The following is a 42,594-nucleotide window of genomic DNA, read 5'->3' as shown; positions in this document are numbered from 1 at the left end:
GCCTCGACCTGGTGATCGTGGCCAACGCCCCCCACGAATGCCCCCTCTGCTCACGCTGGGAAGGCAAGGTGTTGTCCCTCGACGGCCCGGCCGGCGAGCGAACCGTCGAGGAGCAGCACGCGACCGACGACGGCCGCACGGTCCGCGTACGGATCGCCGGGAGCCTGGACGAAGCGCGCCGCGCCGGACCCCAGCACCCGAACTGCCGCCACAGCCTCTCGGCGTTCCTGCCCGGGGTCACCACCGCGCCGACCTCGGCGAGCCGCGACCCGGACGGGTACGAGGCGACGCAGCGGCAACGCGAGATCGAACGCCACATCAGGCGATGGAAGAAGCGCGAGGCCGCCGCCCTCGACGACGACCAGGCGCGCGCCGCCCGCGCGAAGGTGAGGGCGTGGCAGCGCGCGCAGCGTGAGCACCTGGCCGAACACCCCGAACTCATCCGCAAGCCGGTCCGGGAGCGGATCGGCGCGGGCAACCTGCCCGACCGGGCCCCGGCGCCGCCGGCCGACGCCGTGCAGGCCGCGCGCGTCCGCAGTGGCGATGACCGCACCCTCGGCGAGATGCGCGACGACCAGCTCGGCGCAGCGATCCGGGCCGGTGCCCTCGACCGGCGCGACCATGAGCGGATCGAGGCCGAGGCCGACCGCCGCGACCTGGCCGCCCGCCGCGAGGCGCTGTTCCCCGGCGGCCGGCTGCTGGCCGACCTCGGCGACGTGCCCGAGGCCGAACTCGGCTGGGCGCTCCGCTACGCGCGGCCGGCCGAGGCCGAGCGCATCGCCGCCGAGATCGACCGCCGCTACCCGGCGCCGATGCCGGTCGCGCCGACCGGCACGACCCCGGCCGACACGCTCGCCGCCCGCGAACGCCTCGACCAGGCGCTCGACCCGATGCCCGACCCGGACGGGTGGGGGTCGTACGCGCTCGACGCCGACCCGCTCGCCGGGCTGACCGGCGCCGCACGGTGGGCGGCTGAGCGGGAGCGGGACGCCGAGGGCGCCCGGCGGGCGTACACCCGGGAGCAGATCGCGACCATGTACCGGGAGCACGTCTACGCGCAGTACCTCGCGGCCGAGGACGCCCTACGCGGGGTGCTGCTCAACCGCCGCGCCGCCGCCGAGGGCATCGACCCCGTGTCGCTGTTCAGCGGCCCCGCGCACGTCGCGTACGCGCGTGCGTCCGAGGAGCTGCGGCGCTGGTGGCAGGACCACCCGCGCACTACCCTGGCCGAGTACACCGAGCAGGTCACCGGGGTCCGGACCGACGCGGGAGACACCGCCCGCGCATCCCGGACCGACCGCGACAACCGGCTGTAGGGGGCGAGATGAACACGCGACAGCAGCTCGCGGAAGCGATCAACGCGGGCCGCGCGGCGGCCGAGGAGGGCGCGCACGTGCGTACCTGCCCGCACCCGGCCGGCGACCTACGCCGTACCGCATGGATACGCGGCTACGCCGCCGCCCCGCCCCCGGCGACCACCGACAGCGCCGAGGCGTAGCAGCGCCTCACCACCCCATCAGGGCCCGTCCGACCGGACGGGCCCTTTTCATGCCCGCACGGAGGGACCCGCCCATGCCCGACGCCCCGACCACTCCCCCGGCCGCGCCGCAGACCGGCGACCCGGCCACGCCCCCGCCCCCGGCACCGTCCGGACAGCAGACCACCCCGCCCGCGCCGCCCGCGCCGGACCCGGCCGGACAGCAGCAGCTCGCCGACGCCACCACGGCCGCCGAGACCGCGACCGCCGAGCGCGACCAGGCGCTCGCCGCACTCGACGCCATCCGCGCCGCCCTCGACCCCGACGGCGCCAAGAGAGAGGCCGACCCGGCACAGCTCGCCGCGACCGTGGCCGAACGCGACAAGCAGCTCGCCGACCAGGCCGCCGAACTGCGCACCGCACACATCGAGCTGGCCGCGTACCGGGCGGCCGGCGAGCAGGGCGCCCGCGCCGACCGGCTGCTCAACAGCCGATCGTTCGTCGCGGCCGTCGCCCAGCTCGACCCCACCGACGCGAAGTTCGGCGACCAGCTCGCCGACGCCATCAAGAGCACGGTCGAGGCCGATCCGGACCTGTACCGCGCCGCCCCGTCCGGACCGCCGCGCGGCGGCGCCCAGTTCAGCGGGCCGCCGGCCACCGACCGCCAGCCCGGCTCGCTCCGCGACGCCATCGCCGCCCGACTCAGCTAGTCGCCCGGAGGACCAGGTAAACGACGTGGTTCCGCGTCGGGGATAGCAGGGAAAGTGGTTTCGTCTACCGGTGGTAGGGACGCCTTTGCCCTGATCATATCGGCTCGCGCCTGCACAAGCAGAGCATACGCCTTGATAATTGCCGCAATTCCAATACCGATAGAGGTAGCCAAAGCGCTAACCGCCGTAATCACCTGAGCCGTGTCAGCTGGCTGAAAACCTTGACTCGGAACTCTCTCCATCAGTCCATGCGTCGCATAGTAAGCGACGAGATAGCCGACCACGGCCAGACTCATCAGCCCAACGACGTGCCACGCTTCCGCGCGGCGGACTTCTTTACGCGCTTGATACAGATGGTCCACAAGTTCAGCCAAGTACCTATTTCCTGTCGCTTTCTGCCGCCAGTATTTGACGCTCTCTACAGCACTGGCAAGCTCCGCCAAGATTCGCGCCATCTCGTCGGACGGCCCTCCGGCCTGACGGCCGAATTTCGGTCCATCATGAAAGTTCACCTTGATACCCCCGTTTATATAGAGACTTTCTCGCTGATTTATCGACACGCTTCCGCCATATTCGGAGGCTGCCGAGAGGAGAACCACCACCGTGGCTATTACCCTGGCTGACGCCAAGCTCAACACTCAGGACGCCCTTGACCTGATGGTGATCGATGAGTTCCGCAAGTCGAGTTGGCTGCTCGACAACATGATCTGGGATCAGGCCGTCAACCCGTCCGGGGGCGGATCGACCCTCACCTACGGCTACACCCGGCTCATCACCCAGCCGACCGCCAGCTTCCGAGCCATCAACAGCGAGTACGAGAAGACCGAGGTCCGGCGGGCGCGCTACACCACCGATCTGAAGGTGCTGGGCGGCGCGTTCGACATCGACCGCGTGCTCGCGCACCTCGGCCCGGCGGCCTCGGATGAGGTCACGCTCCAGATGACGCAGAAGATCAAGGCGGCCCGCTCGACGTTCGCCGACGCCGTGATCAACGGGGATTCGGCCGTCGATGCCCGCAGCTTCGACGGTCTCGACAAGGCTCTCGCCGGTTCCAGCACCGAGCTGGACATCGCCGGGGCACCCGGCGCGGACTGGTCGGCCGTCACCGACCGCGCCGCCGGACTCGCCGCGCTCAAGCACCTGCGCAAGCTCCGCGCACAGCTCGACGGCACCCCGTCAGCGTTCCTCATGAACGCCGACACGCTCGCCGCACTGGAGAGCATCGCCGACTTCGTGTCGCAGCTCACCGAGCTGTCCGCGTTCGGCCAGACGGTCAGCGCGTGGCGCGGTATCCCGCTGATCGACCTCGGCGACAAGGCCGGCTCCACCGACCCCGTGATCCCCACCAGCGAGGAGGACGGCACCAGCTCCATCTACGCCGTGCGTATCGGCCTGGACGGTTTCCACGGAGTCGCGACAACGGGCGGGAACCTCGTGCGCCAGTGGCTCCCCGACTTCACCACGGCCGGCGCCGTCAAGACCGGTGAGGTCGAGATGGGCCCGGTGGGCACGGCGCTGAAGGCGACCAAGGCCGCCGCAGTGCTGCGCGGTGTGCAGGTGGCCGGCTGATGTACGAGATCACGACCCCTGTCGAGGGGTTCACCGGGACCGTGGCCGGCGTCGACTTCGCGGGCGGCCGGGCGCTGACCGCCGCCCCGGCCGCGCTGGCGTACTTCGCCCGGCGCGGCTACACCGTGACGCCGGTCGAGGCCCCACCCCCGGAGCCCGATCCGTCCCCGGACCCGCCCGGGGACGACCAGAACAGCGACGGCCCGCCGGACACCCCGGCGGGCCGGTCCCGTTCCCGGAAGGGGTGACGCCGTGCGGGTCTACGCCACCCCGGAACAGCTCTCCGCCTACCTCGGCGGGCCCGCTCCGGACGACGCCGACCGGCTGCTCGCCCGCGCATCCGAGGACATCGACAGCGCGCTGTTGACCGCCGTCTACCCGGTGGACGACGACGGCACCCCGACCGGCGAACCCATCCGCGCGGCGCTGGCGAACGCGGCGTGCGCGCAGGTCGAATGGTGGCTCGCCTCGGGTGACGACGGCACCGGGGCGGCCGGCCAGTGGGACAGCGTGAGCATCGGCCCCGTGTCTCTGTCCGGCCGGTCCGCGCGCCGGCCGGGCGCGTCCGGCGTCGAGCTGGCGCCGCGCGCCGCCCGCACGCTGCGGCGAGCGGGCCTTGAGCCCGGGGTCGTGGTCGCGTGGTGAACCGCGTCCCGGCCGCGCTACTGCGGCACACGGTCACGGTGGAGCCATATATAGGGGACAGCGCCTACGGTCCCCGGTACGGGCCGCCGGCCACCGTGCGGGCGTTGGTCTACGCCCGCCCCCGCATAGTCCGCGCGGCCGACGGCCGGCAACTCGTTGCCTCCGCGAGCGTGATCGCCGAGCCGGGGCTCGACTGCCCGCCCGGGAGCCGCATCACCCTCCCGTCGGGCCGTACCGCCTCCGCGCTGACGGTGGCCGACCACACCGCCCCGGGCCTGCCCGTACCGAGCTGCACGGAAGTGATGTGCGATTGAACAAGACGAATGCGGTGCCATTGACACATAGGACTTACCCCATGGGGTAAGTTGAAGTTGCCGTCTACCGTTTGATCTTTCGGCGTCATACACGACGCTTGCAGGTGGCCGGTCCTCGGAGGGCAACCGAGGACCGGCCGATGCGAGCGCACGATAGGTCCGGCCGAACACCACGCGGCCGGACCTATCCATATGTCCGCCCGATCGGCCCACCTCTGCTACGGGGTTACCGCAGCATCAGCGCTACGCAGTACGCGAGCGGGGTAAGGGCGGTCAGAATCGCGACCGTTGACCGTACCCACACCGGCAGTAAGTGATCTTCCTGCCGAGGCTGTCGCCTGCGCTGCTGCATTGATCTCCCATCTCCGTTGACGGCCTCGCTTCGCGAGGACCCGGCCGGACTTGACCGGGCCGTATTGGGGGAGATGCGGCACCAATGCGCTCACCTTACCGGGCCCTATCCCCGTAACAGTCCCTCGCCAACTATCCGATCTATGACAAGAGGTTTGTTATGCCGAGCTACCGCGTTCGCTGGGATGGAGCGCGGGTTGAGGGCGCGATTCGGCAGGCAGCCGCCCGCGGATTGCTGGTCGGCGCCGAGCACGTGCTCGCCGAATCCCGCCGCCGCGTCCCGATCGACGAAGGGACGCTCGAACGCTCGGGCGCCGCCAGCGTCGACGAGGGCACGCTGACCGCCGCCGTGTCCTACGACACCCCCTACGCCACCCGCGTCCATGAGGACCTGACAGCCCGCCACGCCCCCGGCCGACAGGCCAAATACCTGGAGAGTGTGTTGCCCCAGGCGTCCGGCACAGTGCGGGCGCTGATCGCGGCCGAGGTCCGGCGGGCCACCTCATGACCTACACCTCGGATCTCCTCGACGGAGTTGCGCGGCTGCTCGACGCCGAGGGCGTCGGCACCTACCGGCCCGACGGCATCTACGCGGCAGTCGACACGGCCATCGTGATCGCGGACATGCCGCCGGACCCGGACCGGGTGATCTGCCTGTCCGCCTACCCGGTGGAGGACTCCCCCGCGCTCACGGACACGGTGACCGGCGTTCAGGTGCGCACCCGCGCCAGCACCGACCCGCGCGCCGTCGTCGACCTCGACGACCAGGCGCTCGACGTGCTCGGCGGGTCCGGCCCGCACGCGTGGGGAGCGGCGCGGGTGCAGCTCATCTACCGGCAGTCGGCCGCCGACATCGGCGCCGACCAGCTCGGCCGCCGCGAACGCGCCAGCAACTTCTACGCGCTCGCGCACCGCGCGGGCCGACACCTCGAATAGGAGGCCGCCCCGATGACCACACCGACGCCCGCCGCCGAGACGGTGACCGCGCTCGCCCGCCGGTACCGCCTCGAATGCAACATGGGCACCGCCGACGCCCCCGACTGGCAGCTCGTGCCCGGGGTACTGGAGTTCAAGCCGGCTGAGGAACCCACTCAGGAGGAGGTGACGACGTACGACTCGGAGGGGTGGGGGGAACACGCGGTCACACAGCTCGACTGGCAGATCGAAACCAAGCTCGCACACCGCCACCACCCGGAGACGGGCGAGTTCAACCCGGTGCAGGTCCACCTACGGAAGACCGCCCGGCGGTTCGCCGCCGCATCGTACGTGCACCTCCGCTACTTCGACCGCAGCGGCCAGCCGGACGCCTACGAGGGCCGGGCGCTGGTCACCTGGGCGCCCGAGGGCGGCGACGCCAAAACGACCGATCAGGTCGCGGTGACGTTCAAGGGAAGCGGGCCGCTGCTGGAGATCGAGAACCCGGCCGAGGGCGCCGGCCTCATGGCCGCCCGGGTGAGCACCAAGAAGTCGACGGCGGCGGTCAGCAAGGAGGGTGACTGATGGCGTTCGACGCCCTCGACGACTTCCTCGACGAGTCGATCACGCTGCCGATCGGGGGCCGTACGTACGTGATCCCCGCCCCGTCCGCCGAGGTTGGGCTTCGGGTGCAGGCGATGGTGCAGGCCGCCGCCATCGCCGCCGACGGCGGACGCGTCCGCGACCAGGTGCTCGACGACTCCGCCGAACACGACCACTACCGCGACGTACTCGGCACCGCCTACGAGCAGATGCTCGACGACGGGGTGAACTGGCCTGCCCTCAAGCACGCGGCCTTGACCGCGATGGTGTGGATCACGCAGGACCGGGCGACGGCCGAGCGGTTCTGGGCCAGCGGCGGCGACCCAAAAGCCGGGGCGCCGAACCGGGCGGCGCGGCGCCAGCAGGACCGATCGGGCGGGGCGAGTACGACGAGATCAGCGGGCTCTACGAGTGGTACGAGTGGCCGCCCGGCACGGCGCCGCCGGCCCCGGGACAACCGGCGCTGACCTGGGCCGATCTGCTGGCTGAGTGGCCGCTGATCGAGGCCGATCTACACGAGGTGTACGGCGTCGACCTTTCCGCCCCCGGGCTGCTGGCCGGCCGGTCGTGGCGCTGGCTCCGCCTACGCATCGCCGGACTCCTGTCCGCCGAGGGATCGCGCCTCGGACGGCGCTTCGCCCCCGCTCCCCCGCCGCAGCGATAGCACAGCCCGCCCGGGACCCGGGGGGCACCACCTGGAGGTGATGCCCCATGGCGCTCATGGTGGGCGACCTGGCCGCGACCCTCCGAGTCGACGACCGGCAGATGGGCGCGGGACTGCGGCGGGGTGAGGGCCAGATGCGGGCGTCCGGCGCGCGCATCGCGGCCGATGCCGGGCGGGCCGGTGACCGCGCTGGGCGCCAGCTCGGCGACGGACTCGCCGACGGCGCAGCGGACGGAGCTGACCGCGCCGGGGACCGGATCACGTCGTCGCTGCGGGGTTTCGGGGCGGCGGTGCTGGGCGCCGGTATCGGGGCGGCGCTGCTGTCGGGCCTCGGCGACGCCCTTGACCAGGGCCGCATCCCCGGCCGGCTTGAGGCGCAGCTCGGCCCCGGCACGGCGATCGCCGCGCAGTCCGGTCAGGTGGCCGGTGCCCTGTACGCGGGGGCGATCACGGGTTCGGTGGAGGACGCGGCCGACATCCTGCGGAGCATCGCCCACAACGGGTTGCTGCCTCCCGAGGCCACGGAAGCGCAGATGCAGAACATGGGGCGCCGGGTGGCGGACACCGCCGCTGTCCTCGGTGAGGACGTTTCCAAGGTGTCGCGCGCGGTCGGAACGATGCTGAAAACCGGAGTCGCGAATTCCGCCGAGGAAGCCATGGACATTCTTGTTCGTGGCGGTCAGAACGGCGTGAATGTGGCCGAGGATCTACTCGACACGTTCACCGAATACCCTACCCAGTTCCGGGACATGGGCCTGTCCGGTGAAATGGCCATGGGCCTGCTACAGCAGGGCCTACAGGCGGGCGCGCGCGATGCGGATGTCGTCGCCGACGCCATCAAGGAATTCTCTATCGAGGCCGTTGCCGGGTCGGAAAAGGTCGCGGGCGGATTCGAAGAACTCGGCCTCAACGCAGAGGACATGTTCGAGGCCATCGGAAAGGGCGGGGATTCCGCCAACGGCGCCCTTGATCTAACCCTTGATAAGCTCCGCGATGTTGAAGACCCTATCGAGCGAAATGCTATTGCCGTTGAGCTATTTGGCACCAAAGCGGAGGACCTTGGCGACGCCCTGTATGCCCTTGACCCGTCATCTGCCGTTGATGCTCTCGGCGATGTCAAGGGCGCCACCGACGCGGCGGGCGACGCCATGCGGGACAACGCCGCAACCAAGATCGAGGTCTTCAAACGCGGCCTGACACAGGGCGTTGTAAACGTTTTGGGAACGCAGGTGATACCGGCGTTCGAACGGGCCGGGCGGTTTATCCGCGAGCACGGAACCGAGTTGAAGGTCGCGGCCGGAATCATCACAGCAGTGCTCCTACCTGCACTGATACGCAGTGGCATACAGGCCACCATCACCGGCGCCCAGGTAGTCGCCGCGTGGGTGATGATGGGCATTCAGTCGATGCTCAACGCCGCGAAAATGGCCGCGGCTTGGCTTATCGCCATGGGCCCCGTGGGAATTGTCATCGCCGCCGTCGTCGGCTTGGTAGCGCTTATCATCGCCAACTGGGAAACGGTCAAAGAGTGGACCATCAAAATCTGGGACTGGCTGTGGGGGAAAATCCAGTGGGTTGCCGATAAGGTCGTTGACATCTTCCTGAATTTCACGCTGGTGGGCTTGATAATCAAGCACTGGTCCACTATCAAGACCAAGACCAGCGAAATATGGGATGGCATTGTCGACTGGGTTAAGAAAATCCCGGGCCGCATCCTGGGCTTCTTCTTGAACTGGACGCTCGTTGGGCGCATCATTCAGCACTGGTCCGATATCAAGGACGGCACGAAGCGCAAGGCGAGCGAAATGCTCGAATTCGTGCGCGGAATCCCCGGCGATATCGTCGACTACTTCGCCGGTTTGCGCGATGACATGACCGATAAAGGGAAGGACATCGCGCGCGGAATCTGGGACGGAATCAAGTCCATGGGCTCATGGCTCAAGTCTCAGGTGACGAGCTGGGCCAAGTCCTATATCCCCGGCCCGATCGCCTCGGTACTCGGTATCAATTCGCCGTCGCGCGTCATGCGGGATGAGGTCGGCCGGTGGATTCCGGCCGGCGTCGCCGCCGGTATCGAGGCCGGGGCGCCCGCTGTTGAGCGCTCGATGCAGTCCCTCGTCCGGGTGGACCGCCGTGCGGTGCTCGACGGCCCGGGGACCGCGCCGGCCGCCAGCTCGGCGCCGCCGTCGGCGTTCACCGCCGCCCCGGCCGGCGGCGGTGTCCATATCGAGCACTGGCACGCGGGCGACGCGACGGCTGACCAGCTCGCCGCCGCCCTCGACTGGCAGGCGCGCGGGAGGGGGTGACCATGGCTGTTGGCGACCGTGTGACCCTCCCCGGGCACGTCCAGGTGGGCGAGCTGCTGCTCGGCCCCGGCACCCCCTACGGCTGGACCTCCCTCACGGGCTGGGAGGACGGGCCGCCGCTCGACAACAGCAGCGTGCCCAGGGCCGGGGCTCACGGCTCCATTCCCGGGCCGCTGCTCGCGCAGTCCCGCATCATCACCATGGAAGGGCTGTCCGTCCGGGCCGAGCCGGGGCGGGCCGGTGAAGCCGTCCGGCCGCTGGCCGCCGCGCTCGCGCCGGCCGAGGACGAGCAGCCCCTCGTCATCCAGATCGACCGCGCCCCGCCGCTCATGGTGTGGGCGCGGTGTCTGCGCCGGATGCTGCCGGTGGCGGTGCGCGGGTACGCCCTCGGCCAGCCGAGGGACGGCGCGGTGCAGTGGGAGTGCTCCGACCCCCGCCGGTACGAGCTGGCCGAGCGCCGCGCGACGGCCGGCCTGCCGATGGCCGAGCCGGGCCTCGACTGGCGCGTCGAGCAGCACGACCAGGACGACGGCGACCAGGACGACGGGCCGCCGCCGGCCGCCGTCGAGCTGGGCCTCGACTGGCCGCTCGACTGGGGCACCCCCGGCTCAACCGGCGCGCTCACCGCGCGCAACGACGGCGACGCCGAGGCGCACCCGCTGATCAGGTTCCGGGGCCCGGTCACCCGGCCGTCGCTCACCTGCCTGGAGAGCGGCGCCGCGATCGAGTACGACATCACGCTCGCGGCCGGCGATGAGCTGGTGATCGACACCGCCGCCGGCACCGTCGTGCTCAACGGCACGGCGAGCAGGCTGTACACCGCGACCGCCCGCTCGGTCCCCGAGCAAACCCTCGTGATCCCGCCCGGCGTCACGAGCTACGCGTTCCGGGCCGCGCCCGGCTCCGCTTCCCCCGCCGCCGCCGCCGAGATGCGCTGGCGCTCCGCCTACTGGTGACAGGAGATCAGAGATGACCGTACGGGCAGCATGGCTCCTGCCGACCGGGCAGACGCGCGAGGACACCCGGCTCTCGCCGGTCGGCACGATGACCCCGGACGGGACGCTCGGCACCCGCCCCGGGGTGATCCCCGGCGGCGATGCGCTCGCGGCCGAGGGCGTCGGTCCCATGGATGTGCAGCTCAGCACCGGCCGGGCCGTCGTGCAGGGCACCGTCGTACAGGGCGCCTACCCGGTGGCCGTGAGCAGCCCGGAGACGCTGACCGTGGGCGACGGCGACCAGCAGTTCGCCCGCATCGACACTCTCGTCATACGGGCGTACGACGGGCTGTACGACACCGACGGGCAGACCCTCGCCGCCGTCGAGGTCGTGCCCGGCGCGCCCGACCCCGCGCCGGTCGCGCCGACGCTCCCACCTGCGGTCATACCGCTGTGGGACATCCGCGTACCGGCCGGTGCGTCCGCTGGCACGGGTGGTATCCCGTGGGCGTCCGCGCTGACCGACCGCCGCCGCTGGACCGTCGCAGCCGGCGGCATCGTTCCCCGGCAGTCGGACACGACCCCGGGGCCGTATGTCGGGGCGTACCGTGACACCGGCAGCCACCTTCAGCGCTGGGACGGCACGGAGTGGCGCGACTACCCGGCCCGGCCGCAGTGGCGCGACTGGTCGCCGACCTGGACCACGAGCACCGGGCAGCGCACCCCCGCGTGGGGCAACGCGCAGCGCACCTGCCGCTACCTAGCCGCCGACGGCGTAGTGCATCTGAGCTTCGAGATCGTTTTCGGCAGCTCAACCGCGTTCGGCGCGTCCCCCACCACGGCGGACAACTGGCGTTTCAGCCTGCCGGTTCCGGCGCGCACGGTGACGGGCGCGATCGGCTGGGCCGAGCTGACCGGCGGCACTCAGCAGCGGTGTGTGTCCCGCGTCCGCGCTGCGACCACGAACCTTTTCGAACTGGACATCAGCAGCGGATCGGTTGGCGCAGCCGCGCAGAACGGCGGCATCGCCGACTCCGTGAGCCCCTGGACGTGGACGACCGGCCACGGGTTCCGGGGCACCGCCATGTATGAGCCGGCATGACCGGCTCGCCGTGGCGCGTGCTGGTGTGCGATCTGCGCTCCGACCAGGTGCTCGACGTGCTGCCCGTGCACGGGATGCGCACCGAGGAGTGGATCGGCCGCACCGGCACCCTGTCGGGCACCATCCCGGTGCCGAACGCCGAGCTGGCCGCCCGCGTCCGGGCCGCCGTCGTACCCGGGCGCACCGCGCTGTGGGTGGAGCGGGGACGCGAGACCTGGTGGGGCGGCATCCTGTGGACTGCCGAGCCGCAGACCGGCGAGCGGGGCGCAGTGTCGGTCGCGATCCAGGCGGCGACGTGGGACAGCTACCTCTCGCACCGGAAGCTCTACGACACCCTGACGGCCACCGCCACCGATCAGTTCGACATCGCCCGGGGCCTGATCGACTACGTGCAGCAGACCCCCGGCGGCGACATCGGCATCGAGTACGGCGCCGAGGTCTCCGGAGTGCTCCGCGACCGCACGTACCGCCGGTATGACCTGCCCGTGGTGCGCGACTTGATCGACGCGCTCGCCGCCGTCGAGAACGGGTTCGAGTGGCGCATCGCGTCGCACCGGGACCCGGCCAGCGGCCGGCGGGTGAAGAGACTCCAACTCGGACACCCGACGATCCGGACCGGCAACGCCGACATCGTGCTGTCGTACCCGGGGCCGGTCATGTCGTACCGGTGGCCGCACGACGCCACTACCCGGGCGAACGCGTGGCAGAGCCGGGGGGCGTCGGACAACACCAATCAGGCGGTCGAGAGCCTGCCGATCATGTCGCCGTTGCTGGTCGACGACGGCGACATCGAACGCGGCTGGCCGAGGCTCGACGGGAGCAGCGACTACCCGTCGGTGGAGCGGGCAACCACGCTCGCCGCGCACGCCCGCGCGGACGCCGCCGCCGCCCTCGCCCCCCGCACCATCCCTGAAATCACCGTGCACATGAGCGCGGCCCCGATCGGGCCCGCGCTGCTCGGCGCCACCATCCGACTGCGCATCCGCGATGTGTGGCACCCGGCCGGCCTCGATGAGCGATACCGCGTCGTCGGGATCGCCGCGGCCCCGCCGGAGCGCGGACAGCCCGAGACCGCCACGCTCACCCTGGAGGTGCCCTGATGGCCGCCGTGCCCCTCGACTTGCTCGACCGTATCCGCGACCTGGAGCAGCAGGTGAGGCAGCTCAACGGCCGCGCCAACATGCGGCCGGCGCTCAACCTCATCCGGGGCGGGCCCGTGTCGGTGGGCGAAGGCGGCTACTTCGCCGCCTACGCCCCCAACGGAACAGCCGTGTTCGGAACCGGCCACTGGACAGGAAGCGGCCGGTACGGCCTCGCAATCCGTCGAGAGTCCGGCGCGATGGCGCTCGACTCCGGGTCGGACTCCAGCGCGGACGGCATGATCAGGCTGTTCACGCGGGGCGGCCAAGTCATGGTGATGGACGATCACTTCGCTGACGGATACCTCGGCCGGCCCTCCATCCCGATCCCGTGGCAGCCGACATCGGCCAGCTCGACCAGCTCCTCGACCATGGTCTCGGCGTGGCTCGCCGCTCAGCGCGTGCAGTGCGCCGTCTGGTACCTGCACACCGAGTCGTACGCCCCGCCCAACGCGACGGCCAGGGTCGAGGTGCAGGCCCAACAGGGTGGGCAGTGGGAGACGTGGGACAGCTGGAGCATCGCGGGCGGCGCGGCCGGCCAGTGGTCCGAGCGGCACATCACCCGCCCCATGACCGCCCCGCACATGACGCACGTCACCTGGCGTATCCGTCACCAGGTCGCCAGCGGGACGGGCACGGCTCACACCAACGTCTACGGCGGATACCAGCGGAACACGTTCAGCGCTGACGAGGCGCCCAACGCCGCCCTCGCCGCCGCATCGACCGCGATGGCGGATGGGTCGCCGGCCGCCGACGACGGCGACGACCAGGCGCTCGGCGCCGAACCCCCCATACCCGCCCCCGCCCCCCGGCCGGGGCTCCGCCGCATCACCGACTGACCAGGAGGCGCCTTGCTGCCCGAAGAGATCCCCACCGTGCTGGTGACCGGCCGATTCCTGCGACCCAACGGCGAACCGCTCAGCGGCGCCCTGACGTTCAGAGCACCCGCTCAGCTCACCTTCCCCGACTGGGATGTGATCTTGGGCGCCCCCGTGGTCGTGCAGCTCGACCAGCAGGGGCAGATTGCGGTGTCTCTGCCCGCGACGGACGCCCCGGGAATGATCCCGGATGGCTGGTCGTACACCGTCACCGAGCAGCTGACCGGCATCAACCCCGGCCGGAGCTATCAACTGCTGCTGCCCGCCGAGACGCCGCGCGTCGACCTGGCCGACGTGGCACCCACCGATCCGACGAAGCCCAACTACATCGCGGTGAGGGGCGCCTCGGCGTACGAGGTGGCCGTCGCCGAGGGGTACACGGGCTCGGTCACTGACTGGCTCGCATCGCTGGTCGGGCCGGTTGGCCCGCGCGGCGAACGGGGCCCGGAGGGTCCGCAGGGGGAGCGGGGGGAGACCGGCCCGCAGGGCCCGGCCGGCGAGACCGGCCCGCAGGGACCGCCCGGACCGCAGGGGGAGCAGGGCCCGGCCGGTGAGCCGAGCACCGTGCCGGGGCCGATGGGTCCGGAGGGTCCGCAGGGTCCGGCCGGGCCGCGCGGGGAGCAGGGGCCCGAGGGCCCGCAGGGACCGCCCGGCGCGGGCGCGGTCGACTCGGTGAACGGGCAGACGGGCGCGGTCGAGCTGGGCGCTGGCGACGTGGGCGCGTCCCCCGTCGACCACACGCACACCGCCGCGCAGGTCGGCGCCATCCCCACCACGGCGGCCGGCGCACCGTCCGGTGTCGCGCAGCTCGACGCCACCGGCCGGCTGCCCGTCGGCCAGCTCCCCGCCGCCGCCCCGCGTAACACCTGGACGCCGCAGAGCCTCGGCTTTCAGGCGTGGTCGGTCGACCCCGCGCACGTCTCCAACCCCAGCGCCATCAAGGCCGCCGTCGTCGGCCGCATCTACATGTGCGGCATCAACATCACCGAGCCGACTCCGACGAACCGCGTGGTCATCATGGCGCGCGGCTGGGCCGGTTCGGCTGCTGTGCCGACCGCAAGGTTCTTCGGCGGCATCTACTCGGAAGCCGGGACCCGTGTCGCCTGGACGGGTGCGACGGCGCTGTCGAACGTGGATGCGGCCGGCCAGATCAGCGGATCGGCCCCGGGCATGGTCAACAACCACGTGGGGGCTATGTCCCTGCCGCTGACCAGCACGATCACGCTCGCGCCCGGCCGCTACTGGGCGGCATTCCTGATGTCCGCCGGGCCGAGCAACGGCATGTATTACATGCACATTCAGAACGAGTCGCCGTCGAACCCGGGGAACTTCTTCCTCGGCAACTCGGCCTTTCAGCGGCATTGGTGTGTGCCGTCCGGGGCGAGCACGCTGCCCGCGACCGTCAACCAGTCCAACGGCGAGGTTGGCCTCGACCCCGCGATCATGGCGCTCGCTCTCGTCTGACCGCCCCCGATCCGTACGCCCCGCGCCGCTGGCCGGGGCTTCTTTCATGTCTGGAGACAGCCATATGGCCACGCCACTGACCGCCGACCGCATGCTCGCCGCGCTGAAGGCCGAGGGCGTCAAGGTGATCGAGTACAAGTCCTGGCGCACCCACAACCGCAACAAGGCCGGTGCCTGGGGGCCGGTGAACGGGGTGATGATCCACCACACCGTGACCAGCGGCACGGCCGCGTCGGTCGACATCTGCTACGACGGATACGCCGGTCTGCCGGGGCCACTGTGTCACGGGGTGATCGACAAGCAGGGCACCGTCCATCTGGTCGGGCACGGCCGCGCCAACCACGCCGGATCGGGCGACCGGGCGGTACTCGACCGGGTGATCGCGGAGACACCGCCGTACCGGCCGGCGACGAACGACACCGACGGCAACCCGCGCTTCTACGGCTTCGAAGCGATCAACCTCGGCAACGGCAAAGACCCGTGGCCCGAGGCGCAGCTCGACGCGATCGAGCGGATCGCCGCGGCGATCTGCAGGGCGCACGGCTGGACGGCGGGCAGCGTCCTCGGCCATCTGGAGTGGCAGCGCGGCAAGGTCGACCCCCGCGGATTCGACATGACCACGATGCGCGAGCGGGTCGAGCGCCGGCTCAAGGTGAAGCCGGCCGCCAAGCCGGCCACGCCGAAGTACGAGCCGTTCCCCGGCTCCGACTTCTTCAAGAGGTATCCCCGCAGCCCGATCGTGACCGCGATGGGGCGGCGCCTGGTCGCCGAGGGGTGCTCGGCGTACGCGCAGGGACCCGGCCCGCAATGGACGGTGGCCGACCTGCGGTCGTACGCGAAGTGGCAGCGGAAGTGCGGCTTCACCGGGGCCGACGCCGACGGCTGGCCCGGCCGCGTGAGCTGGGACCGGCTCAAGGTCCCCAAGGTCTGACGAGAGAGAGGGACACACCTATGTCTGATGAGATGCGCCGCACGGTCCGTACGGCGGTGCAGTGGGTCGTGTCGGTGGCTGCCGCGCTGCCCGCGATCGTGTCGGCGGCCGGCGTGCCCGAGGCCCTGCCCGGGGTCGCGCTCGGCCTGATGGTGGCCGCTGCGATCACGCGCGTGATGGCGCTCGATGTGGTCGACGGCCTGTTGCCCGGGTGGCTCCGCAAGGCGCCGGCCGAGGACGACGACCAGGCGCTCGACGAAGGGGGTGGCCGGTGACCGATCCGCCGTCCGAGCCGGCCGCCGTCGCCGTCGCCCTGGCCGAGCTGCGCGGTGAGGTGCGCGAGGGGTTCGCCACCGTCAATGGGCGGTTGGCGATGCTAGCGCAGCGCGACGACCAGACCGACCGGCGGCTTGCCGATCACGAGCAGCGGCTCGACTCGCTGGAGCGGGCCCGGTGGCCGCTGCCGTCGCTGGCCGCGCTGGTCGGCGCGATCGGCCTCGGCCTGACCCTGTGGCAGCTCGCCCGAGGCTCCTAACCCCCGCGCCCCCGCTACCGGCTACGGCCGGCGGCGGGGGCGCCTTTTGCGTTACGGCAGTCGTACCCTCGGATACATGAGTGCCGAAATCGGTGACCGGCTCCGCGATGTCCGCAAGCGCCGGGGCATGAGCCAGCGCGAGCTTTCACAGCAGTCCGGCGTGTCCCTATCGCTCATCCGCAAGCTTGAGCAGGGCGAGCGCAGCGACACGCGACTTGAGACCGTCCACATGCTCGCATCCGCTCTGCGGGTGTCCACCACCCGACTCATCACCAGCCATATCGAAGAGGCCGCCGACCCAACCGTCATCCGCAGTTGGGAACCGCTGCATCGCGCGCTAGCCGGCCGAACCACGACCGACGATCTCGCCGAAGCCCCGACAGTTGATGGCGTCACGCAAGCGGTCGACGGCGCCATGCGCCTGTTCTCCTCCAATCAGTTTGCGAAGCTCGGAACGGTGCTGCCGCCGCTTCTACGGGACACGGAAACCCTGGCAGCCCTTGACCACCGAGGTCGCGCACCCCACATGCGGGTGCTCCAACTAGTCGCCTGGTTGCTCGTTCAGACCAGGCAGTTCGCGTCGGCCGAGCTGGTGCTCGAACGCTCGCTTGATGGGGCAGTGGATCAGCTCCAGGGGGCCGCAACCATCAATACCCAGTGCTGGTCGCTGTTGCGTCAAGGCCGATTGTCGGAGTCACGTGAACTAGCGCTTCGCTGGGCCGATGACACCGAGCCGCGCCTGTCTCGCGCAACGGCCGGCGACCTCAGCACGTGGGGGTGGATGTTGCTTCGGGTCTCTGCCTCCGCCGTGCGGGACAACCGCCCCGGCGAAGCAGCAGACGCGCTCCGCCTGGCCAAATCGGCGGCTACTGCATTGGGGCAGCAGCACGAGACTGTGGATCACCTACGGTCGTTCGGTCCGCTGACGGTCAAGCTGAAGCGCGCGGAGAATGCGATGATCGTGCAAAAGCCCGATCACGTCCTATCGCTGGCAGAACAGATTCCCGTCAATGTTGCTGGCCTCACTCCGAGTGATGTCAACAGGCACCGCCTCGACGTAGCCAACGCGTACGCCCACACCCGCCAGTACACCAAGTCAGTCGAGACCCTGCTCGATATTCAACATGCGGCACCTGAGTGGCTGTCCAATCAGCGGTACGCCCGCGACATCCTCGGCAGCGTCATCAAGCGCCGCCGAACCCTCACGCCCGAGATGCGTTCTCTCGCGGCTGCCGTTCATCTGCCCATCTGACCAGCGGTAACGCTGTGTGGCACTTCGGCCTGACGACCCGGCAAAGTGCCATCGACGCCGTGTAGTGACCACTTCTAACCTCTTCGTCACGCCGGGTTCCAGCCAGAACCCGGCTGCTGACCGAAGGGGTTCCCATGCTTGCCGGGCTTAGCGACACGGCGCCGCCGACCGGCCCGGACATCACCGATGCCGACTGCCGGCCGCGCCCCCCGCACCCCGGAGACGGCCACGCCTGGACCTACGGCCACTGCTGGTGGTGGTGCGGCCACCAGTACACCCTCGTTCTCTGGCTCGGCACCGTGAGCACCGCCGGCCAACACGCACCCGTGTACGCCTGCCGCACCTGCCTCGCCCAGCTCCACCACGCGGTCATCGACTACTCCGAGGCCCTGCTCGACGCCCCGTGCGACATCTCCGGGGGACTCCGCGTGCCCCTGTACGTCGACGCGACCGACAGTTCGCCGCCGCCCCGGCCAGCCCGGCACCGCCCCGCCCGGCACCGCCGGCCCCGGTCCGCGCTCGGCCGCCTGTGGCACCACCTCACCGCCGGCCGCATCCGACCGGCCCCCTGACCGCCCGCCCCCTGCCGAGGCGACACCTGATCGAGGCTCCCCCGCCCGACAGAACCCCTCGGCAGGGGCGCGGGCTCCAAACTCCCCGCCCCGGCCGCCATCCTGGGGAGGCTGCACGGCCGGGGCGGGGCAGTACCACGCACCGCACCCATCCGATTTGACGAAGGGCAGTCCGATGGCACCGACCATCGCACCACACGTAGCCGGTATCCGCAGCGTCGAGCTGGAGATCGCCGGGAACTGCAACCTCCGCTGCTCGCACTGCTGCACCGATTCCAGCCCGACCGCCCCGGCCGGCACCATGACCCGCGCCGACTGGGACCACGCCCTCGACGACATCGCCGCCGTAGGCATCCCGGCCGTCCAGTTCATCGGCGGCGAACCGACCCTCTCGCCCGACCTGCTGCCGCTGATCGACCGCGCGCTCGAACTCGGTCTCGCCGTCGAGGTGTACAGCAACCTCGTAATCGCCCGGCCCGGCCTGTGGGCCCGGCTTCAGCGCCGAGGCGTCAGCCTGGCAACGAGCTGGTACTCGGACGACCCGAACGAGCACGAGCGGATCACGGGCGGGCGTGGCGCCTACAGCCGGAGCCTTTTCAACATCAGGAAGGCCGTTGCCCACAAGGTGCCGGTCCGCGTGGGCATGGTTGAGGTCATCGAGGGGCAGCGCATCGCCGAGGGCGCCGCCCAGATGCAGGCCCTCGGCATCACGAACATCCGCATCGACCGCACCCGCGCCGTCGGCCGCGCCGCAGCGACCGAGAGCGGCCCGCCAGCCGTCTCCGAGCTGTGCGGACGCTGCTACCGTGAGCGCGCCGCCATCGGCCCCAACGGCGACGTGTACGGCTGCATCCTGTCGAGGGACATGCCCACCGGCAACGTCCGGACCACCCCCCTGTACGACATCCTGACCGGCGCCGAGTGGGCCGACGCCCGAGCCGCCGTCCCCCCGGCGACGGCGGCTTGCCCGCCCGACGACTCCAACGACTGCGACCCCGCCAACACCGAGGCGTGCTCCCCGGCTTACGACGACGTGGACGCCCTGCCCGCACCCGCGCTGCTCGGAGGTGTCGCGTCATGATCTGGCGACCACGCGCCGACCAGCTCGCCCAGGCCGTCACCCACGCACACTCGCCCTGGCGGGCCGCCGTCGCCGCCGTGCCCCGCCACGTGTTCACCCCCCAGTGGTGGACCAGACAGCCTCACGGCTGGTCGCTGCACGACGGCCCCGCCGACCCCGACCACTGGCTCGACTCCGCCTACGCCGACCGCTCCCTCATCACGGCCGTGGCCGGCCACCACGCCGACGGCGCCGACCCCGACCACCACCCCACCGGCCGACCGACCAGCTCCGCCACCCTCCCCAGCCTCCTCATCCAGATGTACCGGCACGCGCGGATCGGCCCGCACGACTCCGTGCTCGACGTGGGCACCGGCAGCGGATACGGCACCGCGCTGCTCGCCCAGCGCCTCGGCGACGCCCGCGTCACCTCCATCGACATCGACAAGTACCTCGTCGAGGCCGCGCGCGAACGGCTGTCCTCGATCGGCCGGTACCCCCTGGTCGAGATCGCCGACGCCACCGGGGACATCCCCGGGGTGTACGACCGGATCATCGCGACCGTGGCCATGCCGCACATCCCCGCATCCTGGCTCCGCGCACTGCGGCCGGGCGGCCGGCTGGTGACCACGCTCACCGGCACCACGCTGATCATCACCGCCACGAAGCAGGGCGACGGCAGCGCGGTCGGCCGGGTCGAGTGGGAGCGCGCCGGCTTCATGACCGCCCGGTCCGGCCGCGACTACCCGGCCGGCGCCGCCGACCAGCTCGCCGCCGCCTGGACCACCCACGGCGATGTCAAGATCAGCCCGTACCCCGTGGTCGACGTTGAACAGGCATGGGACCTGTCCAGCATGGTCGCCCTCACCATGCCCGGAGTCGAGCACGGCTACCGCGTCGAGGACGGCCGGCGCATCGCCGTCATGGCCCACCCGGACGGATCGTGGGCCCGCGCCACCGGCACCGGTCCGCAGCCGGCCAGCGTCCACCAGGGCGGCCCCCGCCGCCTGTGGGATCAGCTCGACGCCATCCGCGAGCAGTGGCTCATCAGCGGCGAACTGCCCGTCCGGGGCGCCCGCGTCCGCATCGAACCCACCGGCCGCACCGTGCTCACCCGGAGCGGCTGGCACACCGTCGTGAGGCCCTGACTCCCGCAGCCGCGCCCCCGCCCACCACCACCGGGCGGGGGCGCACCCATGACCGGAGCACCATGCACCACCACCCCGACCGCCGCCGCGTCGCCGACTGGCTCGACCGGCTACTCGTAGGCGCCGGCTGCCTGCTGGCCATCGGCGCCCCGCTGATCGCCGCCGCATCCTGCGCCGTCCGCTGACGACGACGCCCCCGCCCAGCTCACAGCCGGTACGGGGGCGTTGTGCTTTACAGCCACTCTCCACGATGATGTGCGTGAGGTCGGTGGCCTGGACGGCCTCCCGCAGTTCGGGCGTGATCCGCGAGGCGTCCCCGATGACCAGCGCCGGTACCAGGGCCGCCGCGTCCTCGGGCAGCCCCTGGGTGGCCTCGCGCAGCGACCGGCGCAGCAATCCGGCGAACCGCTGGGCGCCGCCGGGCTCGGCGGTGACCAGCGGCGGACCGTTGTCCAGGACCCGCAGCACGGCCGCGAACTCGCTGCCCCGCCCCGGCATCGGCTCGTCCGTCCTGGCCTCGACCAGCAGCCGGGTGGAGGGCAGGACGGCCGCCCACTGAGCCAGATGTCCGGCGGCCGGGCGGGCCACCACCAGGACCGGATCGCCCCGGTCGGTCGCGCCCGTCATGACGACCACCTCGCCCCGCTGCGTCCCGGCCACCTTGGGGTCGCCGCCGATCTCCACCTCGACGGTGGCGCGTTCGCCGATCGACTGCGCGAGCGGGCTGCCGCGGACCGCCGCGCCGTGCAGCGCGGCCACCACCGCCCCGGCGGCGGCCGAGGCCAGCGCCATGGCCACGGCCACCCACAGCCCCGAGCGGGAGCACGCCAGCACCGCCACGGCCAGCAGCACCGATCCGCCGGCCGCCCAGAGGGCCACCACCAGCGGCCCGTCCAGCGCGGCCGCGGCGGCCGCCCAGGCCGTCCCGGCGGGCGCCACCAACCGCAGGTCCGCGGCCCGGTCGGCCACCGCCGTACCGCCGCCCGGCGGCTCAGAGCGTGACACGGGACTGGAGATCGCTCAGCCGGCGCTCACCGATACCGGAGACGTCGAGCAGTTGATCGACCGAGGTGAATCCGCCCCGTTCCGTGCGGTGGGCGATGATGTTCCCCGCGAGGACGGGGCCGACGCCCGGCAGGGTCTGCAACTGTTCGGCGGTGGCCGTGTTGAGGCTGACCGGACCGCCGACGGCCGCCGGATCGGCGGCCACCGGGTCGGGGGTGACGCCCACCAGGATCTGCTCCCCGTCGCTCAGCGGACGGGCGCGGTTCAGCCCGTCGGTGTCCGTCCCGGGCAGCACCCCGCCGGCCGCCTCGACCGCGTCCGCGACCCGGGCGTCCACGGCCAGGGTCCGCAGCCCCGGACTGTGCACCTCGCCCGCGACGTCGACCACCAGCGTCTCCGGCTCGGCCGCCCGCTCCGCCGCCTGCTCGGCGGCGGGCGAGGGCGCGGCGGCGACCGGCTCCGCCCCGGCGGTGACCGGCCGCGGCCGCCCCGACCAGTAGTGCTGCACGGCGAATCCGGCGGCCACCACCAGCACCACGGCGAGCGCCGCGAGGGTACGCGGCTCCATCCCGCACCGGTCCTGGAACCCGAGCCGCAGCCGCTGCCACCGGGAGAGCCCCCGGCCCGGCTCCGTCACCGCCTCCGTGACCGCTCCCGGAAGCGGCTCCGGGTCGGGACCAAGGTGCGGGTCAGGGTGGGGATCGGGTGGCTGCCGGTCGGGTGCCGCGGCCGGAGCGGCGACCCGTTCCGGCCCCGCTCCCGCGGCCGGCGCCCCCGCGCCGCGGATCGTCGCGGGCGGGAACAGCACCGCGGCGCGGACGGCGGACCGCCGGCCTTCCTCGTGCGTACGGACCTGGGACGCGCTGCGATTCCTCATGTGCCGCACGGTACGGACCTTCCGGACGGCCCGGGAGAAAGCGCGGAATTCTGTGGACAACCCGGCCCCTGTGGATAACTCCGTCACTCACACGAGTGAGTTGGGCCGAGCAGCGGGGCCGAACCCCGGCCCTACCTCGGGGCGACGACCGCCGCCAGCAGCCCCGGTCCGGTGTGCGCGCCCAGCACCGCGCCCACCTCGCTCACCCGCACCCGCGCCGCCCCGGGGATCCGGTCCCGCAGCCGCTCCGCGAGCGCCACCGCCCGTTCCTCCGCCGCCAGATGGTGCACGGCCACCTCCACCGGGCCGAGCCCGGCGTGCGCGGCGGCCAGTTCCTCCAGCCGGGCGATCGCCTTCCCCGCCGTCCGCACCTTCTCCAGCGGCTCGATCCGCCCCTCCACCAGCTCCAGCAGCGGCTTCACCGCCAGCGCCGACCCCAGCAGCGCCTGCGCCGCCCCGATCCGGCCGCCGCGCCGCAGATGCTCCAGGGTGTCCACGTAGAAGTAGGCCCGGGTCTGCTGCGCCCGTTTGACCGCCGCCGCCACCGCCTCGTCCGCCGTACCGCCCGCCCCGGCGGTCTCCGCGGCGGTCAGCACACTGAACCCCAGCGCCATCGCGACCATCGCGCTGTCCACCACCCGCACCGGCACCGGAGCGTCCCGCCCCGCCAGCACCGCCGCGTCGTACGTCCCCGAGATCTCCGCCGACAGATGCAGCGACACCACGGCCTCCGCGCCCGCCTCCGCCGCCCGCCGGTAGGCCGCCGCGAAGGTCTCCGGGCTGGGCCGGGAGGTGGTCACCGGCAGCCGCTCCCGCAGCGCCCGCTCCAGCCGCCTGGCCGCCTCCGGCGTGCCGTCCGGCACCGGCTCACCGTCGAGCACGACCGTCAGCGGCACCACCGTGATCCGGTGCCGCTCCACCTCCGCGGGCGGCAGATGGGCGGTGGAATCCGTGACGATGGCGACAGAGCGGGGCATGGTCCGGAGAGTAGCCGACGGTCTTACCCGCGCTCCCCGGCCCCCGGCCGCTTTCCGCCGCCCTCGATCCCGGGCTCCGGCTCCGCCCCGGCCCCCGGCAGGGCCTCCGGCGGCCCCTCGGCCGGCGCCCAGTGCCGCAGCGCGCTCGCCTCCACCTCGATCTGCGCGTGCAGCGCGTCGAGCGCGTCCACGTCGTGCCGGTGCGCCCGCTCCAGCGCCGCCGAGCGCAGCGAGCCCGCCGACCGTACGATCCGCTCCGCCCGCTCCCGCAGCGCCGGCAGCCGCGCCGCCACCACCCGGCGGTCCGGCTCCCCCGCCATCAGGGCGCCCAGCTCCCCGTCCAGCTGCCGCGCGTGCCCGTACAGCTGGTCCAGCAGCGCCAGCGACTCCCGCAGCCCCGGATCGTCCGCCGCACCCGTCCGCAGGACGCTGCGGGTGCCCTCCAGCGCGCCCCGCAGCTCCCTGCGGGTCCGGGCCACCTCGCCGAGCACGCCGGGCTGCACGGCGCGGGCCGCCAGCGTGGCCTCCGACACCGTGTGGTTCACCTTGTGCCGCAGCTCACGCCCGGCCCGCTCGGCACGCCGCTTCACCGACCGTGCCGTGCGCACCACCAGTGCCACGAACACCAGGAAGGTCAGCACCATCACCGCGATAGCGATCTCCATCCCACCCTCCTCACTCCCGCCAGCCTAGGCCGAACGGCCCCGGAACGGGACGGGGCCGGACCCGGAACCCTCCCGGATTCCGGCCCCGGCCCCGCCCCTACGGCCGTCGTGTCCGCCCGGTCAGGCGGGCACGATGTTCACCAGCTTGGGCGCCCGCACGATCACCTTGCGCACCGCGCCCCCGCCCAGCGCCGCCACCACACCCGGGTCGGCCAGCGCCAGCGCCTCCAGCTCCGCGTCGGCGATCTGCGGCGGCACCTCCAGCCGCGCCTTCACCTTGCCCTTGACCTGCACGACGCACGTGACGGTCTCCTCGACCACGTACGCCGGGTCGGCCACCGGGAAGTCCGCGTGGGCGACACTGCCCTCGTGGCCCAGCCGGTGCCACAGCTCCTCGGCGATGTGCGGGGCCAGCGGCGCCGTCAGCAGCACCAGCGTCTCGGCGACCTGGCGCGGCACCGGGCCGCCCCGCTTGGTCACATGGTTGTTCAGCTCGGTGATCTTGGCGATCGCCGTGTTGAACCGCAGCCCGTGCAGATCGCGGGTCACCCCGTCCACCGCCCGGTGCAGCGCCCGCAGCGTCTCCTCGTCCGGGGCGTCCTCGGTCACCGTGACGGCGCCGGTGGTCTCGTCCAGCACATTGCGCCACAGCCGCTGGAGCAGCCGGTACTGCCCGACGACCGCCCGCGTCTCCCACGGCCGGGAGACGTCCAGCGGGCCCATCGCCATCTCGTACAGCCGCAGCGTGTCCGCGCCGTACTGGGCGGCGATGTCGTCGGGCGAGATCGCGTTCTTCAGGGACTTGCCGATCTTGCCCAGCTCGCGGGTGACCCGCTCACCGCCCCACCAGTACGTGCCGCCCTCGCGCTCCTCGACCTCGGCGGCCGGCACCGGGAAGCCGCGCGCGTCGCGGTAGACGTACGCCTGGATCATGCCCTGGTTGAACAGCTTGTGGTACGGCTCGGCCGAGGACACATGCCCCAGGTCGAACAGCACCTTGTGCCAGAACCGGGCGTACAGCAGGTGCAGCACCGCGTGCTCCGCGCCGCCGACGTACAGGTCCACGCCCCCGGTCGGGATGCCCTCGCGCGGGCCCATCCAGTACCGCTCCAGCTCCGGGTCCACCAGCCGCTCGGCGTTGTGCGGGTCCAGGTAGCGCAGGTGGTACCAGCAGGAACCGGCCCAGTTCGGCATGGTGTTGGTTTCGCGCCGGTACGGCCGCGGACCGCGCCCGTCGCCCAGGTCCAGGGTGACGTTGACCCACTCCTGGTTCCGGGACAGCGGCGTCTCCGGCTGGGTGTCGGCGTCCTGCGGGTCGAAGGTGCGCGGCGCGTAGTCCTCCACCTCCGGCAGTTCCAGCGGCAGCTGCGAGTCGGGCAGCGCGTGCGCGATGCCGTCCTCGTCGTACACGATGGGGAACGGCTCGCCCCAGTACCGCTGGCGGCTGAACAGCCAGTCCCGCAGCCGGTAGTTGACGGTGCCCTCACCCAGGCCGCGCTCGGCCAGCCACGCGGTGACGGTCGCCTTGGCCTCCTCCACGGTCAGGCCGTCCAGCGACACCTCGGGGCCGGCCGAGTTGACCAGCCGCGCCTCCTTGGCGTTGAACGCGTCGTCCCACTGCGCCGGGTCCGTGCCGCGGCCGTCCGTGGGCTCCACCACGCAGCGCATCGGCAGCTCGAAGGCGCGCGCGAACGCGAAGTCCCGGCTGTCGTGCGCCGGCACGGCCATGATCGCGCCGGTGCCGTAGCCCATGAGGACGTAGTCGGCGATGAACACCGGGATCCGCTCGCCGTTGACCGGGTTGGTGGCGTACGCGCCGGTGAACACGCCGGTCTTGACCTTGGCGTCCGCCTGCCGCTCCACATCCGACTTGGCGGCGGCCTGCTTGCGGTACGCGGCCACCGCCGCGCCCGGCGTGGCGTGCCCGCCCGTCCAGGCCTCGCGGGTGCCCTCGGGCCAGGCCGCCGGCACGATGGCCTCGATCAGGTGGTGTTCGGGCGCCAGCACCATGTACGTCGCGCCGAACAGCGTGTCCTGACGCGTCGTGAACACCGTGACGGTGCCCCCATCGCCCGGCTCACCCACCGCGAAGTCGACCCGCGCGCCCTCGGAGCGGCCGATCCAGTTGCGCTGCTGGAGCTTGATGGCCTCGGGCCAGTCGACGGTGTCCAGATCGTCGGCCAGCCGGTCGGCGTAGGCGGTGATCCGCATGTTCCACTGGCGCAGCTTGGCCTTGAAGACCGGGAAGTTGCCGCGCTCGGAGCGCCCGTCGGCGGTGACCTCCTCGTTGGCCAGCACGGTGCCCAGGCCGGGGCACCAGTTGACCGGCGCGTCCGAGGCGTACGCCAGCCGGTACCCGCTCAGCACCTCGGCGCGCTGCGCGGGCGTCAGCTCGCTCCACGGCTCGCCGTCCGGGGTGGCCCGGGTGCCGGCCTCGAACTCGGCGACCAGCTCGGCGATCGGCCGGGCCCGCCCGGCCTCCGTGTCGTACCAGGAGTTGAAGATCTGCAGGAAGATCCACTGGGTCCAGCGGTAGTAGTCCGGGTCGATGGTGGCGATGGAACGCCGCTTGTCGTAGCCCAGACCCAGCCGGCGCAGCTGGCCCTCGTACTTCTCGATGTTGGCCTCGGTGGACACCCGCGGGTGGGTGCCGGTCTGCACAGCGTACTGCTCGGCCGGCAGCCCGAACGCGTCGTAGCCCAGCGTGTGCAGCACGTTGTGGCCGCTCATCCGCAGGAAGCGCGCGTACACGTCGGTGGCGATGTAGCCCAGCGGATGCCCGACGTGCAGCCCCGCACCCGAGGGGTACGGGAACATGTCCATGATGAACTTCTTGGGCTTGGCCGCCTGGGCCGGGTCGTCCGCGAGATCACCGGACGGGTTCGGGGTGCGGTACGTGCCGTGCTGCTCCCAGTAGTCCTGCCAGCGCGCCTCGATGTCCGCTGCCAGGGCGGCGTCGTACTTGTGTGTCTCGCTCATGGTCCTCGAAGCTCCATCGGATCGTCTCTGCCACGCCATGAAAAAACCCCTCGCACAGGAGGGGACCGCCGCGCCGATTCCGGCCCCGGCGCACCAGCGGGGGCCGGCGGTGATTCAGCGCGGCCAGCTAAGCAGAAGGCGTACGGCACGCATGGGCTCAGACTACCGCACGGGCCACAACCGAAAGCGGGCCATCCAGTAACTGGATGGCCCGCTCGGTGAGTGTGGAGCTAAGGAGAATTGAACTCCTGACCTCTTGCATGCCATGCAAGCGCTCTACCAACTGAGCTATAGCCCCTTGTTCTGTTGTCCCCCGCCGGGCTTCCTTCCGGTTTCCCTTCCGGCCCCTTGCGGCGATGCCCTTACTCTACACATGAACCCCGGTGGTTTGCCAAATCGGCTGCGGCGGGCCGCCGTCCGGGGGTTCGTCAGGCGCTGGCGAAGGAGTAGAACCGCTTGAGCGCGCAGTGCTCGTCGAGCAGTCGGCCGTAGATCGGCTCGCCCTCCAGCTCGCGGTAGACCTCGATCGGGTCGCCCTTGATGATGAGCGCCCGCGCGCACTCCACGCACCAGTACTGGTAGCTCGTGTTGACGGGCTGGAGATCGCGGACGATGGGCGTACCGCAGCCGCACCAGTCGCATTTTCTGCTGTGGGCACCCAAGGGAAACGCCTCCGTCAATGCCGGACAGGCCAGGCCGGGGACCCCTCGCCCGGCATTCCCCGATTGTGCCACGGGGGGACCGGGCCCTATAAGGCCCTGGTCACACCTCGTGTGCAAAGGGAGACGCGTTCGAGATCCGCGTGCGATTCCGGCGGACGGTACGGGCCCGGACCGGGGCGGCGGGCGCGTCGGGAAAGGGACGTCTCAGACGTCGTCGCCGATGACCGGCTCGGGTAGCGAGCCCGCGTTGTGCTCCAGCAGCCGCCAGCCGCGCACGCTCTCGCCCAGCACCGACCAGGAGCAGTTGGCCAGCCCGCCCAGCGCCTCCCAGGTGGGCGGCGCGAGACCGATCAGCCGGCCGATGGTGGTACGGATCGTGCCGCCGTGGCTGACCACGACGAGCACCCCGTCCGGCGGCAGCTTCTCCACGGTGCGCTCCACCAGCGGGGCCGCCCGGTCGGCGACCTCCGTCTCCAGCTCACCGCCGCCGCGCCGCACCGGCTCGCCGCGCTTCCAGGCGGCGTACTGCTCGCCGAAGCGGGCCTTGATCTCCTCGTGCGTGAGCCCCTGCCACTCGCCCGCGTACGTCTCGCGCAGCGCCTCGTCGTGGGCGACCGGCAGCCCGGTGACGGCCGCCAGCTCGGCGGCGGTGGCCGCCGTACGGCGCAGGTCGGAGGCGATGATCGCGTGCGGGGACAGCCCGGCGAGCAGCCGCGCGGCCCGCTTGGCCTGGGCCACACCGGTCTCGGTCAGCTCGATGTCCAGGGTGCCCTGGAAGCGGTTCTCCAGGTTCCAGGCGGTCTGCCCGTGCCGCCACAGCACGATCCGCCGGCCGCGCGCGGCGCTCAGCTGAACTCACCGCCCGGTGCCGTCTCCCCGTCCGCCCCGGCGCCCTCACCGGCGTGCGCCGCCGCCTTGCCGCGGGTGGCCAGGGCGTCCGCGGGCAGGTCGAGCTGCGGGCAGTCCTTCCACAGCCGCTCCAGCGCGTAGAACACCCGCTCCTCGGCGTGCTGCACATGCACCACGATGTCCACGTAGTCGAGCAGCACCCAGCGGCCGTCGCGCTCGCCCTCGCGGCGCACCGGCTTGGCGCCCAGCTCCTTGTTCAGCTTCTCCTCGACGCCCTCCACGATCGCCTTGACCTGCCGGTCGTTCGGCGCGGAGGCGAGCAGGAAGGCGTCGGTGATGGCGAGGACGTCACTGACGTCGTAGGCGACGATGTCGTGCGCCAGCTTGTCGGCCGCGGCCTGGGCGGCGGCCTCGATCAGCTCGGTGGCGCGATCCGTTGCGGTCACAGGCGAAGCTTCTCCATCGTTACGGCGGCGGTGGTGGTTCGGCAGCGTCAGTGGATTTCTCCGACGATGTCCTCCCAAGGGTCTCACGGCCCACTGACAGGCTCGGCCCGGTTCTCCCCTGAGCCCGGGCCCGCCGCTACTCTCCGTAATCCTCACCCAGGATGATCGTCACATCGGCGTTGGGCGCGCCGTTCCCTGCCCCCACCACGTCCTCCGGCAGGCCCAGCGTCCTGGCCGCCTCCAGCGCCGTCTCCCGGTGCTCCTCCGCCCCGTACATCACCCGCGAGGTCTCGCTCGCCTCTTCCGCCGTCCGGCTGTCGACCACCGAGAAGCCGCCGTTGATCAGCGCCACCCGGGCCATCTCCCCGCCCTCCGCGCCGCCGGTCGCGTCGGTGACCGAGATCCGCAGCGCGGCCCCCGGGTCGGCGTTCACCACCGTGCCGCCCAGCACGTCCATCACCAGGCCCTCGGCGGTCTCGGCGCTGAGCGTGCCGTCGGTCTCCACCGGCAGCAGGACGGTCTCGTACGCCCCGTCCTGCGCGTAGCCGCCCAGCTGGGCCAGGCTCAGCGCCAGCTCCTCCTCGGACAGCGAGGGGTCGGCGATCAGCCCGACCGCGTGGATGGTCCGGGTCGCGCCGTCCTCCCCGGTCGGCATCTTGGCCAGGATCCCGGCGAGGACCTGGCCGAACCGCTCAAGGCGCGCGTTCTCCGGCTCGTCCGGCTCCCGGTGCGTGGCGTACGCGACGGCGGCCTCGCCGCTGAGCGAGACGTTGTCGCCCAGCGGCACCACCGGCTCGTCCTCCTTGGCGCCGGGCACCTCGACGTCCGTGGTGACGGTGATCCCGCCGAGCAGGTCGACCAGGGTCTCCAGATAGGGGGTGCCCAGCCGCCACGTTCCCTTGATGTCGGCGCCCAGCAGCGCGCCGGCCGCCTCCCGTACCGACCCTGCCGCCTCCTGGGTGACGGCCTGGCCCAGCGTGGTGGTACCGCCGTCCGGGGTGATGGTCAGATCGCCGGGCAGCAGCACGGTGTACCCGCCGCCGGTGGTCTCGTTGGCGACCAGCAGGGCGGTGGAGGCGGTCTCGCCGTCCAGCTCCCGCAGATGCACGATGATCACATCGCGTTTCTGGGCTTCCTCCGTCGCCCCGTCCCCGGCCCCCGGCCCGGACAGGAACGGCAGCCGGTCGGTCGCCCACAGCGCCCCGACCCCGCCGATGAGCGCCAGCACCAGCACGATCACCAGCAGCCTGACCCGCCCCCGGCCGCGCCGCTTGGCCTCCTCGCGGCGCTCGGTGCGGCTCTCGCTGAACTTCAGCCAGTCGATCACGTCCTCCGAGTCGGTGTTCTCCTCCTCGATGAAGGCGAACTGCTCGGTGGCGTACTCCTTGTCCTCCGCGCCCGGCTCCCCGCCGGGCCCGTGCCCCGGGGCGGCGGGGTCCTGCTCCGGGTCCGCCCCGGCGCCGTACCCGGCCTCCGGCCGCCGCTGCTGCGGCACGCCCTGGACCGGCGCGCCCCCCGCCGCCGCGTCCGGCGCCCCGGCGGGCGGGGCGGCCACCGGCGGCTGCTCCCCGGTGTCGTACCCGTACCCCTGCGGATAGCCCTCGTGCGGCGGGTAGGTGTCGGTGATCCGCGGCTGCTGGCCGCTCCCCCAGTCGTACGCCTGCTGCTGATAGCCGTCGTACCCCTGGGCGTCCTGGTACCCCTGGGGCTGCTGATACGGCTCGTACCCCGGGTACCCCTGCTGCTGCGGATGCTGGGGAGCGTCCGGATGCTGCGGATAGGGCTGCTGCTGGTAACCCGACTGGTCCTGCGGCTGCTGGTAGTACGGCTGCGGATCCTCCTCCGGCTGGTACAGGGGGCGCCCGTACGCGTCGTAGCCGTAGATCTGCCCGTACGGATCCTGTCGGTCGTTCACCCGTGCCGCCCTTCAGTCCCTCAGCCGGTTCAGCCTGTCCGCTCCGGAAGGTCAAGGTCCCGGTCCCGGTAGAGGGCGCGCTTGTTGATGTAGCGCACCACCCCGTCCGGCACCAGATACCAGACCGGATCACCCCGGGCGACCCGCTCGCGGCAGTCGGTGGAGGAGATCGCCAGCGCGGGCACCTCCACCAGCGAGACCCCGCCGTTGGGCAGCCCGGGATCGGCGAGGGTGTGACCCGGGCGGGTGACACCGATGAAATGGGCGAGCGAGAACAGCTCCGGGGCGTCCCGCCAGGTGAGGATCTGGGCGAGCGCGTCCGCGCCGGTGATGAAGAAGAGATCCGCGTCCCGGTGGAGTTCCCGCAGTTCCCGCAGCGTGTCGATGGTGTACGTCTTGCCGCCGCGGTCGATGTCGATACGGCTCACCGAGAACTGCGGATTGGACGCGGTCGCGATGACCGTCATCAGATAGCGGTCCTCGGCGGCCGAGACCTGCCGGTGCTCCTTCTGCCACGGCTGCCCGGTCGGCACGAAGACGACCTCGTCGAGGTGGAACCGGGCCGCCACCTCACTGGCGGCGACCAGGTGGCCGTGATGGACCGGGTCGAACGTCCCGCCCATCACACCGAGCCGCCGCCTCCCGGCAGTTATCCCGTCTCCCATAAGCCGACCCTCGCTGGTGGTTGCCGCTGAGGCCGTACGGCTCAGCGGTCGCGGTTGAGACGGGTGGTGATCCACAGGAGCACCAGCAGCCCCGCGAGCGTGCCGGCGCCGATGAAGTACGGGTTGAGGCTGTCGTGCCCGCCGCCCTCGCTCGCGAGTGTGGTCAGGGCTTCGGCGGTGCTGCTGGGCAGGTTCATGAACGGACCTATCCGGAACGAGACGGCTGGGACGTAGGCTCATCGTAAGCGGACGCGTCCGCCACGGCCTCCCGCCCCCACCACTGGGGGTGCCCCGCGGTGCGGAAGGCCGGGCCGGACGGCGCTCACACCAGACGTCATGAGGGGGCCCGATGAGCGACGACACCGGATCCGACGAGGCAACGCCCGACCCCGCAGCCCTCAACCGCGAGCGGCTCCCCGGCCGGAACCGCCGCCGGTTCCCCGGCATATCCTCCCGCGCCTACGAACACCCCGCCGACCGCTCGGCCCTGGTCGCGCTGCGCAAGCTGACCGGCTTCGACACCGTCTTCAAGGCGCTCAGCGGCATGCTGCCCGAGCGCAGCCTGCGGCTGATGTTCCTGTCCGACTCGGTCCGCGTGGACGAGCGGCAGTTCGCCCACCTGCACCAACTCCTCCTGGACGCCTGCGACACGCTGGACCTGGACACCGTCCCGCCGATGTACGTCAGCCAGGACCCGAAGCCCAACGCCATGTGCATCGGCCTGGACCAGCCCATCATCGTGCTCACCACCGGGCTCGTCGAACTCCTCGACGAGGACGAGATGCGCGCCGTCATCGGCCACGAGGTCGGCCACGCCCTGTCCGGGCACGCCGTCTACCGCACCATCCTGCTCTTCCTCACCAGCATCGCCGTCCGGGTGGCGTGGATCCCGCTGGGCAACATCGCCATCATGGGCATCGTCACGGCGCTGCGCGAATGGTTCCGCAAGTCCGAACTCTCCGCCGACCGCGCCGGACTGCTCGTCGGCCAGGACCCGCAGGCTTCCCTGCGCGGCCTGATGAAGCTCGCCGGCGGCAACAACCTGCACCACATGAACGTCGACGCGTTCCTCGACCAGGCCAAGGAGTACGAGGCGGGCGGCGATCTGCGCGACTCGGTGCTGAAGATCCTCAACGTCCTGCCACGCACCCACCCGTTCGCCGCCGTCCGCGCCGCCGAACTGCACCGCTGGGCCGCCAGCCGCGACTACCAGCGCATCATGGACGGCCACTACCCGCGCCGCGACACCGACGCGGACGCCTCCGTCAGCGGCTCCGTCCGGGACTCGGCGGGCCACTACGCCCAGGCGGTGAAGAACAGCAAGGACCCGCTCATGAAGCTGGTCTCGGACGTCGCGGGCGGGGCGGGCGACCTCGGCGGCAAGCTCCGCGACTTCGCCACCGGCCGCACCGGTACTAGAAAAGCCCCGCCTCGCGAGCCGGGTCAGGACTCGGCAGCGCCGTAGCGTCCAGCGCCCCGCACAGCGGAATGTGGTCGGCATCGGCGGTGTACGGATCGGTGCCGGCCGGCTGGGAGTCACCGGCCCGCTCCCCGGCGAACAACGGCCGCAGCGGGCCGTCCGGATCGGCGCCGCAGTCCATCGGCCCGGCCAGCAGATCCGCCTGCCGCAGGATCACGGTCCGCTCCTCGATGCCCTGCTCCCCGAAGAGCATCTCCACCTCGCGCCGCACCGTCAGCAGCGTGGCCGGCTCCTGCGGGCCCGCCCCGGCCGGCCGGACCGCGTACACCGTGACATGGCGCGCCGTCACCTGGAGCACGTCCTCCGCGCTCTCCGCGAACGAGAAGGTGCCCTCCACCCGCACTCGCGGATCGGCCAGTTCGACCTCCTGCGGGTCGAAACTCACCAGCCAGGCCGTCAGCGGGGCCGCCGCCGAGCCGCCCGCGACCGCCCGGTCCAGCTGCCGCCGCTGCTGCGGATCCAGCAGGTCGCGCACCGGCACCACCGTCGTCCCGGTCAGCACGTCGTGGGTGAGCGCGCTGGCCGCGATGTACTCCTTCGCCAGCGTCAGCGCCGTCAGCACCTGTTCGCGGGTGAAGTGCGCGGTGGCCCGCGCGTCGGGCAGCAGCACCCCGGCCGGACCGGAGCCGAAGTCCCGCGCCGGGCTGGTCTCGAACAGCTCGGCCGTGTCCACCGAACCGGGCACCACACCGGCCGGGGCCAGCGGCACCAGCGTGGACAGCGGCGGCTGGAGGACCTGCGTCCCCCCGCGCCCGTACGGGGCGCCGTTCCCCAGATAGAGGGCGGCGCCGAAGGCCAGCAGAATGATCACCCCGAGCGCCAGCCCCTGCCGCGGCACTCTCCTGCGCTCCTCCGGAGGGCGGCTGCGCACTGCCGCACCGTGGTCCTCCAGCCGCTCCCGTGCCGAGAACTCCTGGAGGCGTGCGGCATTGACAAATGACTCGTCGAAGACGGTGGATGCGTATTCCTCGTCCCCGCTGCCCGGGAGCCCCCCGGGGTCCGAACGCCCGGCCACCCGTCCAGCGTACGGTCACCGGCGGACGGCCAACACCCCTTACCCGCCCTTTACAAGCCCTCCTCCGGCTCGTCCTGCTCGCTCGCCGGCGGCAGCAGGTCCTGATCGCCCGATCGCTGAACGGCTATGAGCGCGAAGGCGATCACGCTGATCCCCATCACCACGGCCAGCACACAGGCCACCGGCCGCTGCCAGCGCACCGGCCGCCAGGCGGGCGGCGGACCGCTCTGCGCGGGCCCGGCTATGGCGGGCCCGGGAACGGGCGGCGGGACCGCCACCTCGCTGGTACGGGCCGGCTCCTCGTCCTCCTCGTCGGGCGGGAGGTAGCGCAGATAGTCGGAGCGGTCGAAGCGCCCCTCGTCGTCATCGTGCTCGCCGTACAGCCCCTGCGCTTCGGCGGCTTCGGACTCCGCCCGTTCCAGCGCGGCGTACAGAATCCGCTCCGCGGCGGTCGGCTCATGGATCTCGGCGGCTTGGACAAATGCGTCGTCGAGCACCACCGAGGTGAAGACCTCATCGGCGGCGCCGCGTTCCTGGTTGTCTGGCCTGTCTCCGTCCGGGAACGGCAGGCCCCCCACGTCATCCGGCACGCATCCCAGCGTAGGCGGATTGGCGGCGCGGGGGGAGGGTCGCTCGTAATTCACTCGCGGGTGTGACCGTCCCCGGTGACCACATACGTCGTCGAGGTCAGCTCCGGCAGCCCCATCGGGCCCCTGGCGTGCAGCTTCTGGGTCGAGATGCCGATCTCGGCGCCGAAGCCGAACTGTCCGCCATCCGTGAACCGCGTGGAGGCGTTGACCATCACGGTCGCCGAATCCATCCGCGCGACGAACCGCCGCACCGCACCCGTGTCCCGGGCCACGATGGCCTCGGTGTGCCCGCTGGTCCACCGCCGGATGTGCGCCACGGCCGCGTCCAGGTCGTCCACGACGGCGGCGGCGATGTCCAGGCTCAGATACTCGGCCGCCCAGTCCTCGTCGGTGGCCTCGGTCACCGCGACACCGGCCTGCTCCCCCGCCTTGCACCAGGCCGCGTCCCCGTGCACCGTGACCCCGGCCTCCGCCAGGGCGCCGAGCGCGAGCGGCAGGAACCGCTCGGCGACGGCCGCGTGCACCAGCACCGTCTCGGCGGAGTTGCACACCGAGGGCCGCTGGGCCTTGGAGTTCACCAGGATCCTGACGGCCATGTCCAGGTCGGCGCTCTCGTCCACGTACACGTGGCAGTTGCCGACCCCGGTCTCGATGACCGGCACCGTCGACTCGCTGACGACGGTGCGGATCAGCGACGCCCCGCCGCGCGGGATGAGCACGTCGACGAGCCCGCGCGCGGTCATCAGCTCCCGCACCGACTCCCGGCTCTCCCCGGGCACCAGCTGGACGGCGTCGGCCGGCACCCCGGCGGAGACCACCGCGTCCCGCAGCACCCCCACGATGGCCGTGTTGGAGGAGTAGGCGGAGGAGGAACCGCGCAGCAGCACCGCGTTCCCCGACTTCAGACAGAGCGCGGCGGCGTCCACCGTCACATTCGGCCGGGCCTCGTAGATGATCCCGACCACCCCGAGCGGCACCCGCACCTGGCGCAGCTCCAGACCGTTCGGCAGCGTGGAGCCGCGCACCACCTCGCCCACCGGGTCGGGCAGCGCCACCACGTCCCGTACGTCGGAGGCGATGGCGGCCACCCGCTGCGGGGTCAGGGTCAGCCGGTCGATGATGCCGGGGGCGGTGCCCGCGGCGCGCGCCCGCTCGATGTCCTCCCCGTTGGCGGTGACGATCTCCTGCGCCCGCGCCTCCAGGGCGTCCGCGATGGCCAGCAGCGCCCGGTCGCGCACGGCGCGCGGCAGCGGAGCCAGCTCGGCGGCGGCCTCCCGGGCCCGCCGGGCGGTAGCGATGACAGGGGAATCCACGACGCTGCTCATGCCACCAGCGTAACGGCGCGCTCACCCCGTCCCGCCGGGCGTCCACAGTCCGGTCAGAAGGGGTGCACCCCGACGGGTACGGCCCTGGCCGGGCCGCAGCCCTCCGCGATCCGCTGCTGGTAGGTCTCCCGGCCGATCACCTCCAGGCCGACGATCTCCCAGGCCGGGAGCCGCGCGGTCCGCCGGTGCTCGCCCCACAGCCGCAGCGCCACGGCGGCGGCGTCGTGCAGGTCGCGGGCCTCCTCCCAGTACCGGATCTCGGCGTGATCGCTCGCGTACCGGCTGGTCAGCAGGAACGGATGGTCGTGCGCCAGCCGCTCAAGACCGCCGCGCACCTCACCCAGCGGGACCGCGCTCCCGGCGACGCTGAGGGTGATGTGCCACAAGCGGGCGGCCTCCCGCTCCCCGGCGGTGTTCCGGGTGACGCCCTGCTCGCGCTGCTCTCCGACGCTGGCCAGTCGTCTCACCGGCAGCCTCCTGACGTGGTACTGACATGTGGCCGGCCCGACACGCGAGGACCGCGTCTCAAAGTTGACCAGCTCATGGACGGCCGTGGGGCCGTTTCCGGGATCCTTGCCGGAAAGGCTTATGCCCGCATCAGCACAAGGTCATCACGGTGAACGACCTCGCGTTCGTAGGCGGGCCCCAGTTCCCGGGCCAGTTCCCGGGTGGAGCGGCCGATGAGCTGGGGGATCTCGCGGGCGTCGAAGTTGACCAGACCGCGGGCGACGGCCTGCCCGGCGGCGTCACGCAGTTCGATCGGTTCTCCGGCCGTGAACTCCCCTTCGACCGCGGTGATCCCGGCCGGCAGCAGCGAACTGCCCCGCTCGGTGACCGCCCGCACCGCGCCGTCGTCCAGGACGACGGCGCCCCGGGGCACGGAGGCGTGCGCCAGCCACAGCAGCCGCCCCGCCGAGCGCCGCCCGGTGGCCCGGAAGTACGTCCCGGTGGCGGCCCCGGCCAGCGCCTCCCCGGCGTGCCCGGCGGAGGTCAGCACCACGGGGATCCCGGCCTCGGTGGCGATGGAGGCGGCCTCGACCTTGGTGACCATCCCGCCGGTCCCCACCCCGGACTTCCCGGCCTTCCCGATCTCGACCCCCGCCAGATCCTCCGGCCCGGCCACCTCCTCGATCCGCCGTGTCCCGGGCTTGCGCGGATCGCCGTCGTAGAGCCCGTCCACGTCGGAGAGCAGCACGAGCAGATCGGCCCGCACCAGATGCGCCACGAGCGCGGCGAGCCGGTCGTTGTCGCCGAACCTGATCTCGTCGGTGGCGACCGTGTCGTTCTCGTTGACGACGGGCACGACCCCCAGCTCCAGCAGCTCGTCGAGCGTGCGGTAGGCGTTGCGGTAGTGCGCGCGCCGGCTGGTGTCGTTCGAAGTGAGCAGCACCTGCCCGACCCGCCGCCCGTACCGGGCGAACGAGGCGGTGTACCGGGCCAGCAGCAGCCCCTGCCCGACACTGGCGGCGGCCTGCTGCCGCGCCAGATCGGAGGGCCGCCGCGCGAACCCGAGCGGCGCGAGCCCGGCGGCGATGGCGCCGGAGGACACCAGGACGATCTGCCGGTCCTCCTGCTTCACCAGCACATCGACGAGCGCGTCCACCCGGTCGGCGTCAAGCCCCCCGGCGGCCGTCGTCAACGACGAGGACCCCACCTTGACAACCACCCGCCGAGCCCCGAAAACCCCCTGCCGCACCGCACCCACCGACGTACACCCTCACGACTCGCTCCAGTCTTGCCTCCCCAACCTATGCCACGAGCGAGGTCACACACCCCCGGGTTTCTCTCCCTCCGAAGCTTGTGAACGGGGCGGCCCGCTGGGATCGCATCACGTCAATCACCGGAGATCCACAGATAACCCCTGCTCCTGACCACCTCGTCCAGAATGGACTTGAACTCCGCGGCATCGCCCTTTGCGTCGAAATTCCGCTCCAGCAAGAGGTCGATCTCACCCATTACCCGCAACAACTGGGGAGAGTTGAACATCGTGTCACCGTGAGGATGAACTCCCGCCAGAAGGGCATCGGCATCAACGTGTGGCAAGATCGCTTCGAGGTGCGCCCCGGCTTGCCTGCCTGCATGAACCCGCTGATGATTCTGATCTTCGATGTAGACCGCAAGGCCCATGGAAGCTCCACTCCATTGCGTGGGCTCGGCCAGGAAAGACCGAGCTGATCCCACGAACAATCATCCGGACACCGACGGCTTCGGAACAAGGTGCACGCTGATGACGGGCCCGGCCCGAGCCGGTCCGGACGCTTCCGCCTGGTCCCCGCTCAGCCCTGCGAGACGCCGTCCACCGGGCCCGCCGGGCGGTAGACCGTGAGTGCCTGGCGGCGTTTGCCCAGGACCAGGCCGCCGGTGGACAGTTCCCTGACCTCCCCGTCGTACGCGAACAGCACCTGCCGCTCCGCCGTCTCCAGCCGCAGCCGCGGCACCTGGGCGGTGACCAGGACGCGGGAGTTGTGGAGCGTCCCGGTGAGCACCGCGAGCAGCAGCCGGACGCGGGCCAGGGGCAGCGAGCCGTCCACCGTCCGGATGTCGAGCAGGCCGTCGTCGAGGCTGGGCCGGTGGGTGGGGGCGAACCCGGCGGGGTGGTAGACGCCGTTCCCCGCGAACAGCAGCCACAGCCGGCGCTCGGTGCCGTTGATCACCACCGTGCTGGGGCGGCTCGTGGCGAGCACGGTGGCCAGGGCGACGGCCAGCGCGGGCCACTTGCCGAGCCACTTCTCCAGTTTCTCGCGGCGGTGCACCAGTTCGGGGTAGACGCCGAGGCTGAAGGTGTTGAGGAAGATCTTCTCCCGTGACCCGTCCGTGGAGGCGGCCCGGCCGAGGTCGACGCGGACCGCGTCGCCCGCCCGGAGGGCCTCGGCGACCTCGGACACCGTCTCGATGCCGAGGTCGGCGGCGAAGTGGTTGAACGTTCCGCCGGGGAAGACCGCGAGCGGCACCCCGTGCCGTACGGCCGCGCCCGCCGCCGCGTTGACGGTGCCGTCGCCGCCGCACACCCCGAGCGCGCCACCGTCCCGTGCGGCCCGTTCGGCGGCGTCGTCCAGCAGCTCCACCAGGTCGTCGTCGGGCTCCAGGGTGCGGAGGTCGGCCTGGGGCAGCAGTTCCCGCAGTTCGTCCGCCACCCGGCCGTTGAACCCGGAGCCCGGGTTGACGATCAGCGAGACGCCTGCCCCCTCCGCCAGGGCGGGTGCGGGCAGCCGCGGCCGTACGGCGATGGCGGGCGTCTCGGGCCGGGTGGGCCACCAGTGCGAGGTCAGGGCGGCGGCAGCGGCGCCGATCGCCACCCCGGCCAGGACGTCGCTCGGGTAGTGCACCCCGACGTACACCCGCGACAGCGCGACGGCCCCGGCCAGCGGCGCCACCAGCAGCGCGGCGCGCGGCGACTCCAGCGCGACCCCGAAGGTGAACGCGGCGGCCGAGGCGGAGTGCCCGGACGGGAACGAGGTGGTGTGCGGCGTGCGGCGCAGCCGCCGGGCCACCGGTACCTGGTCGATGACGGGCCGGGTCCGCCGGGTGGTGGGCTTGGCGATCAGGTTGCTCACGGCGGAGGCGACGGCCAGCGAGCCGAGGCCGCGCAGGGCACCGCGCCGTGCGCTGCGCCCGCCCAGCACTCCGAGGGCCGCCGCGGTCCCGGCCCACAGCACACCGTGGTCGGCGGCCCGGCTGATGCGGGGCAGCACGCTGTGCACGCCGCGCGGCCGGGCAGCGGCCAGGCGGGCGAACAGTACCCGGTCGAGATCTCGCGCGCGGAACCTTCTGCCGAATGCGGTCATGACGGCCCGCCTACCCCGGCTGTCGCCGGTTCATCCGAGGGGCCGCGTCCTGGTGCGCCCGCGTGCGTGGCGCGTGTCACCGGCGTGCGCATCTCACCGCCCGCCCTGCAGGGGCTGCCACCCGGCCACCGCGCGGACCACCGCGTCCAGCGTGTCCGCCTGGCTCACCGGGGCCGACTTCGGGACCGTGAAGGCGTGGCCCGCGTGCGGGATCTCCGTCACCTTCGTCCCCTCCGGGAACTCACCGGGACTGCCGAAGGGGTCCTTGCCGCCCTGGACCACCAGCAACGGCACCGTCACCGCCGCGAGTTCGTCCGCACGGGACCGCTCCGGCCGCCCCGGCGGGTGGAGGGGGAAGGAGAGCGCGAGCACCGCGTGGGCGCCGAGTTCCGTCGCCGTGCGGCAGGCCACCCGGGCACCGGCGCTGCGGCCACCGGCGACGACCGGCAGTTCCATGCCCTTCAGCGCCGGCCACAGCTCCCGCCAGGCGGCGTCCAGGGTCCTGGGCGCGGGAGCGACCCGTTTGCCCGCCACCCGCCACGGCTGCTCCACCAGCGCCACGGTCACCCCCCGGTCCGGCAACGCCGCCGCCAGGGCCGCCAGGTCCCGCGCCTCGATACCGCCGCCCGCGCCGTGCCCGAGCGCCAGGACGGTACGGGCCCGCGCCGCCCGGTGCCAGGTGATCCGGGCCTCCCCCACCGGGGTATGCACTGTCTCGATCATGCCGTTCAGTGTGCGCCCGGACGGCCCGGTGCACCGGCTGATTCCCGTCTCCGAGGTGTGTCGGGATGACTGCGGCCGGTAGGCTTCACCGAACAGTCTTCACATTTTCAGATGCTATTCATTCATACCCTGATGGGCCTACGATGAGTACACAAACCGGTCACACGCCGGACGTCAGCGTCATCATCGCCGCATACAACGCCATGCCGTACCTCACCAAGAGCGTCACCTCCGCTCTGGAACAGAGCATCGGCCGCGACCGGCTGGAGATCATCGCTGTCAATGACGGCTCCACCGACACCACCGGTGCGGAACTCGACCGACTGGCGGCGGAACACCCCGCCACCATCACCGTCCTCCATCAGGAGAACTCCGGCAGCGCCGCCGGTCCCCGGAACCGGGCTCTCGATCACGCCCGCGGCCGTTTCGTCTTCTTCCTCGACGCCGACGACTACCTGGGTCCCGAAGCCCTGGAACGCATGGTCGGCGCGGCCGACCGCAATGGCACCGATGTCGTCCTCGGCAAGACCATCGGTGTCGGCGGCCGTAAATCGCCCACCATGTACAAGAAGAGCGAGGAGAAAACCGATGTCTTCTCCTCCCGCGTCTACTGGACGCTCAATCCGATGAAGCTCTTCCGCCGCGAGCTGATCGAGAAGCACGGGCTCCGCTTCGGGCACGATCTGAAAGTCGGCGAGGACCAGCCTTTCACCGCACTCGCCTATCTGCGCGCCGCCGGCATATCCGTGGTCGCCGACTACGACTGCGTCTACTGGGTGCACCGCGACGACGGCGGCAACAGCACCAAGACCGTCAAGGAACTGGACTCGCGCGTCCGTGTGCTCCAGCACATGATGCCGCTGGTCGCCGACGAGGTACCCGAGGGCCCGCAGCGCGATCATCTGCTGCACCGTCACCTCGACACCGAACTCCCCTGGGTGCTGCGCCGGCTCCCCCAGCTCGAAAGCCGGGCGGAGCAGGAACGCATCGTCGCGGACCTCCGCCCGCTCTTCGACGCGTACTACACCGACGCACTCGCCGCCCGGCTCCCCGCCATGCTGCGCCTCCAGTGCCACCTCGTGCGGCACGGCATGCTCGACGAACTGCTCACCGTCCGCCGGTTCAACGAGGTCCCCGCCGCCGAGCGCGTCTTCGACGTCACCGTCGAGGACGGCCGGGCGTACGCCCACTACCCGTACTTCCGCGACGACACCGTCAAGATCCCGGACGCCGTCTACGACTACACCGACCAGGTCACCATCCGCCAGGACCTCCGCCGTCTCCACCTCGACCCGGCCACCGGCACCCTGCGCATCGAGGGAACGGCACGGTTCCACCGCGTCGACCGACAGGAGCCGAGCACCACGCTCGTCCTGCGCGAGCGGGACGGCGACACCGAGCACCGGATCCCCCTGGATCCCGGCGCTCCGCTCGTCCTCCCCCTGCTGACCGCCGCCGGTGGCACGGCGCTCCCGGCCGGCACCTGGGATGCTTTCGTCTCCCTCACCACCGCGGGCCTCACCAAGGAGGCCCGGATCGGCTCCCGTTCCGAGGACCTCGACACCGCGCCCGCGGACCACGAACTGCGCGACGGCACCCAGCTCCGCCCCGTCCGGGCCTACTTCACCCCGCGCGGCAACCTCAGCGTGAAGACCGGCGCGCCCGTCTCCCGGCTCAAGCGCGAACTCAGACCCGACGAGGTCCGCTGGTCCCCCGAGGACCCCTCCCGCCTTCTCCTGAGCGGCACCCTGCGCGGCCTCGACCCCTCCGGCGAGCGGCTGCTGATCCGGCTCACCGACGCCGAGGGACATCGCGAGGAGTACACCACCGACGTCGACCCCGCCACCGGCCGCTTCGAGCAGGCCGTCCCCCTCGCCGCCGGCGAGTGGCGCGTGCACTGGCTGCTCGACGTGCCCGGTGCGACCCCGCGCCGGGCCACCCTCGCCGTCGAGGTGCCGCGCGACCTGCCGGTCACGCAGTGGCGCCGCCGGCTGGTGCAGTTCTGGTACGCCAAGCCGCTGCCCGCAGCCAAGACCAAGACGCTCACCCTCCGGGTCGGCCGCAAG

47 protein-coding genes and 1 tRNA gene are annotated in these 42,594 nt (G+C 72.0%); 28 read left to right on the top strand and 20 right to left on the bottom strand.

Annotated elements, in window-relative coordinates; all coding sequences use genetic code 11:
* The 3 genes from ACFV5N_RS02100 to ACFV5N_RS02090 form a co-directional block, all read left to right on the top strand.
* Positions 1 to 1,316: phage minor capsid protein (locus ACFV5N_RS02100; RefSeq protein ID WP_385592779.1), on the top strand; the 1,316-nt coding region annotated here is incomplete at its 5' end.
* An 8-nt stretch (positions 1,317 to 1,324) separates the two neighbouring features.
* Entirely contained in the window at positions 1,325 to 1,498 is a 174-nt protein-coding gene (locus ACFV5N_RS02095) for an Rmf/CrpP fold protein (RefSeq protein WP_385592776.1), read from the top strand.
* 74 nt (positions 1,499 to 1,572) lie between these two features.
* Complete coding sequence (locus ACFV5N_RS02090) at positions 1,573 to 2,187, top strand: hypothetical protein (protein ID WP_385592773.1); 615 nt, start codon at positions 1,573 to 1,575, stop codon at positions 2,185 to 2,187.
* Here the strand turns inward: ACFV5N_RS02090 and ACFV5N_RS02085 are convergent.
* Positions 2,184 to 2,789, bottom strand: coding sequence for a hypothetical protein (locus ACFV5N_RS02085; RefSeq protein ID WP_385592770.1), 606 nt, complete (start codon positions 2,787 to 2,789; stop codon positions 2,184 to 2,186). The two genes, ACFV5N_RS02090 and ACFV5N_RS02085, sit on opposite strands and share 4 nt — an antisense overlap.
* 1 nt (position 2,790) lies before the next feature.
* Between ACFV5N_RS02085 and ACFV5N_RS02080 the strand changes: the two genes are divergently transcribed.
* The 23 genes from ACFV5N_RS02080 (at position 2,791) to ACFV5N_RS01970 (ending at position 21,129) form a co-directional block, all read left to right on the top strand.
* Positions 2,791 to 3,756, top strand: coding sequence for a major capsid protein (locus ACFV5N_RS02080; RefSeq protein WP_385592767.1), 966 nt, complete (start codon positions 2,791 to 2,793; stop codon positions 3,754 to 3,756).
* Entirely contained in the window at positions 3,756 to 4,004 is a 249-nt protein-coding gene (locus ACFV5N_RS02075) for a hypothetical protein (RefSeq protein WP_385592764.1), read from the top strand. Before ACFV5N_RS02080 ends, ACFV5N_RS02075 begins: the two co-directional genes overlap by 1 nt.
* Before the next feature lie 4 nt (positions 4,005 to 4,008).
* Positions 4,009 to 4,401: a hypothetical protein gene (locus tag ACFV5N_RS02070; RefSeq protein WP_385592761.1), complete on the top strand. Its 393-nt coding sequence runs from the start codon at positions 4,009 to 4,011 to the stop codon at positions 4,399 to 4,401.
* On the top strand, positions 4,395 to 4,715 hold the full coding sequence (locus tag ACFV5N_RS02065) for a hypothetical protein (protein ID WP_385592758.1): 321 nt from the start codon (positions 4,395 to 4,397) through the stop codon (positions 4,713 to 4,715). Before ACFV5N_RS02070 ends, ACFV5N_RS02065 begins: the two co-directional genes overlap by 7 nt.
* 511 nt (positions 4,716 to 5,226) lie before the next feature.
* The gene (locus ACFV5N_RS02060) at positions 5,227 to 5,574 is read left to right on the top strand and encodes a hypothetical protein (RefSeq protein WP_385592755.1); all 348 of its coding nucleotides are present in this window, start codon (positions 5,227 to 5,229) and stop codon (positions 5,572 to 5,574) included.
* Complete coding sequence (locus ACFV5N_RS02055; protein ID WP_385592753.1) at positions 5,571 to 6,002, top strand: minor capsid protein; 432 nt, start codon at positions 5,571 to 5,573, stop codon at positions 6,000 to 6,002. The genes ACFV5N_RS02060 and ACFV5N_RS02055 overlap by 4 nt, the downstream gene beginning before the upstream one ends.
* Positions 6,003 to 6,014: 12 nt before the next feature.
* Positions 6,015 to 6,566: a phage tail tube protein gene (locus ACFV5N_RS02050; protein ID WP_385592750.1), complete on the top strand. Its 552-nt coding sequence runs from the start codon at positions 6,015 to 6,017 to the stop codon at positions 6,564 to 6,566.
* Positions 6,566 to 7,051, top strand: a complete 486-nt coding sequence (locus ACFV5N_RS02045; protein WP_385592748.1) for a hypothetical protein — start codon at positions 6,566 to 6,568, stop codon at positions 7,049 to 7,051. Before ACFV5N_RS02050 ends, ACFV5N_RS02045 begins: the two co-directional genes overlap by 1 nt.
* A 244-nt stretch (positions 7,052 to 7,295) precedes the next feature.
* Complete coding sequence (locus ACFV5N_RS02040; RefSeq protein WP_385592746.1) at positions 7,296 to 9,554, top strand: phage tail tape measure protein; 2,259 nt, start codon at positions 7,296 to 7,298, stop codon at positions 9,552 to 9,554.
* 2 nt (positions 9,555 to 9,556) lie between these two features.
* Positions 9,557 to 10,510 carry a phage distal tail protein gene (locus tag ACFV5N_RS02035; RefSeq protein WP_385592743.1) on the top strand — a complete coding sequence of 318 codons (954 nt, stop codon included), beginning with the start codon at positions 9,557 to 9,559 and terminating at the stop codon, positions 10,508 to 10,510.
* A gap of 13 nt (positions 10,511 to 10,523) precedes the next feature.
* Positions 10,524 to 11,591: a hypothetical protein gene (locus tag ACFV5N_RS02030; protein ID WP_385592740.1), complete on the top strand. Its 1,068-nt coding sequence runs from the start codon at positions 10,524 to 10,526 to the stop codon at positions 11,589 to 11,591.
* Complete coding sequence (locus ACFV5N_RS02025) at positions 11,588 to 12,691, top strand: hypothetical protein (protein ID WP_385592739.1); 1,104 nt, start codon at positions 11,588 to 11,590, stop codon at positions 12,689 to 12,691. Before ACFV5N_RS02030 ends, ACFV5N_RS02025 begins: the two co-directional genes overlap by 4 nt.
* The gene (locus tag ACFV5N_RS02020) at positions 12,691 to 13,569 is read left to right on the top strand and encodes a hypothetical protein (protein ID WP_385592736.1); all 879 of its coding nucleotides are present in this window, start codon (positions 12,691 to 12,693) and stop codon (positions 13,567 to 13,569) included. The genes ACFV5N_RS02025 and ACFV5N_RS02020 overlap by 1 nt, the downstream gene beginning before the upstream one ends.
* 12 nt (positions 13,570 to 13,581) lie before the next feature.
* Positions 13,582 to 15,072, top strand: a complete 1,491-nt coding sequence (locus ACFV5N_RS02015; protein WP_385592734.1) for a hypothetical protein — start codon at positions 13,582 to 13,584, stop codon at positions 15,070 to 15,072.
* Positions 15,073 to 15,136: 64 nt separating this feature from the next.
* Positions 15,137 to 16,003, top strand: a complete 867-nt coding sequence (locus tag ACFV5N_RS02010) for a peptidoglycan-binding protein (protein ID WP_385592731.1) — start codon at positions 15,137 to 15,139, stop codon at positions 16,001 to 16,003.
* Positions 16,004 to 16,023: 20 nt separating this feature from the next.
* The gene (locus ACFV5N_RS02005; RefSeq protein WP_385592728.1) at positions 16,024 to 16,278 is read left to right on the top strand and encodes a hypothetical protein; all 255 of its coding nucleotides are present in this window, start codon (positions 16,024 to 16,026) and stop codon (positions 16,276 to 16,278) included.
* Positions 16,275 to 16,538: a hypothetical protein gene (locus ACFV5N_RS02000; protein WP_385592725.1), complete on the top strand. Its 264-nt coding sequence runs from the start codon at positions 16,275 to 16,277 to the stop codon at positions 16,536 to 16,538. The genes ACFV5N_RS02005 and ACFV5N_RS02000 overlap by 4 nt, the downstream gene beginning before the upstream one ends.
* A 76-nt stretch (positions 16,539 to 16,614) precedes the next feature.
* A complete protein-coding gene (locus tag ACFV5N_RS01995; protein ID WP_385592722.1) occupies positions 16,615 to 17,790 on the top strand; it encodes a helix-turn-helix domain-containing protein in 1,176 nt (391 codons plus the stop codon).
* A gap of 134 nt (positions 17,791 to 17,924) precedes the next feature.
* Positions 17,925 to 18,362, top strand: coding sequence for a hypothetical protein (locus tag ACFV5N_RS01990; protein WP_385592719.1), 438 nt, complete (start codon positions 17,925 to 17,927; stop codon positions 18,360 to 18,362).
* A 175-nt stretch (positions 18,363 to 18,537) separates the two neighbouring features.
* On the top strand, positions 18,538 to 19,443 hold the full coding sequence (locus ACFV5N_RS01985) for a radical SAM protein (RefSeq protein ID WP_385592716.1): 906 nt from the start codon (positions 18,538 to 18,540) through the stop codon (positions 19,441 to 19,443).
* The gene (locus tag ACFV5N_RS01980; protein ID WP_385592713.1) at positions 19,440 to 20,570 is read left to right on the top strand and encodes a methyltransferase domain-containing protein; all 1,131 of its coding nucleotides are present in this window, start codon (positions 19,440 to 19,442) and stop codon (positions 20,568 to 20,570) included. The genes ACFV5N_RS01985 and ACFV5N_RS01980 overlap by 4 nt, the downstream gene beginning before the upstream one ends.
* 62 nt (positions 20,571 to 20,632) lie before the next feature.
* The gene (locus tag ACFV5N_RS01975) at positions 20,633 to 20,755 is read left to right on the top strand and encodes a hypothetical protein (RefSeq protein ID WP_385592710.1); all 123 of its coding nucleotides are present in this window, start codon (positions 20,633 to 20,635) and stop codon (positions 20,753 to 20,755) included.
* Positions 20,756 to 20,829: 74 nt separating this feature from the next.
* Positions 20,830 to 21,129, top strand: a complete 300-nt coding sequence (locus ACFV5N_RS01970) for a hypothetical protein (RefSeq protein ID WP_385592707.1) — start codon at positions 20,830 to 20,832, stop codon at positions 21,127 to 21,129.
* 432 nt (positions 21,130 to 21,561) lie between these two features.
* On the opposite strand, the gene ACFV5N_RS01965 is transcribed toward ACFV5N_RS01970, so the two are convergent.
* From ACFV5N_RS01965 to ACFV5N_RS01915, 11 genes are all read right to left on the bottom strand, one after another.
* Positions 21,562 to 22,452, bottom strand: a complete 891-nt coding sequence (locus ACFV5N_RS01965; protein ID WP_385592704.1) for a helix-hairpin-helix domain-containing protein — start codon at positions 22,450 to 22,452, stop codon at positions 21,562 to 21,564.
* 131 nt (positions 22,453 to 22,583) lie between these two features.
* Entirely contained in the window at positions 22,584 to 23,429 is an 846-nt protein-coding gene (locus tag ACFV5N_RS01960) for a DegV family protein (protein ID WP_385592701.1), read from the bottom strand.
* Between the two features lie 23 nt (positions 23,430 to 23,452).
* Positions 23,453 to 24,094 (bottom strand): hypothetical protein, encoded by a 642-nt coding sequence (locus ACFV5N_RS01955; protein WP_385592698.1) that lies wholly within the window; start codon positions 24,092 to 24,094, stop codon positions 23,453 to 23,455.
* Positions 24,095 to 24,214: 120 nt separating this feature from the next.
* Positions 24,215 to 27,073 carry a leucine--tRNA ligase gene (gene leuS / locus ACFV5N_RS01950; RefSeq protein WP_385592695.1) on the bottom strand — a complete coding sequence of 953 codons (2,859 nt, stop codon included), beginning with the start codon at positions 27,071 to 27,073 and terminating at the stop codon, positions 24,215 to 24,217.
* Positions 27,074 to 27,298: 225 nt separating this feature from the next.
* Positions 27,299 to 27,371, bottom strand: a tRNA-Ala gene (locus ACFV5N_RS01945).
* 130 nt (positions 27,372 to 27,501) lie between these two features.
* Positions 27,502 to 27,735: a hypothetical protein gene (locus ACFV5N_RS01940; RefSeq protein ID WP_026047268.1), complete on the bottom strand. Its 234-nt coding sequence runs from the start codon at positions 27,733 to 27,735 to the stop codon at positions 27,502 to 27,504.
* A 204-nt stretch (positions 27,736 to 27,939) separates the two neighbouring features.
* Complete coding sequence (locus ACFV5N_RS01935; RefSeq protein ID WP_385592692.1) at positions 27,940 to 28,557, bottom strand: histidine phosphatase family protein; 618 nt, start codon at positions 28,555 to 28,557, stop codon at positions 27,940 to 27,942.
* 23 nt (positions 28,558 to 28,580) lie between these two features.
* Entirely contained in the window at positions 28,581 to 29,030 is a 450-nt protein-coding gene (rsfS, locus tag ACFV5N_RS01930) for a ribosome silencing factor (protein ID WP_385592690.1), read from the bottom strand.
* A gap of 136 nt (positions 29,031 to 29,166) precedes the next feature.
* Entirely contained in the window at positions 29,167 to 30,945 is a 1,779-nt protein-coding gene (locus ACFV5N_RS01925; RefSeq protein WP_385592687.1) for an LCP family protein, read from the bottom strand.
* Between the two features lie 29 nt (positions 30,946 to 30,974).
* Positions 30,975 to 31,610 (bottom strand): nicotinate-nucleotide adenylyltransferase, encoded by a 636-nt coding sequence (gene nadD / locus ACFV5N_RS01920; RefSeq protein ID WP_385592685.1) that lies wholly within the window; start codon positions 31,608 to 31,610, stop codon positions 30,975 to 30,977.
* Between the two features lie 41 nt (positions 31,611 to 31,651).
* Positions 31,652 to 31,807, bottom strand: coding sequence for a hypothetical protein (locus ACFV5N_RS01915; protein ID WP_385592682.1), 156 nt, complete (start codon positions 31,805 to 31,807; stop codon positions 31,652 to 31,654).
* Positions 31,808 to 31,959: 152 nt separating this feature from the next.
* On the opposite strand from ACFV5N_RS01915, the gene ACFV5N_RS01910 reads away from it, so the two are divergent.
* A complete protein-coding gene (locus ACFV5N_RS01910) occupies positions 31,960 to 33,075 on the top strand; it encodes a M48 family metallopeptidase (protein WP_385592679.1) in 1,116 nt (371 codons plus the stop codon).
* Here the strand turns inward: ACFV5N_RS01910 and ACFV5N_RS01905 are convergent.
* The 8 genes from ACFV5N_RS01905 to ACFV5N_RS01870 form a co-directional block, all read right to left on the bottom strand.
* Entirely contained in the window at positions 33,026 to 34,105 is a 1,080-nt protein-coding gene (locus ACFV5N_RS01905) for a hypothetical protein (RefSeq protein ID WP_385592676.1), read from the bottom strand. The genes ACFV5N_RS01910 and ACFV5N_RS01905 overlap by 50 nt on opposite strands.
* A 50-nt stretch (positions 34,106 to 34,155) precedes the next feature.
* Positions 34,156 to 34,695 carry a hypothetical protein gene (locus tag ACFV5N_RS01900; RefSeq protein WP_385592673.1) on the bottom strand — a complete coding sequence of 180 codons (540 nt, stop codon included), beginning with the start codon at positions 34,693 to 34,695 and terminating at the stop codon, positions 34,156 to 34,158.
* A gap of 50 nt (positions 34,696 to 34,745) precedes the next feature.
* Positions 34,746 to 36,020, bottom strand: coding sequence for a glutamate-5-semialdehyde dehydrogenase (locus ACFV5N_RS01895; protein ID WP_385592670.1), 1,275 nt, complete (start codon positions 36,018 to 36,020; stop codon positions 34,746 to 34,748).
* Positions 36,021 to 36,073: 53 nt separating this feature from the next.
* Positions 36,074 to 36,487 (bottom strand): hypothetical protein, encoded by a 414-nt coding sequence (locus ACFV5N_RS01890; protein ID WP_385592667.1) that lies wholly within the window; start codon positions 36,485 to 36,487, stop codon positions 36,074 to 36,076.
* Positions 36,488 to 36,606: 119 nt separating this feature from the next.
* The gene (gene proB, locus ACFV5N_RS01885; protein WP_385592664.1) at positions 36,607 to 37,725 is read right to left on the bottom strand and encodes a glutamate 5-kinase; all 1,119 of its coding nucleotides are present in this window, start codon (positions 37,723 to 37,725) and stop codon (positions 36,607 to 36,609) included.
* A 128-nt stretch (positions 37,726 to 37,853) separates the two neighbouring features.
* Positions 37,854 to 38,147: a hypothetical protein gene (locus ACFV5N_RS01880; protein ID WP_385592661.1), complete on the bottom strand. Its 294-nt coding sequence runs from the start codon at positions 38,145 to 38,147 to the stop codon at positions 37,854 to 37,856.
* A 149-nt stretch (positions 38,148 to 38,296) separates the two neighbouring features.
* Positions 38,297 to 39,805, bottom strand: coding sequence for a bifunctional phosphatase PAP2/diacylglycerol kinase family protein (locus ACFV5N_RS01875; protein ID WP_385592658.1), 1,509 nt, complete (start codon positions 39,803 to 39,805; stop codon positions 38,297 to 38,299).
* Between the two features lie 93 nt (positions 39,806 to 39,898).
* Complete coding sequence (locus ACFV5N_RS01870) at positions 39,899 to 40,528, bottom strand: alpha/beta family hydrolase (protein WP_385592656.1); 630 nt, start codon at positions 40,526 to 40,528, stop codon at positions 39,899 to 39,901.
* Positions 40,529 to 40,671: 143 nt separating this feature from the next.
* Here ACFV5N_RS01870 and ACFV5N_RS01865 point away from each other — a divergent pair.
* Positions 40,672 to 42,594, top strand: a 1,923-nt coding sequence (locus ACFV5N_RS01865) for a glycosyltransferase family 2 protein (RefSeq protein ID WP_385592653.1), incomplete at its 3' end; no start/stop codon positions are given.

The sequence above is a fragment of the Streptomyces sp. NPDC059853 genome, assembly GCF_042731495.1.
Lineage (GTDB): Bacteria > Actinomycetota > Actinomycetes > Streptomycetales > Streptomycetaceae > Streptomyces.
Note: the sequence above shows the minus strand (reverse complement) of the source record. Positions and strands in the feature narration are given on the sequence as shown.

Excerpts from the sequence above, each read along its gene's own strand:
- ACFV5N_RS02095 (WP_385592776.1), top strand. The coding sequence starts at position 1,325 with ATGAACACGCGACAGCAGCTCGCGGAAGCGATCAACGCGGGCCGCGCG.
- ACFV5N_RS02090 (WP_385592773.1), top strand. The coding sequence starts at position 1,573 with ATGCCCGACGCCCCGACCACTCCCCCGGCCGCGCCGCAGACCGGCGAC.
- ACFV5N_RS02075 (WP_385592764.1), top strand. The coding sequence starts at position 3,756 with ATGTACGAGATCACGACCCCTGTCGAGGGGTTCACCGGGACCGTGGCC.
- ACFV5N_RS02060 (WP_385592755.1), top strand. The coding sequence starts at position 5,227 with ATGCCGAGCTACCGCGTTCGCTGGGATGGAGCGCGGGTTGAGGGCGCG.
- ACFV5N_RS02055 (WP_385592753.1), top strand. The coding sequence starts at position 5,571 with ATGACCTACACCTCGGATCTCCTCGACGGAGTTGCGCGGCTGCTCGAC.
- ACFV5N_RS02050 (WP_385592750.1), top strand. The coding sequence starts at position 6,015 with ATGACCACACCGACGCCCGCCGCCGAGACGGTGACCGCGCTCGCCCGC.
- ACFV5N_RS02045 (WP_385592748.1), top strand. The coding sequence starts at position 6,566 with ATGGCGTTCGACGCCCTCGACGACTTCCTCGACGAGTCGATCACGCTG.
- ACFV5N_RS02040 (WP_385592746.1), top strand. The coding sequence starts at position 7,296 with ATGGCGCTCATGGTGGGCGACCTGGCCGCGACCCTCCGAGTCGACGAC.
- ACFV5N_RS02035 (WP_385592743.1), top strand. The coding sequence starts at position 9,557 with ATGGCTGTTGGCGACCGTGTGACCCTCCCCGGGCACGTCCAGGTGGGC.
- ACFV5N_RS02030 (WP_385592740.1), top strand. The coding sequence starts at position 10,524 with ATGACCGTACGGGCAGCATGGCTCCTGCCGACCGGGCAGACGCGCGAG.
- ACFV5N_RS02025 (WP_385592739.1), top strand. The coding sequence starts at position 11,588 with ATGACCGGCTCGCCGTGGCGCGTGCTGGTGTGCGATCTGCGCTCCGAC.
- ACFV5N_RS02020 (WP_385592736.1), top strand. The coding sequence starts at position 12,691 with ATGGCCGCCGTGCCCCTCGACTTGCTCGACCGTATCCGCGACCTGGAG.
- ACFV5N_RS02010 (WP_385592731.1), top strand. The coding sequence starts at position 15,137 with ATGGCCACGCCACTGACCGCCGACCGCATGCTCGCCGCGCTGAAGGCC.
- ACFV5N_RS02005 (WP_385592728.1), top strand. The coding sequence starts at position 16,024 with ATGTCTGATGAGATGCGCCGCACGGTCCGTACGGCGGTGCAGTGGGTC.
- ACFV5N_RS01995 (WP_385592722.1), top strand. The coding sequence starts at position 16,615 with ATGAGTGCCGAAATCGGTGACCGGCTCCGCGATGTCCGCAAGCGCCGG.
- ACFV5N_RS01990 (WP_385592719.1), top strand. The coding sequence starts at position 17,925 with ATGCTTGCCGGGCTTAGCGACACGGCGCCGCCGACCGGCCCGGACATC.
- ACFV5N_RS01985 (WP_385592716.1), top strand. The coding sequence starts at position 18,538 with ATGGCACCGACCATCGCACCACACGTAGCCGGTATCCGCAGCGTCGAG.
- ACFV5N_RS01980 (WP_385592713.1), top strand. The coding sequence starts at position 19,440 with ATGATCTGGCGACCACGCGCCGACCAGCTCGCCCAGGCCGTCACCCAC.
- ACFV5N_RS01975 (WP_385592710.1), top strand. The coding sequence starts at position 20,633 with ATGCACCACCACCCCGACCGCCGCCGCGTCGCCGACTGGCTCGACCGG.
- ACFV5N_RS01965 (WP_385592704.1), bottom strand. The coding sequence starts at position 22,452 with ATGAGGAATCGCAGCGCGTCCCAGGTCCGTACGCACGAGGAAGGCCGG.
- ACFV5N_RS01960 (WP_385592701.1), bottom strand. The coding sequence starts at position 23,429 with ATGCCCCGCTCTGTCGCCATCGTCACGGATTCCACCGCCCATCTGCCG.
- ACFV5N_RS01955 (WP_385592698.1), bottom strand. The coding sequence starts at position 24,094 with ATGGAGATCGCTATCGCGGTGATGGTGCTGACCTTCCTGGTGTTCGTG.
- leuS (WP_385592695.1), bottom strand. The coding sequence starts at position 27,073 with ATGAGCGAGACACACAAGTACGACGCCGCCCTGGCAGCGGACATCGAG.
- nadD (WP_385592685.1), bottom strand. The coding sequence starts at position 31,610 with ATGGGAGACGGGATAACTGCCGGGAGGCGGCGGCTCGGTGTGATGGGC.
- ACFV5N_RS01915 (WP_385592682.1), bottom strand. The coding sequence starts at position 31,807 with ATGAACCTGCCCAGCAGCACCGCCGAAGCCCTGACCACACTCGCGAGC.
- ACFV5N_RS01910 (WP_385592679.1), top strand. The coding sequence starts at position 31,960 with ATGAGCGACGACACCGGATCCGACGAGGCAACGCCCGACCCCGCAGCC.
- ACFV5N_RS01895 (WP_385592670.1), bottom strand. The coding sequence starts at position 36,020 with ATGAGCAGCGTCGTGGATTCCCCTGTCATCGCTACCGCCCGGCGGGCC.
- ACFV5N_RS01880 (WP_385592661.1), bottom strand. The coding sequence starts at position 38,147 with ATGGGCCTTGCGGTCTACATCGAAGATCAGAATCATCAGCGGGTTCAT.
- ACFV5N_RS01875 (WP_385592658.1), bottom strand. The coding sequence starts at position 39,805 with ATGACCGCATTCGGCAGAAGGTTCCGCGCGCGAGATCTCGACCGGGTA.
- ACFV5N_RS01870 (WP_385592656.1), bottom strand. The coding sequence starts at position 40,528 with ATGATCGAGACAGTGCATACCCCGGTGGGGGAGGCCCGGATCACCTGG.